Below are 57,671 nucleotides of genomic sequence, written 5' to 3'. Positions count from 1 at the left end.
GGTCTGCAAAGAATGAACAACTGATTCATAACCTAGCTGCTTCATATCCGTCATCAAGCCTGAAAGTGAGGAACTTGATGCGTTTTGTTCCTTTTTACGAATAACTTTTTCGATAAATAGATCGCTAAGTAATTCTTGATATAGCTTGTTCTGTTGCCGCGCATATTGTTTCGCTTGTTTGAAATAGATTTCCGCCTTCTCTACTTGCTGATGCTCCAGCAGTAATTGGCCTACATTTAAAGATAGATGGATCTTGATATTATTTTCCTTAGGAAGTCCTTCATATTTAGCGAACTCAGCAAGCGCACGATCATATAGAAAGATCGCTTCTTCCAGTTCGAAGAGCTGGATAAAATTGTTCAATCGTCTAAAATCATAAAACAACCAATTTTCTATCTCAAAGAGTACTGGCCGCATAAAGGCCGAAATTTCTTTTTTCGTTAGTACTGCCGGCAGCTCATTTTCAAGTAACGTTAACTGAGCTAGTAAAAATAATTCATAAAACTGACTGCTTTCTTCTTTATTTTCAGCAATTTGTTTCGCAACTTCTACTAACGCTTCTTTCTGCCTATAATTTTCTGCACGAATTAGTTTTTTGTAAAAATAATCGTATCTACTTGGCAAAAATCCACGGTCGATGTAGATAAATTCATCTAAAGTCACCGTCAATCGTTCAAGCAATTGCAACACCTTATCAAAGCTTGGAATATACAGCTGATGTTCAAATCTGGATAGATTTGAACGGCTCATGATTCCAGTACATAAAGCCGCCTGACTAAGTCCTCGTGACTTTCTGATCGTTTTGATCGTTTGTCCATATTGCGTCATATCATTCTCCCTCATGTGCGTATACGCAACAAAAAATCTAATTCATTTTTGCTTATGATACCATACTTAAAAATCGTATGGAGGTCATTATGATCAAAAAAATGAATGCTCAGGTAAAAACAATTCTTTTAGGCACCTTATTTACACGTATCGCACTTTTTATGAGCGCGCCTTTTTTAGTGATTTACTTATCTAATAGCTGTCACTTTTCAGCGATCGAGATCGGCTATATTCTTGGTATCAATCCTTTAGTAAGTGTTTTGTGTAGTCCTGTTGGCGGGTATTTATCTGACAAAATCAGGTTCTATACGCTCTTGATCTATACACCTATTTTTTGGGGAATTATTTTTATCAGCTTCTTCTTTGCTACCACGTTTCCTCAGTTTCTAGTTCTTAATGCGTTAAACGGCTTTTGTTACGTTATATTCGAGCCCACAGCTAAACGGACGTTGTCTTTATTTTCACCAGCTGAACAACGGTTATCCGTCTATAATTTCAGATATGCCGCTATCAATCTCGGTGCTTTTTTGGGGCCTTTATTGAATTTGCTTTTCACTGGAACTTCCTCGCTTGTTTCTTATCTGATTCTGGGCGGGATTTATATTGTTTACGGGCTGACAGCACTCCTCACCATGCGAAAAGTACCGCTTATTTCTGAACAGCGAACTGAGACATGTACCGTGATCAGCAAAGAACGTACGCCATCTATTTATGCTTATGTGTTCCTGTTGATTGGGGTCACGTTTTCTTATTTCAGTTATGCACAATTCAATTCAACCGTGCCGCAATTTCTTACTACTCATTCTTTCTTTTCTTCAGGTGCCACATTATATAGCTCGATGTTGATGATCAATGCGGCTGTGATCTTATTGCTGCAATTTCCGATCATGAGATTCGCCAAACGTATTTCTTCTTTTTCTGCGATGATCATCAGTAATGTCTTATTCGCCGGCAGTCTGTTCTTATTGCCAAATGCAACGATGCTCTTCGTATTTTTTTTGATCGTTTTGTCTTATAGTTTGGGAGAGCTGTTTCTTGGCGTCAGATTTGATTATTTAGTGGATCAGCTGGCTCCTCAAGGAAAAAAAGGCCTTTACTTTGGCTTGGCTGAGATACCGAAACTAGGCAACTCACTTGGTCCTGTCGTAGGCGCCTATTTGATTCAAGTTTTTTCTTTAGCTGCTGCTCAGAAGGTGTTTTTTACCCTGGCACTCATCACTTTGGGCGGAAGTCTATTTATGCAGATTAGTTCACGAATCACCAAATAAAAAAAGACACTCTGCAAGCTCTTATTTTAAAGAGCTAAAACAGAGTATCATCATTTGTTAATGAGTTTTTATTCCACTACGATTTGTTTACTGCCGCCATCTTTCTGTTCAAAGGTGACAGTAAATGTATCTGTCGCAGCATCATATGAAATCCCTTCGCTTTGGCTTATGATTTTACTGTAATTTTTCGGCAATTTCAATGTCATTGTTGTGGTTGTTTGGGTCGGATCCGAGAATACATAGGTTTGCTTCTTGTCCGTTGTTTTTTTCAGCAAGGAGACCGCTTTATCTGAAGTGATCCCAGCAATGCTGCTGCCCGTTTCTTTCCAAATATTGACACCTAAATACTGTTTTTGTGGTAATTCTATTGCTTGAACCTCAGCCGTGTTCGCTAAAATCGTTACTGGTTTTTCTGCCGCATATGCTTTTAGGCCTGCTTCATCGATGCCTGGGAGTGTCACGTAAGCATAGCTTTCATTCGTTGGATTTTTTCCATGGTCGATCACAAATTTACGGTAGTTTCCTGTATATTGCTCATTGCTAGGAAAGGCTTCGTTGATTTGTACATAACTGCCCTTGCGTGTTTCACTAATGACAGTGACTGGTGCTGTTTGCGGAAAATAATACCCTAGATTAGCGTTTTGATGGTCTGATTGTAACAATAGCCATTGCTTATTGCTTGTTTCGCTGGCTTGTTCGATTTTGCCATTATTAGATAATACTTGATACGTGTAGGCATCATTCAACAAGCGATTATCCACGATCGTTTCAATGGATGCCGTAGTATCTCCTTTGATTCCTGCACCTAATGCCACAATTTGTCCATCAACGATAAACCAAGATTTTTTAGCCTGAAGATTCATCGGTAGGAGAGTGCCATTATTTTTGGTACCAGTCTTGTTCAGTGCCATTCCGACCACAGCCTGCCCTTCAAAGTCAACACCGCCGACCCATTTTTCTTTCGATGTCACAGTTGTAAAAGCAGAGACTTCATCTGCTAGTGCCACTGTATCTACTGTTGTTCCTGGTAAACGATAGGGGTCGACTGTCGGCCAGTAGGCAGAATTAAATTGAACCTCATCATCGTTATAGACGTACATCATGCCGTCAGCCGTATGCCAGCCGCGTTTATTTTCTTTGTTTCCTGCTTCAAAAGAAGAGATTCGACTGGAGTATAGACCCAAGCCCATCATATAGTCTGGTGTTCTTTGGACAAATCGATCCATCGAAGCATACATTTTTGTTCCGATAAATGGTAGTGTATCTCCAATAATTCCAGAATTATCCAACAGTGTCATCGTCATTTGCAGATCATTAAAATCTCTTGCATTCGTTAAATAATAGTCTGGATTTTCCTTGATCCAATATTTAGCTGCTTCCTGAAATTTCTTCTGATACTCTGCTGGGGCAAATTTAGAGACGATCAATAAATTGTAAATCGTAGTTGAGCCATAGCCGACTTTAGTTTTTGCTGGTGCTCTTGAAATCGAGCGGCCGTTGACTGTCGGCAGCATCTCGCCTTTATAGATCAGTGGGAGAAAGGCGCGATCGACATTTTCCACAAATTCATTCATGATCTCCGGCGCCATTTCAAAGCTGGAATCTTTGGTGATCGCCAAAATTTGTCCGACGCCTTTCATTAAGACATTCCCATAAGAACCTGTATATGGGATATTGTTATGCTGAATAAAGGAGCCGTCTTTGTAAAAGCCATCCCCTTTTGTGACTAGTTTGAAAACATCGACGATACTGCTGGATGCTTGGGTGATCTTACCTTCATTTTTCTGTAGGATGCCTAGACCTAAAACTGTTAATGCTAGATCCGTCCGATTTGCACCAGAAGTCACGAAGTTCGGGATAAAAGCTAAATCAACAAACGTTCCTTGTGTTTTTGTATATAATTGTTTAAATGGATCTGGTACGTATCCACTCATCGCAGCTGTGTATTGCTCCATTTTTTCTTCTGGAACATTATCTCCTAGGATCATTAAGGTACTAATAAACTTTTGCGGGATGCCAACTTGCCAGTCCCACCAGTTACCATGATATTTTTTTCCATCATAGCCTTTTTTAGTCACCATGAAATCTAGTCCATCAATGATCGCTGCTTCAACTGTCTTATCTTGGTACATCGGGCTGCCTTTTGTGCCGTATGCCAACGCTAATTTTTGCAGTTTGATGAATTGTGTACTTAGATCTGCTGACGCTGTATTTCCTTGTTCCAACGGCCAAAGATACGTGCGGTCTGCTGATTTGTTCATCGTTTGATATAATTCAGCAGCCTCTTCAGACAATGTTTGAACGTACTTGACTAGCGTCGGATTGGTTGCATCATACTGGTCAGAGACAAGCTGATTTCTCCATTTTTCTTTCAGCTGTGTATATTCGGCAGAGCGATCGACTACGGGAATACTACCTACTTTGCCGCTTCGCATAGATAGAACTGTCAATTTTGATAAATTCCCGAACATCCGAATCCCCGGATAGCCTTCCCAATCACCGTCAATAACTGATCCATTTGGATAAACGACCTCCTTGTTCTCATAGAAGAGCTGATCATTTAAAAAAGCTTTTATACTTTTTCCTTCATAACGAATCATCAGCTTGTACTGTTGACCGGAAATCAACGTTGGGCCTGGAATATTTGTGAGCCATTTCCCACCCGGCTGACCTAACTGCCATTGTCCATCACGATTGTAAGCAAAAGACTGCCATTTGCTTGAATTTTGCGTATCTGCGCGAAAAACTAACCCAAAATTAGCCTGTCCTTCATACAAAAAGGTATATTCAAGATCCCCAGAGGTTTGTTTACCGGCGCTCAAGTTTAGCGAAACAGACTCCAAGCTGGTCCCTTGTTTTGTATTCGAAATTACCAAACCATTGCTATTCTTGCTTTTATCCGCTTTTCCTACGATATCCTGCCAAGAACCTAATTGATTTGGGAAATCGGACGTATAAAGCGGTTGCTCTGCTTGAACGACACCTACCTCATCTTCTGCTAAACTGATCTCAGCTAAGCCGTAAATCCCGCTGGAAAATAACAATAAACTCCCTGCTGCAACTAAAACTCTTCCACTCATTTTCATTACTTATACCCTCCTCAGCAAACAATATGTCTGCTTTATTTTAATCAACTACCCATTATTATTTACAAGAACAAATCAAAAAAGCAAGCGTTTTCATTTTATAAAGGAGAAAAAGAGTGAAGAAAACGACTTGTTCCCACACTCTAGCTCTCTTTATTTTTGACTATGGTTGTTTGCCAATATACGCTAAAATTCCGCCGTCGACATAGAGAATATGCCCATTTACAAAATCAGAGGCATTAGATGCCAAGAAAACGGCTGGTCCAGCAAGATCTTCTGGTGTGCCCCAGCGTGCTGCTGGAGTTCTACCAACGATAAACTGATCGAATGGATGACGTTCCCCATTTTCTTGTGTTTCTCTTAATGGTGCCGTTTGTGGTGTCGCAATATAGCCTGGACCAATGCCATTACATTGGATATTGTACTGACCGTATTCGGACGCAATATTTTTCGTCAGCATTTTCAATCCGCCCTTAGCCGCAGCATAGGCACTGACTGTTTCACGACCAAGCTCACTCATCATTGAACAAATATTGATGATCTTACCGCCACCTTTTTCGATCATATCAGGGATGACTGCTTTGGCCATGATAAACGGCGCATTTAAGTCGACATCAACGACTTGTCTGAATTCTTCTGCAGACATATCGATCATCGGAATCCGTTTGATGATCCCGGCATTATTGACTAAGATGTCGATCGAACCAACCTCTTCTTTGATTTTCTGCACTGTTTTTTGAACAGCTGCTTCATCGGTCACATCACAAGCATACCCCTTTGCTTCGATCCCTGCTTCTTGATAAAGTTTCATCGCTTGCTCCACAGACTCTTGCGATAAATTATTGAACACAATGGTTGCTCCGGCTGCAGCTAATGATTTAGCGATTTCAAAGCCGATGCCATGCACTGCGCCTGTCACTAGAGCAACTTTTCCATTTAGTTGAAATTGTTCCATCGTGAATGTCATCTGATTGCCTCTTTTCTATTTTAATTGGTCCATTGGAACCATGTCCATGTCTGTATAGGTAATATTTTCACCGCACATCGACCAAATAAATGTATAATCTCCTGTGCCGACGCCTGAATGGATCGACCAGCTTGGTGAAATGATCGCTTGTTCATTGTCTACGACTAAATGCTTGGTTTCATCTGGTTTGCCCATCATATGGAAAACGCGTGTATCTTCCGTTGCATAATCAAAATACAGATAGGCTTCCATCCGGCGTTCATGGGTATGACAAGGCATCGTATTCCAAGAGCTGCCTGGTTCTAAGACCGTATAGCCCATTTGTAGTTGACAGCTTTCACATACGTTTGGATGAATATACTGATAAATTCTGCGTTTATTCAACGACAACGACTCACCCGTTTCCATCGGTTTGATTTGATCGATACTGATTTTTACATTCGGATATTTATGATGCGCCGGAACACTATTCACGTAAAACTTCGCTGGATTTGCCGGATCATCTGATCGGAAAATGACTTCTTTCGTTTCTTTCCCAATATAATAACCATCTTGTTTTTTTATCGGCTCTGTTTGTCCGTCGATCGTGATCGATCCAGGACCGCCGATATTGATGACACCTAATTCTCTACGTTCTAAGAAATAATCTACACCCAATTCCTTGGTTAAAACAATTTCTAAAGCTTCTGTGGTCGGTGTCACTCCGCCGAAGATCATGCGGTCATTGTGTGTATAAGTCAAGCTGATTTCCCCAGGTGCAAAAACCTTCTCTACTAAAAATTCTCTACGTAATTCTTCTGTTGAATAGTGACGGATATCCTCCGGACTATGTGTATATCTATTTTCCATTTGTTGCATGTCATGACTCCCTTTAACGATTTATTTTTCCTGAACCGGCAGCTAAAAACTGCTCGACTTCTGCTTGAGTAAATTGATTGCAGTCTCCATGAACCGTATGCTTTAAGGCAGCTGCCGCTGTGGCGAAATCAATGATCGCCTGTGGTTCCATTTTTTCCAACAAGCCGTGTAAGACACCGCCGGAAAAAGCATCTCCTCCGCCAACCCGGTCGATGATCGGATCAAGTTCATGAAGCTCAGATTCATAATACTGACCAGCTATCCATAAGGTCCCCGTCAGATCGTTTGCGCTTGCTGAATGGACTATCCGTTTTGTTGAATAGAACACCTCGATGGTCGGAAATACTTGTTTCATACATTGATAATAAAATGCAGTACTGTTTTCATCCGCGGTTGGCGTTGCGGTGATTCCCAGTAAATGAACGGCATCTAAGATTCCAGCTGAACAATAATCGACATAAGACAAAATCTGTTTCAGAAAATGCCCAGCTTGTGCTTGACTCCATAATTTTCCGCGATAGTTCACATCAAAACTGATTTTACACCCCGCTTTTCTTGCCTGCTTCACTAAATCCAACGTAAGTGTCTGCCATTTAGGAGACAACGCCGGAGTGATCCCTGAAAGGTGGAAGAGATCTACCTCATGAAATAATTCAGACAGGTCCCACTCAAGTGTGTCCATTTCAGCAAAACTTGAACCAGTCCGATCATAAATGACCGCCGCTGCCCGCTCACCGATTCCCGTTTCCAGATAGTACGTACCCAGCCGATTACCGCCTGTCAGCAAGAAATCTGTATTCACACGATAACGCTGCAGGTGTTTGCGGACAGCCTCTCCTAAACCGTTGTCGGGCACTTTACTGGCAAATACGACCTCATGGCCAAAATTTGCCAAAGAGATTCCGACATTTGCTTCCGCTCCGCCATAATGTGCCTGCAGCTGTTCACTTTGAGTCAAACGGTGACCAGTTTGCGTCGAAAAACGCAGCATGATCTCTCCTAAGGTAACGACTTTTCCCATCTGATCATCCCTTAATTTCTTTTAATTTTGCGGCATATTGCTTCGCCGTTGCTGTCACTTGGTCAAAATCACCTGAGCTTGCTGGTGCAAGCAAGTCGCCACCCACACCAACTGTCACGGCTCCAGCTTTAAACCACTCAGCCATATTTGCTAAGCTCACCCCGCCTGTCGGCATGAGACTGACTTGAGGCACCGGAGCTTTGAATGCAGAAATGATACTTGGCCCATAGGCGCTTCCAGGAAATAATTTGACGATATCTGCGCCACTTTTCAATGCTTCCTGCACTTCTGTGATTGTCATGCATCCAGGTAAATAAGGAACTTGGTATAAATTACATAATTCTGCCGTTTCCCGATCAAAGCTTGGACTGACGATATACTCCGCTCCTGCCATGATCGCTAGACGGGCGGTAACTGCATCTAAGACGGTTCCCGCACCGATCACGATTTCTGAACGATTCTGATAATAGCTCGTTAATTCTTTGAGCGCTTCATCCGCCTGAGGAACTGTAAAAGTCAATTCAATACCAGTCAGACCACCTGCTACGATGGCATGACTTGCTTTGACGGCTTCTTCTTTTGTCGCTCCGCGGACCACTGCGACAACCCCTGTTTTTTCTAAACGTGATAGAATCTCTACGCGTTTCATTTTCTCACCTGTTTCAATCAATTTCTTAGCCTAAAATCCCTAATGCACTCAATACGATCGATAAAATCAAGATGATCCAGATCACTCGAGTAGAATTCAATTTCTTTTGTCCCAACATCCAGTACGTCAAAAGCACTAACAAAATCGGTACCAATGAAGGTAAAATCGCATCCAACGTATCTTGGATCACTAATTCCACGCCATCTTTTTTATAGACGAATGGAACGGTCGCTTTGATCACTGATGGGATCAAGGCACCAATCACTGTCACCCCTAAAACTGTTGCTGCATTGGTAAAAGCGGATAATTTATCTTTCAGTGTTGTGACTAATTTGACCCCTTGTTTATAACCAAGTGGCAATAATGCCGCACGACCGAATAAAAGAGCAATGTTTGCGATGATCCAGATCACACAGCCAACAACTGAACCATTTTGAGCGAGTGTTCCTGCTACCGAACCAAAAATCGTTCCCCAAATGACATGGAATAATGAATCACCCACGCCGGCAAGTGAACCCATCAAGGCTGTTTTTAGTGCGACGATCGTTTCTTTGGCTTTATGTCCATCTTGTTCTTCGATCGCCACATCGATCCCCATGATCAAATTTCCAAAAATAGCATTCGTATTGAAAAATTGGTTGTGGGTGCGCATCATATCTTGTAATTGCGTTTCATCGTGTCCGTAGAATTTTTTCAATACAGGTAAGATCCCATATAGATACCCTGAGCTCATCATTCGCTCATAGTTCCAGTTTAATTGACTCGCTAAAATATAACGCCAGCTGATTGCATTCAATTCTTTTTTTGTCAGTTTTTGATTACTCATCGCCATCATATCCTCCTTCAAAATCACTCGTACCAGAAGCTACTGCTGTTCCTTTTTCACCATCGCGCTTAAAGACTAACATCGCAGCGACCATCCCTACGATCGATACACCCAACATTGGCACTTGCAGATATGCAGCTAAAAAGAAGCCTAATAGTAAATAAGGAATATATTGCTTGGTTGGCAGATAACGCAGTAAGATCCCGACACCGACGACTGGAAGTACGCCCCCAGCTGTTTTCAATCCTGTCATCAGCCATTCCGGCATATTTTCAGTGATCGTCGTTACCACAGCATCACCTGCTAATAACATTAGTAAAATTGGGATCGCACGAGATAATCCCCATAAAAATGAACCAGATAACACTAAACGCGGAATCCGTTTGACCTGCATATTGTCGATAGCTTTGTCTACTCGGTGTAAAAGAAACACATTACAGAAACGAGCGACAACGTCTAATTGAAGCATCAATAAGGATACTGGAACGGCTAAACCGATACCATATTCAGCACCTTTACCGGAAATCACTGCAAAGGCTGTCCCTAACACGGCGCCTGTAAAATAATCCGGAACAGAAGCCCCGCCAAATGCGGCGATTCCTAAACGCATCAATTGAAGCGTTCCTCCGACCATCAAACCAGTTTTTAGATCGCCCATGATCATCCCGGAAATCATTCCGGCAATCGCCGGCTGTGTCAACGTATTTGAAATAAGTGAATCATTGATTGCAATAAAAGCATAAACGGTAATAAGAATAATTTGATACGCTGCTAAATGCATGAAAATTCCTCCTAATTTTAAAAGTGAAACAAATCGCTTAATCCTGTAGAAAATTAGCATTGAAACACTTTTTGCTTCACTGGCAATTTATCTATTTTCCTAGGATTGATTTGGCAATAAACACTCAATACTTCCTTTAAAATTTACCCTCGTAATTTCTTCATAAAATCGATCGATGGATCATTCGGTACAAGTTGAGCGGTTACATTTACTCCTTTTGAAGCAATGGTTTCAAAAATCGTTTCTTCTTCTGGTAAAACTTGAATACTCTTCGTCACTTCACGTGCGCCTTCTTTATAACTCATGTTCCCAACATTGACAGTTTTGATCGGACCATTTGCTTCAATAAAACGTAAAACATCTTTCGGATTTTTAAATAATAAAAATAGACGCTGCTTTCCATATTTCCCTGCACGAATATTTTCAGCTGCCGCTTCAACAGGAAGAACTGATAGACGCATTGATGTTGGTGCCGCCATTCTTAAAGAAGATTTTTGTAGCGGATCAGAAGCTGCTTCATCATTTGCGACAATGATGCGTTGGGTGCTTAAGCTTGTTGACCAGATCCCCGCAACTTGACCATGGATCAATCGTTCATCGATACGTGTATTGACGATATTTTCTTTTCCAGCATATTGACTAAAGTTGCTCAATTCTTTTTCCTTACTATCTTCAGTGATTTCTTTTTCAGCCTGATTCATACCAGCTTTCACATCAACAATATTTTCTCTAGACAAACAAACTAACTCTTTGATCGTTGCTTTCTGATTGACAACTGCTTCGATCACAATTGAAAGAGTCATGCCAGCAATGATCTCAACACCTTCGACATTCAAATAATTTTTTACTGCAACATTACATGGTGTTCCTCCTAACAAGTCTGCAATGATCAACGTCGATCCGTTAAGGGCTTTCATTTTATCATTTAGCTCTTTTTCAAACTGGAGATTGTCCCCATCTGGTCTTAATGAAACGGTATGCACGTTCTCTTGCTTCCCGACGATCATTTCCAGACTGACTTTGACCCCTTCTGCCATGCCGCCATGACTGATCAATACAATATTTTCCACTCATTTCCCTCCTAAAAAGTAGGTCGCCCTACTTAACATGTTATGTCTCTTATAAACATACTATAACACATGGCAAGTCATCCGTAAACCTAATATCTTAATATATTGAATTTTATTTTTGAAACAACTTATTGTTGTTTTTTATTAACATATAAGCCTATGAAGCAATTGCTAAAAAAGAATTAACATGTTATGCTTGATACATTAGACGATATGAACGGAGGTCAGCAAACATGCTCCCAAAATATGAACAGATCAAACAAGATCTTCTACGTGAAATCAAAAATCATACATTTATCCCTGGTGATAAATTTTATTCTGAAGCGGATATCAAACGGATCTATTCTGTCAGCTCGATCACTGCGGTCAAAGCCTTGAATGAATTGACTAGTGCCGGCTATCTATACCGTATCCAAGGAAAAGGGACTTTCGTTTCAAAAGCCAAAGTTTCTCAAAATGTTAAATTTTCAGATATCGAACTACATTCTATAGATTCTGAAAAAGTCAAAGTCGTTTCAGTAGAAGAAGAAAATCAACCCGAAATTTTGAAAGAATTAGGTTTAGCAGCGAATGCTTCATACTATAAGATCAAACGTGTCCGCTATTTCGGCGATGAGCCTTTTTTAGTACACATTACTCATTTGCCTAAGAAACTAATAAAGGAACCGCTGGCTAAAGATTTAAGTGCTTATGCTAGCGTCTATGAACGAGTGAGGAAGGACTTTGCTGTGGATCTATTTTCACTCGCTTCGGTAGAAACGAATGAAATCGTGTTTCCAGATGATGCAGAATTATTGAATTTACTGCATTTGAGTTTCCGTGAACCGGCTGTCAAACAGGTCAAACATTCTTACTTAGCAGATGGCAGTGTCGCCGAATATATCGTTAGTTACAAACACTGGAAATACTTCAAAACAAAAATAGAAGTAGAGGCCGAATGATCTTCGGAACTCTACTTCTTTTTTAATCGGTCAATGCTTTTTCAGAAAACACCAATTCTTTGATTTCCCGACCTTCTGTTTCAAAGATCACAACTTCATTTTTCCCTTTTTTCAAGAAGGCTTTTGGACAATAAAGTGAACGAATCGGCCCGATAGACCAATAACGACCTAAATTGACACCATTTACCAGCACGACTCCTTTTCCATACTGACTACAATCAATAAAGGTATCTGCTAAATCAGCTAACTCAAACTCGACTTGATAAAATGAAGGCTGTGACGGATTTTTCTCAGCGTTGTAATCGATCGCATGAAGCTGTTCTTCAGATAAAGCTAACGCATATTGCTTATATCCTTGATGAAAATGAATATCCTGCATGATACCGCCACGAATCCCTTTCGATTGTGTCGGTCCATTTAATTTGAAGCCATAATTTACTCGACCGAGGTTTTCTACCAAAACATCCATCTCGATCGTCTCTTTATCAGAAGTTCCATTTACCACTAATTCTTCCCCAATATCCTCTTGATATTGCACCGCCTCAAGCTCTCCGTCTACATAAACTTGAACCCGATCACTCGCTTCGATGATCTTTAACTTGTTTTCGCGATGGTAATTTTTCAGCTCCACAGAATAAAGAAGATACCCATAGCCTTCTCCAGCTTCTTCCATACTTAGTGGATACACCGTTTCCTGCGGCTTCATGATTTGATCTTTTATCGAAAACAAGGACACACTATTCGTTACTGGATAATGTCCCAAGTCGATCATTTTTTTTGTGCGTGGTTCTGCTTGCCAAACATCTGGACAAACTTCTTTGATCGCTTTTTGAACATGATAATATTTTTCTGTAGGCTCTCCGGCCTCTGTCAGCAACGCATCATAATCATAGCTAGTGACTTGCGGCAGATCAAGTGTTCCACGAGCGGAGCAGCCATTATAAAAACCAAAGTTGGTTCCGCCGTGGAACATATATAAATTCAACGATCCAACCTCAAGCATATCTTTGACTTCTTTGGCTAGATCCTGACCATCCCGCTTGATGATCGGCTCCCCCCAGCGATTGAACCAGCCGTCCCAATATTCCATACACATGATCGGCCATTTTTTCCCATGACGCGCCATAAACTTGCGCATCACATCTGCATTTTCTTTAGAATGGCTGCCAAAATTTCCAGCTACAAAAACATCCTCTTCAATCAACGTTCCTGCATCCAATACCTCATCCCACGCACCATCCGAAGTGAATAGCGGAACATCTACACCCAATTTTTCCATCAGTTGTTTTGTTTGCCGTAAATATTCTTTTTCCATACCATAAGAACCATACTCATTTTCCACCTGCATCATGATCACAGGACCACCATGGGTGATCTGCAACGGTACTAGTTTAGGAATCAATACACTAAAATAGTGGCGAACCTTATCCATAAAACGCGGATCCGTTGAGCGTAAACGCAGCCCTTTTTCTTTTAACAGCCACGCAGGTAACCCACCAAATTCCCATTCCGCACAGATGTATACCGAAGGACGCAAAATCACGAGTAATCCGATTTTTTGAGCCAACGTTACAAAGACTTCAATATTTTTTAGCCCTTCAAAATCATAGACCCCTTCTGTCGGCTCATGTAGATTCCAAGGAATATATGTTTCGACCGTATTTGCTCCTAAAGCTTTTAAATTATATAGGCTATCTTCCCATTGCTCTGGTGTCATTCGAAAATAGTGGATCGCACCACTGATCAGTTTTATCGGTTTTCCATCTAGTAAAAAATCTTCTTTTATTTCAAACGTCTGCATGTCCATTCCCCTTTACCAGTATCTTTGCCATTGCGGATTTGCTAATCGGATCAAGGCTTCCAAGTAAAAATAGTCTCCCCATAAATTGGGTTCGTCGATTCCTTTCCCTTCCGCATGTGCATATACGCCATGTAATAACAGCCCTTCATTCTCAGGAAGATATTTCGCTGAGTAATGTTCTCCTAACTGATACACCATTCCTTTAGCGAGCATTCCAGCTTCTGGAAAAGCTGCCAATTTCTCTGCTTCCATAAGTCCGCAGGCTGCAATTGCCAGTGACGAGCTATCTTTATCAGATGGATGCTGATCGGTAAAATCAAAGTCCCAATAAGGAATTAAATCTTCTGGTAAATGAGCCAAAAATACATCTACGATTTGCGTATAGTTTTCTGGAAACGGCACCGAATGAAGATAACTCTCATTCAAAGGAATCCCTAATACCGCCCAACTCTGTCCACGTGCCCAAATCGAAGAATCACTATGTCCCTGATGCGTCGCACCATGGCTTGGTTGTCCCGTTTCAAGATCAAAATAATACGTATGGAAGGTCGTTGCATCCGCTTTGATCACTGTTTTCATCAACGTATGATAATGTTTTTCAGCTACCTCAGAATAATGAGTATCACCTGAAATTTCTGTCGCTTCAAATAAAAGAGGTAAGTTGATCAAAGAATCGATGATCAAGCGGTATTCTTTAGGATCACCATATTGGCCCCATGCCTGAATAAATTCACTCTGCTCTTGAAACCTTGCCAGCAGAACTTCTGCTGCTTGTAATACTTCCCGTTTACACTGTTCATTTCCTGTGATTTTAAATCCTGCTCCAGCTGACAAGCTATATAAAAAACCGATATCATGATGATCCAATACAAAATGATCATCCAAGCGTTTTTGAAAACTCTGGATATTTTCCATTGCCAACGCTAAAAATTTATCTTTCTTCGTCCATTCATATGCTAACCACAGCATGCCTGTCCAAAAGCCATTCGTCCAGTCGTCATTTGCTTTGATTCGATACTTACCATTTGTCGCACATGCTGATGGAAACTGTGTGCCGAAGCGCTGCATGTTCTTTTCGATTTGCGAGACACACCAGTCGATTTGCTCGTTTAACCACTTTTCCGTTACATTTTCACCTAACTTGATCAATCGTTTTTTATTTTCTTGAAGACTCATTATCCAGCTCTCCTTAACTTGTTAACATATTAACTAAAATCATTATAACGTAAAAGAACATAAAATGCGACCTTTCTTCCTGAAATAATCAAAAAAGAGTAGGATAGCATTTGTTTTTGCACATACTATCCTACTCTATCGTTAACTATTATTGGCGATAAAATCAAGCGCTCATCTCTGGTTTCTCCCGAAAACTTCGATTTGTGTCAACGCGGGAAATGGAGAATCATCTGTCGCTTTTTTTAATTGTTTAAATGTTAACCTGCTAGTTTCCTTCATTGGAAAGTGAATCTCTTGAAATTCAACCGCATTCGTTGTTTCTACGATCCTCTCTTCACCATCAGAAAATGCCAGTGTGACTTCTGTCCAATAACTATCATGAGGGTAATCTGCCCGAAACAATAAACGAACCCAATCAATTTCTACCATTCGTCCAAAATCAATGGTCAGTGCAGCATCAGCCTGTTGATTGATGCCCCAAGAAGCAAACGGGTATGAACCATGAGACAAGTTTCCAAATTTGCCATCGATCGCATTTTTAGCAAAAAATACAGCATCATCTCTGGTTTCTACATTGGCATGCGCATGTGGATAAGCACTTGAAAATTCTTTTTGATCATGAGAATTGAACGTCAAATTTTGATAGGCTTCTATCTCAAAGACATGCGCTTGCCGTACCATGATATGATGACGTGTTGAGCGAAAAGCAGTTTCTACAGATGCTTTTCTTGCAGATTCTTCTAGCGGAATGGTATATTCCCATGTTTTTTGCGGTAAATAAATGATCGTAGGGGCTAATGTTTCATCTAATTGTGCTACAAAATAAGGGTGATCTCCAGTCACTGTTACAACGATTTTATCCCCAACTTCGTATGAATAATTTTTGATAGCCAATACGGCTAGCTCTTTTCCTTCTGCAACAAAAAACTGTTCTTCTTTTTCATGATCGATGCGACCAACGACCGTTTGATCCTGCTCATTTTTCAATTCAATTTTTATCATCTTTTTCTACCCTTTCTTTTTCAGCAACGATTCCTCCAACCAAACAAATCAAACGATGATTGCCAGCTGGCAGTTCTTTTAGTAAACATGGTAAGCTAGTTCTAGGGAAAAACAATGAGGTATTGACTTCTGGTTGAACAATGGCTGCTTCATCATAGCCCGAAACAGCGATCATCCGTGAAGTCAGCTCTCCTTCAGAAACGCTGCACCACGTTGAGCCGATAGTTCCATTGGGTTTACGTCCAGACAAGGGAGCACTAAAACCGCCTTCTCGAAGCTTCAAAGGAATCGTTGTTTCTATGTCATGAACGCGCAGATGCCATTGGCCAAATGGATAGATTTCTGTCTGAATTCGAACTTCTTCAAACGGCATCCACTCATAGGAAACACATTCTTCCGTTAATTGATATGCAGTAACATTCCCCTTCGTTCGAAAATATGAACCGTCACGTGAAAGAGCTAAGGTGCTATCAAACGCCCCTTCCTCGTAGGAAACGCCAGCTTTAGGTACACTAAAGCCGAATTTGGTTGAATAAACAAACTTACTATACTTTGCCTGTGCATGTGCCTGATTCTCGATCATCATCCCAGCAGGATAACCTAACAAATGATTTCCTGATACCTCACGAACGAATAACATATTGCCTTTTTCGACCACTCTTTTTTCTGTCCTCTGAATAGGTAGAGGGGCGGCCGACCAAAATGGATGCTCTTCTTTCACCGCTAATAATAAAAAGGTCTTGAGTGCCCAATAAGGAGAACCGGGAGCATTATAACCTTCTGCCATCACCAAATTTTCATAATGATAACCAATCGACAATCGTCCATCAAAGGTAAATATGTCATGAGTCATCCAGCGCTTCAAATGCGTAGATAACAGTGTTTTCACTTCCCCCCAGGCGATCGCTTCTACATCAGCGTAAACCAGAGCAGAGAAAAAAGCCCCTTGTGCGAAACGGTATGTCTGACTTCTGCCATAAGGCAATGCTTCTCCCTCTTCATCGAAATAATAAATAAAATCCTGTGCAAATAACATTGCTCGCTCAATAAAACGCTCTGACCACTTCGGATCTTCTGATTTCATAAACGTAGCATAAATCAAGCCATAATAATGAAAAGCAAAGGCTACATAATAATCCCGCTGTGTTGCTTTTCCATCCACGTACCAGCCTTCCCCAATGTACATAGAATCGATCAATTCCAGTTCCTGCTCTAATCGTTCTTTTTCTAGTGCTTCTCCACAATGATAAAGCGCAATGCGGATCAACACCTTAAAAAAAGTCCAGTTGTTTTTCGGGATCTTACAGGTCAAAGCCTGTGATAGCCATTCCACCACAGATTGCTGATTTTGTTCAGACAGTTGTTCCCAAAAATATTCTTTATGCAGTAACAACGTCAAAGCTAAGGCTGCTGCTTCAACGATGTATTGATCATAATCTTCTATGTCGCCCCAATAGTCTGCTTTCTTCGGATCGGTTCCTTTTATCAATTTAGCGACATAAGCGTTTCTTAGCTCATCATCCTGACAAGCAGTCCAGTACGGGGCGACTCCCCACAAAGGACGCACAAGCGCTTCCATTTCAGATCGTTTTCGATCATAGACAGCACCACTGCTGCCTAAGTTCACTCCTGGCTGATCGTTCTCTAGTATGATCGCTCTTAACGGTTGCATGATTTCTTCTACAGCTTTCTGATAATCCTGACGAGTCAAAAAAGGATTTTCACTCAAATTTTCCACAATGGCACCTCCTTCATCAATTTATTGAACAGGATATCAAGCAAATCTCGCTTTTTCAAGTCTGATTTTCTTACTGGTAGACCAGAAAATGAGAAACTTATTCCACTGTTCTTTCACTTAACCTATTATGTTGTCCACCTCAAGTTCACTAATCCTGCTAAACAGCTCTTTCATTAATTTAGTTACCCTCATATTCATGAGAAAAAAATGAGATTTACTAGCATAAGCAATATCCAATTTTCATAATTAAATTTTTTGATCTATTTTATATCTAGAATTTAAAATAACGCTTGTATTTAACATTCAAATGAAAGGAGTAAAAGACTTCCAGCAATTTTCATGATAAAATTTAGCTATAAAAAATAAAGGAGCTCTTCATGGAAATCAAACTAGATGTGGCGATCACCCCAAAAAAGACAACGATAAAAATGAATTCTACTCAAAGTACCATTACTATTTTGCCTGTAACAAAAGCGAATATGAAACTCGCTCTATCAGAGCTTTATATGTTACTAAACGATCATACGATTATTTCGATCGGCCGATCCGAAGTTCCTGATACAATCGAAAAAACTACATTCAATAAAATCATGCATCTTTCCATCCCTTGGGACATTGAGTTAGATTACCTAGAACAATCACTCCTCAATGAAGCAAAAAAATGTGGACATGACTTGATCCAAACACAACAAACGGAAATTACGATTCCTAAGAATGCTCAAAAAACGACGACCGCATTCAAAGAAGAGCTTTTAGCCGTTCTAAAAACATTCGGCTATTCTTTCAGCCCAGCTCCAGAAGCCAAAAATGACAAACCAAAACCTGCTAAAGCGCGTCACAAATGGACGAAAGAAGTCAGCCAAATCGAATTTACTGTCGATACTCGAGAAAGCAAAGCGACCGTTTTCTGGCAAAAACGGAATGAAATGTTGCTAAAAGCTGGAGCTACGCTGATGGCCGCTCCCCCTTTAAATAAGGACGGTTCCTTAGGTTTTTCCGCAAAAATGGGGCAACGCATTCGTGAAGATCACGTTGATAAGATCCAAAATAATGTGACTACCGAAGATATCGTCTTAAAAAGCGTTAATGAAGTTGGGCTATTTCTTTATTTCGGCGGCACTAATAGCTGGCTGGAGTTGATCGATAAGAATGGAAAGACGATCAATGAATGGACTGTTATTGATTAAGTAAAAAAGCAATAACATAGAGGTCAAAAAGCTGAGCGTTTTTGCGCTCAGCTTTTTGATCTCTATTTTTATGGTTCTTTTTCAACACGTACATCGTCGACTTGGAAGCCTCTTCTGCCAGTATCCTTTCCATAAAAACTGACCCTTAATTTACCAAAAGAAGACTTGCATTAATTGTACACATAAAAAAAATAAATGTACGGTTTTTTTACTAAAAGATTTTTATCCCTTTCCTTGACTGTGTGGTTACCACACGATATATAATGGAGACAATCAATGAGGAGGCTAGCTATGAAGAAATTAACCACTGGAGAACTTGCTGAACTATTTGCTATCTCGAAATATAAAATCAGACATTATATTGATGAGCAGTTACTGACACCTGAACGCAATCAAGAAAATGGCTATTATCTTTTTGACGAAGCCGATATTTACAAATTGTATCAAATCATCGTACTTAGAAATATTGGCTATTCACTGTCTTCAATAAAACAAGTTTTCGCCGGTTCATCTATTTTGAATTCTCTCAAAAATGCTGAGTTACAGCTACAACAACAAATCGATGAGCTAACTGCTATCAAAAAAACCGTACAAGATATTATTCAAGCCCAGATCACTTATAAGTTAGATGAGCTTATCTTCCTAAAAAAAACAACACGTTACTTTAAGAAAGCGCCCGTTGAAATCCTGACTGGAAATGAAATCGACTTACTCAAAGCAACTAAAGCAGGCTTCACTTCATTGGATAATGTGTCTTATATTTCTTCCGGCCAATCTATGATTCCTAGCTTCGAAGGGACAAAAGCAGAACATGATTACTTATTTTCTCAGGGTACGTACGGGTGTAAAAGTTTTATTGTCCATAATGAATCAATGCTCGAAAGAGAAATCGATTGCTTTTTAGCTGACCCGCTTTTAAACATCACAGCTACCCCTTCTGAACTGTTGATTTACGAAAATGTCCTATGTGCCTTAGCTTATAATGATGTGACTGTTTATACTCTTGAGGTGAAATTATGAACATCGTGATAAATAAAGCGAAAGATTATCCTTTAGAACGACTGATTGAAAAAGTTACTGAACTGATCTATCAAGGATTTGAAGCAAAATTTACTGCAACATTGTTCTCCAAAGAACAAGCAAAAAAAATCACTGCTCTCTTAAGTTACTTTCTTTGCACAACAAAAGAAAATCAGTTGCTGATCGCTGAATCAAATCAGGAAATATGCGGCTGTCTCTTTTTAACGGAACAAGAAGATACCTATTATTATTTAAAACACTTGATGAGGGGGAAATTTACTTTACTAGACCGTTTAAAAATTTCTTTACTGCTTATGCTTCTCTCCTATAAACCTAAAAAAGGAGAATTACATATCGATTTTATTTCTATTTTGCCCCGTTACAGAAATAAAAAAGTTGGTCACCTGCTACTATCACATTGTCAAAAAATAGCTAAACATCAACAAAAGTATTTAAGTTTATACGTTGCAAAAGACAATACACCGGCACTTGTGCTTTACCAAAACAAGGGATTCTTTTTTATCAAAAAAACAACTAGTATACTTAGTCAGCTCATTGTCAAAAATAAACAATGGTATTTTATGGAATGGAGGAATCAGCATGAAAATCGTTACAACCGAAACAATTACTAATACAACTATCCTTGATGTAAAAGGGACAGTATTTAGCGAACAGGTTATCTCAGTCAATATTGTAAGAGATGCATTAAGTGGCATTAAAGGAATATTCGGCGGAAAATCCTCAGCATATTCAAACGAATATGCTGAAGCTCGTAAAACTGCATTAACAGAATTAAAAAATAAAAGCTCCTCATTGGATGCCAATGCAATTCTTTCTTTGAAGATCAATTATGACCAATTTATCAACTCCGATATTTTATTGATCATTGTTACAGCTTACGGTACAGCTGTAACGATCGAGTCAATATACTAACCTTCTGATTTTTGTTGCAAAAGAAACAAAAAGCTCCTATACTAAAGAAAAAGTACAAAGGAGTTCGCATGGATAATAGACAACAGTTAATGAGTGAACTGATGGATCTCTGTAATGAAATCATCTGGCTCAATAAACCAGAATTAGAATCAGCTTTAAATGGCTATACCTTAAATGAAATCGAATTGATCGAACATATTGCTCTTATCCCTGAAGCAAATGTCACAAAACTCGCTGCTGCAAGCTACATGACTCGTGGTGCTATTAGTAAATTGACTAAAAAATTGCTCACTAAAAATATCATTCAACGCTATCAGAACGAAGATAATAGAAAAGAAATCTATTTTGAACTAACAAAAAAGGGGCAAGAAATCAACGCGATCCATCAGCAATTGCATGAAGCCTTTTTGCAACGTGATCAAGATGTTTTCGCACATATGACGAAAGAAGAATTTGATACAATTTTCAGGTTTATCGGTCGATACAGACATCATCTAAAAAATATCACTAAGTAAGTGGTATTTTTTCTTCGCATTTTTTTGTTGACAAAGAAACAAAATAAGATTAAAGTAATATTGTTTCCTCAGAAACAATATCATTGAAGGAGAATTTTAATGACTCATTCTATCAATAAACATGCGTTGATTTTTGGTTTTACTACTGTTTTTTTAACTGGATTAGGTTTAACTATCGTTAGTCCAGTATTGCCATTTTTAGTTTCTGATTATACAAAAGATCCTAGCAAACAGGCAACGATCGTCACTTCACTCATGTCAGTTTATGCTTTAGCCGTTTTTATAGTTGCACCTATCTTAGGCTCTTTAAGCGACCGCTATGGGCGCCGACCTGTACTGATCCTCAGTTTGTTAGGTTCAGCTTTGGGTTACGTTATTTTTGGCATAAGCGGAGCTCTTTGGGTCCTTTTCCTAGGTCGAATCATCGAAGGAGCGACTGGGGGAGAAATCTCTGCGATTTTTGCTTATTTTGCAGATATCACTCCTGAAAGCGAACGAACAAAATATTTCGGCTGGATCAGCGCACTCGTCGGTGTCGGAACAACGTTAGGTCCGATCATCGGCGGTACTCTGGCTACATTCGGTCATCGAGTTCCGATGTATGCTGGAGCTGTTGTTACTTTATTAAACGCGGCATACGGGTATTTTTTCATGCCGGAAAGTCTCGTAAGATCAAAACGTACACCTAAGCTGAAAGTAAAACAGCTTCATCCCTTTGGTCAACTATCAAATAGCTTCTCCCTTCTATCAATCAAATGGTTATTGCTCACTGGCTTTCTTGTTTGGCTGCCAAATGGTTCATTGCAAGCGATTTTTTCGCAATTTTCAATTGATACTTTCGCTTGGCAGCCTGTTCTGATCGGTCTAACTTTTTCGATCATCGGTATACTGGATATTTTCTCCCAAGCATTCATTATGCCTCGTTTATTAAAAATCATGCCAGATAAAACTATTGCTTTGGTAGGGATGATCAGTGAACTTGTTGGATACTTTTTTATTGCCTTATCGGCACTTACTGCCCACTCTGGATGCTTCCTTTTAGGGATGATTTTCTTCGGTTTAGGTGATTCTGTTTTTGGGCCTTCTTTTAATGGAATGTTATCAAAATCAGTTAGTGCAAGTGAGCAAGGTCAAATTCAGGGGAGTGCGCAGAGTATGCAAGCTTTGGCTCGCGTGATCGGACCGTTGATCGGCGGACAATTGTATGCTGTATTTAGTCATGCAGCGCCCGCATTTATGGGAATTTTCTTGATTGGATTCGCTGCTTTTGTTCTAAGAATATCTACAATCAAATGAAGTGTTTTCCCACATATACTGCTGAAAAGAAGAGCCCTAGACAAAACGAATACCTAGTTTTGTCTAAGACTCTAATTCATAATAAAAAATGAGTAATAACTTAACTTCTCAAGCCGCGTCCTTTATCGATCAAGTACCAGCATACAGAATAAAGCACCACGATAAAGAGAATTAAAATGGCTAGTGATAATGCTACTGGCACATCTTCTGTTCCTAAAAAACCAAAGCGAAAGCCTGAAATCATGTAAACGATCGGATTTATTTTTGAAACAGCTTGCCAAAATGGCGGCAACATTGAAATCGCATAGAAAACACCGCCAAGATAAGTCAACGGCTGTAAAACAAACGTTGGCACAATCGACACATCATCAAAAGACTGCGCGAAGATCCCATTTAATAGCCCTGCTAAAGAGAATAAGATCGCCGTCATTAGAAGTGTCACGATCACCATGAACCATGAATAGACGTGCAGGGGAACAAAAAATAACGAAATCATCGTAACTAGTGTTCCAACTAGCACGCTTCGGCCAAGACCACCGAAGACAAAGCCCCAAATGATCACATGTGTCGGTACTGGTGCAACCAACAGCTCTTCAATATTTTTCTGGAATTTCTGTGAGAAAAAAGAAGAAGATACGTTTGAATAAGAGCTTGTGATAGCTGACATCATGATCAAGCCAGGGACGATAAATTCCATATAAGAAAAGCCACCCATATCTCCGATCCGTCCTCCAATCATTTTCCCAAAAATAATAAAATACAATGATGTCGTAATGACTGGCGGTACTAAGGTTTGGACCCAGATCCGCAGGTAACGATTTGTTTCTTTGACTGCTAAGCTTTTTAAAGCTGTAAAATAAAGATTAGACATTTTTTTCCTCCACGTGATGTTCTTCTTCAGTGATTTTCAGAAACAGCTCTTCCAAACGATTTGATTTGTTACGCATGGATAGAACCTTGATTCCTTGGTCACTCAACTGTTTGAATACTTCATTGATTCCTTGATTACGTTCAACTTCCACTTCAAGTGTCTGTTCATCCTCAAGAAAACTCTTATAGCCAACGATTTCCGGTCTCTTATCCGATGGAGCCAAGTCAAAGATAAACGTTTCAAACTGTAATTTTGCCAAAAGAGATTTCATGCTTGTATTTTCGATCAATTCCCCTGATTGAATGATCCCAATATTACGGCAAAGCATTTCTGCTTCTTCTAAATAATGCGTCGTTAAAATGATAGTTGTGCCACTTTCATTCAATTCACGCAAAAACTCCCACATTTCACGACGCAGCTCGATATCGACCCCAGCTGTCGGTTCATCCAGAATCAACAAGCGCGGCTCATGCATCAGCGCACGAGCGATCATCAAACGACGTTTCATCCCGCCAGAAAGCATCCGTGCACGCTCATTTCGTTTTTCCCAAAGATTTGACTGCTTCAAATATTTTTCACTGCGTTCCAGCGCTTCTTTTCGTGATACCCCGTAATAACCGGCTTGATTGACTACGATTTGCTGGACGGTTTCAAAGGGATTAAAGTTGAATTCCTGTGGTACTAAACCAATTTGCTGTTTCGCACGTACCAGATCTGTATCAAGGTCATAATCAAATACTTTGACTTTTCCTGAAGTTTTATTGACAAGCGACGTAATAATTCCGATCGTTGTTGATTTTCCTGCACCATTTGGTCCTAAAAGCGCATAAAAATCCCCTTCCTCAACAGTTAAGTCAATGCCACGAAGCGCTTCAACGCCTGTTGCGTATACTTTTTTCAAATCCTTTATTTCTAATGCATAGCCCATTTAATAAAAATCTCCTTCTTTAGATCCATCTTATTTGATCCATTCTTCACTGTTGCTCGTTCATCGCTAACAATTGTGTCATCGACAACATAAACTCTTTCACAAATGCCTCTTTTAGCGTATAGTGATGCCACTGGCTTTGCTTGCTGACCGAGACGATGCCAGCTTTTTCCAATACTTTCATATGATGAGAGAGTGTTGGCTGCGTAAAATCAAAATGCTTCAATACATCACATGCGCACATCGTACCATTTGAAAGAAGATCGATGATTTTCAAACGCTTAGGATCAGCCATCGCTTTGAGTACACATGACGTTTCATCATAGTTCATTTTAAGTCACTCCCTTACATAGATAATTGTCTATGTTAAATATAAATTAATGTCCTTTTGTTGTCAAGGCAGACTAGAATAAGGAGCCCACTCTAAGATAAAGCCACTCCTTCTGACTCATTCCTTATCGTATAAAGCGCTCTTTGTTTTTTGCTTCTTTCCCTAATTCCTTGTATAATAAGGATGTTTTTCTAAATCATAATATAGCACATAGAGTGGAGAATATAGATGACAACAAATTTTTGGTCAGAATTACCGAAACCCTTTTTTATTTTAGCACCGATGGAAGATGTAACAGACGTTGTTTTTCGTCATGTCGTTCAAAAAGCTGGCGCACCTGACGTCTTTTTCACTGAATTTACCAATTCAGATAGCTATTGTCATCCCGACGGCAAAGAAAGCGTTCAAGGACGCTTAATCTTTACAGAAGATGAACAGCCGATGGTCGCACATATTTGGGGAGATAACCCCGATTTCTTTCGTGAAATGAGTATCGGTTTAGCTGAAATGGGCTTTAAAGGAATCGATATCAACATGGGCTGTCCCGTTCCAAACGTTGCTCGCCGAGGGAAAGGCAGCGGTCTGATTTTACGACCAGAAGTAGCAGCTGAGCTGATCGAAGCCGCTAAAGTAGGCAACTTACCTGTGAGTGTCAAAACGCGCATCGGCTACAAGGACATCGATGAAATGGAAGACTGGATCACGCATTTACTGAAACAAGATATCGCAAATCTTTCTATCCATTTACGGACACGGGAAGAAATGAGTAAGGTTGATGCCCATTGGGAAATCATCCCGCAGATCATGGCGATTCGCGACCGCATCGCACCTCAAACCTTGATCACCATCAACGGCGATATCCCTGATCGCCAAAAAGGACTAGAACTTGCAGAACAATATGGCGTCGATGGAATCATGATCGGCCGTGGAATTTTCAAAAATCCTTACGCCTTTGAAAAAGAACCAAAAAAGCATTCTACACAAGAACTGCTGGGCTTATTGCAGCTGCAGCTTGATCTACAAGATCACTACGCAGAGCTAGCACCACGATCGATCGTTGGCTTGCACCGTTTCTTTAAAATCTATGTCAAAGGATTTCCAGGCGCAAGCGATTTACGGGTTCAATTGATGAATACAAAATCAACCGATGAAGTGAGACAACTCTTGGCTTCATTTACCAAACAAGACACTCCTGAATCTTAAGCACACTTGTTTTTCGAACATGGGATATCGTTTTTTATTACGAATAAATGGCAGTAACAGAAGAAAATCTTTTGTTGCTGCCTCTTTTTTATGTATAATCACACTAAAAAAACAGTTATAATAAAGTAAGACAAAAGAAAAGAGCATGCTATGGAATTATTTAAAAACAACCAAGAGCTAATCGATTATTTAAAGACAACCGATTCGATGCACAACATTGCAGAACGAACGCTAGAAAAAGGGCATTCGATCGTAACAGAATTTGATAAATCCGACCATTTATTTTTTTTGGTAGACGGTATTCTTTCAGTAGAAGTCATAACTGAAGCAAACAGTTTTATTTCTTCGTTTATTTTTAGCAATGACTTTTTTGGTTTAGACACCTTTTCAAGCTATCAAACGAAAGATCATGCGATCAGCGTTCTCAGCGCAAGAGCAACGGTGATCAAAATCAAAAAGGACTATTTGCTTACGACACTTAATGCACACCCTGACTACTACGAGCTTCTTCTGACAAATTTTGCTGATATTTTTCAAAGGCATTATCGTTTTTTCGATTTGCTTTCTTTGTCGCCAAAAGACAGAGTTCAAACATTATTGATCTATCTTGCCGATTTTGTTGGAGAATTGAATGACTTGGAACAACTCGAAATTCCAGCTGTGTTCACACAAGAAATCTTAGCCAAATTTTGTCGTACTTCTCAGTCCCGTATCTCAGTTTGCTTAAAAGAATTACATCAGGAAGGATTCTTGATTAGAAAGAAAAGTCCGTTTATACTAGCACAATAAAAAAAGTTAGACAAAACTGACGGACAGATTTGTCTAACTTTTGCTTATTTATTGTCAATAAACGCAAGGATCTTCTCTTTAAATACTTTGCTGTTTTCGTTTTTAGAAGCACTTGCAAATACATCAACGTCCTCCGGCTGATGAGACCATACACCTGAATCTGCTGTTAAAAAGATACCCATTTTTTTATCGCCAATATGCTCCTCGATCACAGCACGAGAGTCTCCAGGCGGTTCACTTGATTGAACCGTTCCAAAAACCACTACTTTATCCCATTTACTAAAATCTGAGTCCATTTCTTCTATGGGCTGTATTTCCATATAGATTTTTTGGGACTCTACTTCTTTTTTTACTTCATCCATTATATCATTTTTGAAGGCTCGGTCTTGAGTATACACGACGACCTTTGTTGCAGCTGTAGTATTTTTTAACTCTTTATTTATGATCTCTTCTTGCTTCGTTCCTTGAATTCTGCTCAGCCGATAGTAGCCTAAAAATCCTCCTCCACCAATGACTGCCAACACGATCACTAGTAATGCGATTCGAACGCTTTTTTTCTTCAACATATCAATTCCTCCTATACTGAACCCTTTTTATCAGTATAGAGAAAATTTTTTGTATCATTTATATCACAGGTATAAATGACATCAGTTTTACTTCCATTGCATAAACGTGATTCCAAACGTAATTGATTTTCATTACCTGCCTCCTTCTAAAATCAAGGAAATCCAGAACTCACATTGACTTTACGCGTCACAAAAGCAGATGGCGAACAATACGATGCTGAAATCACAAGAGTCATGTTAGCTGAAAGTGCTGAAAAACTAAATGTTGGTAAAGTAGTCGATGTTTTGTATTTACCACAAGATCCTCAATCAATTGTTATTACATCACAATCGATCATTGTCTCGGTTAATGAATCCGGTTTTTAAAGAATTTACGTTCGTGGTAGTTAACTGTACAAAACAAAAACCAATGCATTCTCTTCAGTTATTTGAAGAAGCATGCGTTGGTTTCTTTTTTTAAATCCTATCAAGTTCTGCTATTTTACACACCGAAACCCCAAATTATTCGCAGCCGACATACCAGTATTCCCATTTCGAGCAGCAATTCGATATCGTTTACAATAAGACTGATGACATAAAAAAGACCCTCCACGAGTAGCATACATCTGATCAGCTATTTTTTGATGCTTCTCCCAAAAATAGCTGCTGTCCTTCTTTTGAAATGCTGTTAAGTCGATACGGGCGGGATTACTGCACCATTCCCAAACATTTCCGATCGGCTGATAAAGTCCATAAGCATTTGCTTCATACCATTTAGCTGGTGCCGTACTCGCAAAGCCGTCTTCTAATGTATTTTTTTGGGGAAAATCACCTTGCCAAATATTACAGTGATAGGAACCATTCTCAAGTAAATCCTCCCCCCAATAATACTTTTCGAAATCGGTTCCGCCTTTCGCTGCAATTTCCCACTCTGCTTCTGTAGGTAACCTTTTTCCAGCCCACAAACAATAAGCAACTGCATCATTTCGAGATACTTGAACAACTGGATGATCCCACCGTTTTTCGATAGATGAGTCTGGCCCTTCTGGATGTTGCCAGTCTGCGCCTTCTACTGCGTACCACCAACTCATATTCGGGACTTTTTCATTCGCTTTTTTTATTTCTTCACTTACAAAATAATGAAAAACAAAAGACCAGCCAAACTTTTCAGCCTCTGTAATATAGCCTGTCTCCTTAACAAAAATGGCAAATGCTTCATTCGTCACTGTTATTTCATCAATGCTAAAGGTAGGATGCTGAATAGTGATTTGCGGTCCTTCATTATCCGTAAGAAATCCATCTGGCTGATCCGTACCAATTTTATATACTCCATCTGGTATAACAATCATAACGTTCCCTTCTTTCTATAACAATTGGCAAGCATTATACAAGTTAATAAGTAAAACTAGAATAATCACACCTTGGAAAATCAATGTTACTTTCTTCGATGATAGCGTGTTGCTTAGATTTGCCCCCAGTAGACCGCCAACGATGGCAGCTGGAATGATAAACCATAACATCGTCAAATCGTATCGACCAAAACCGGTAGAACAAGCGATCATGACTAGCTTAGCAAATTGAGAAAAGAAAATCGTGCAAATCGAATAAATCGTGGCATCCTTGATTGGTAAAGAAAATAGCAGCATCAGTAACGAAACGTTGATCGGCCCTCCGCCTATTCCTAACAAACTCGCTAAAAAACCCAGAACAAAACCACAAGATAAATACCAAAAAACATGCGTCAAATGGAAGTTTCGCCAATCATATTTGGTATAAAGTAAAGCAAAAACTAAAGTGATCACTGTTAACGAAATTTGAATCAGCTGGACACTATCTTCATTGCCAAACCAGCGCAGAAAAGTTTCAAAGACAACATTTCCAAGAATCCCTCCTAGAATAGCACCAGCAGATACCCAACAGACGATTTGCCAATTAATTTTGCGGCCACTCATTAGTTGACGTGAAGTAGAAACGATCGACATCGTAAAAACCGCAGTAGCAGAATAAAAAGAAATCGAAGCTACATTATGCGCACCAATAAAATCAAAAATCGGTTTAATCAGCACACCGCCCCCCATACCAGAAACGGCTCCTACGGTATTCGCTAGTACGATCACAATAAAATAAAGAATCCCTATCACACTCTTACCCCCTGTAGCAACCTCAGTATCTCCTCTATTTTCGGTATAAATTCCTTTAAGACCTGTCGGTAGCCGCAACTTCCTTGTTCATCTACGTAGACAGCATCCTTCATTCGTTTACAACCACCACCGCACATTTGCTGAAAAATGCAACTATGGCATGTTTGAGGGAGTGCTGTCCGCTCACAAATGAATCGTTTGGAGGTCTCTTGTGTGAACATTTCCCGCAAAGAGTTTTCCTGAATATACCCCATTCGATATTCATCTAACACATAAAAATCACACGGATATACACTGCCATCTGCTTCGATCACATACTGAACTTGACAATTGCCTAAAATACCGCAGGCACTTACTTGCTGATGCACCAGCAAATTTATTAAATCATCGAACAACTTAACACTTATATAGCGGCCGGCTTTCAATTCTTCTAGCCAAAGAGTCAGCATTTGATGATAAAAAGCCGCAAAATGGTTTGGCGTTAAAGCGTAGCTGCTTTTTTCTACTGAATCTAACTCATCAAGGCAAGGAATGAACTGCACATAATCGATTTCCTCTTCTTTTAAAAATCGAAAGACGTTCTCACCCTCTTTTGCCAGCGGATTGGTTAACACACACAAGATATTGTAATCAATCTCATAGCGGTCAAAAAGTTTCTTCGTTTCCAACACACGATAAAAAGTTCCACGTCCTTTTGGATCGACACGGTTTAAATCATGATACAAAGGATGTCCATCAATGGATAATCCTACTAGAAAATGATGTTCTTTGAAAAATTCACACCACTTCTCATTGATGACCATACCGTTCGTTTGGATCGCATAATGCACTCGAACATGCTTTTTTTGTTGACTTGTCAGAGCAGCGATGTTTTTAAAATAATTCAATCCTGCCATAGTCGGTTCCCCGCCTTGAAAAGCTAACGTTAGCTCATCCCCGTCTTCTAGATCTATGTATATGTTTTCGATCATCTTCTTTGCAACATCCTCTGTCATTTTCCCGTACGATCGAACGTCCCTAAGAGAACTGACATTAGCGTAAAAACAATAGTTACAACGAAGGTTGCACATAGACGACGCCGGTTTGATCAAAACAGATATATGTTTCATCATTTCACCTTGTTTCCTGATTTCTATCATTCCCTTTGGGAAAGCAGGCGCTTCTTTAGTTATAATAGCTCTAAAGAAACGCCATTTCCTTTTCTATTTTTGAATACCTAAGCGTTCATATTCACTATCTGGTGCCTCAATTTTATTCATCATTTTCACTAATTTACTCAACATTTCAGCCTCGATCTGTGCATCCCGGATCGGCCGCTCCTGTTTGGGATCATTTGCTAAATCAAAAAGTAAATGTCCTATAGAATACGAATCAATGTAGGTCGTTACTGCAATTTCTGTATACGGATATTGATTCGTAAACCGATTCCCTGGTTTTATAGTGAATTGATCCAACATCTCTTTCTTCAAAAAGCCGCGCATCATCGCATAGTTCAATGTCTGGATCGTATTTGGGCCATTGTCTGGATGAACGGATGCACGCATATATACATAGCGGCCGTCATAAATATTTACATGTCCTCCATTAGTTCCAAAAATAATTTCAGGATGCAGCTCTTGTTGCTCTTTTTTTAATATCGGCAGCAAGGATTTACCATCCATTTCCAGCTGATTTTCAATGCCAAAGTAATCCAGCAATGTAGCTGGAATATCGATCGTTTGGCTAAGTGTTTGACAGTGATTGCCTGTCGTGCTGTCAGGATAACTGATAAAAAATGGCAGATGAATGATTTCTTCGTACATCGGTGCTACATTTTTCCCGATCCAGTCATGCTCACCAAGTAAGAAGCCGTGATCCGTATTGATGATCACCAAGGTATCTTCCCACATGTTATTTTCGTCCAGATAATCTAAAAGCTTTCCTAAATGCACATCACACATGCTAACTAGTGCAGCGTATTCTTTTTGCAACTCTACTAAATCATCGTCATCCACATCTTCCGTCACGCGTCCATATTTAGGCCAGAAGTACGGACGATCTGTCGGCTGTTCCTGATACATCTCACGATACTTTTCAGGTACATAAAATGGTTCATGCGGATCGAAACATTCAATTTGTAAAAACCAGTCCTCTTCGGTCTTGTACGCATCTAAAAATTCTAAACCAGCCTTTATTGTCAAGGGACTGGACATCGTTTCTTCTACGGTTTGCTTTTGACGATTAGCGAAATGTTGCTCGACTGAAATACCAGTCTTATTCAAAGGATTTTGTTCTGGATGATCTTCGCCCAGCTTTCTAGGTGCCCAGCGATCACCTTCCTGCCCTCGAAAGCCTTCCCAAGTAGAGTAACGATTATGATAAGTCGCTCCGCCGTCTTCAAAATAATGCGAGTGGTCGGTTACCAGATGGCAGTAGATTCCATTTTTTTGCATCACTTCAAAAATCGAATGATCAAACGGCTCCAACTGTCCCCACATACGATGCATAAAATTGTACCGTCCCGTGTGCAATTCCCGCCGAGCCGGCATGCACGGCATACTCCCTCCATAAAAATTATCAAAGGTCGTTGTTTTTTCTCTTAATCGCTGAAAATTGGGTGTCTTCATCCACTGATTGCCGTAATTGGATAAAAAGTCCCGTGATAACGTATCAAACATGATCATTATTGCTCGCATGATGTTACTCCTTTACTTAATAATAATTAATTCACTCTCTGCAATTTTTTCTACCACATCAAGATACTCTTTCGTATTCGTAACAACGATCGGCGTATCGATCGAATAGCCAGCTTCTTGAATCGCAGCGCCATCAAACGCTAAAAGCAGCTGTCCTTTTTTGATGCTCTTTCCTTGCTTCACATGAGGCGTAAAATATTTCCCTTCTAAATTCACGGTGTCCATCCCAATATGGATCAAAAGCTCAATACCTTCCTCAGATTTTAAACCAATCGCATGATTTGTTGGAAACAGTGTTTCAACCGTTCCATCAAAAGGTGCATAAACTTTCCCATCACTTGGACGCACAACCAGCCCTTTTCCTAATAAGCCTGTAGAAAAGGCAGCATCCTCTATATCTGACAATGGATAAACCTCTCCAGTAAGTGGAAGCGGCACTTCCAGCTCCGTCATCAATCCCGTTTTGGCTGGTTCCACTGTGCGGCCTTCGTTATCTTTTTTTTGTTGTGCTTCACGATCTGCCTTTGGATCATAGAAGAAAGTCAATGTTAGACCAAATGAAAGAACAAACGCTACGACGATCGCAAGCGCATAGCCATAAAAACCGCTACCGATCCCCTCATCCGGACTAATATAATTCGGTAAACTAAAAATCCCCATACCACCCATAATGAAGGACTTCGTTCCAAAGATCCCCATGATCAGACCGCCGACAGAAGCTGAAATCAACGTAGCGATAAACGGTTTTTTCCGCGGCAAAGTAATGCCGTATAGAGACGGCTCAGAAACACCAAACAAGCTAGAAATAAAAGCTGGAATTCCCATCGCACGAACCGATGTGTTCCGAGATTTAATGATCACCGCTAAAACAGCACCTGCTGTTGCAAATGGTGTCGCTTGACCTAAAACCATCACAGGATCATAGCCTAAAACACTAATATTATTGATTGCGATCGGGATGATTCCCCAATGCAAGCCAAACATCACTAGCACTTGCCAGACCGCACCTACTGCCAGACCTGCGATCACAGGACTAAACGTATAAATCGCCAAAACAGCTTTACCTAAAAGATCCCCCATCCAAGTAGCCATTGGTCCAATCACGATAAACGTTAACGGCACGATAACTAAAACAGTCAAAAAAGGAACCAAAAAGCTTTTCAAAACACTAGGAATAATTTTTGTCAACGCCTTTTCAAATTTTCCGCCAAAGAAGGTGGCGATGACGATCGGGATCACACTTGAGCTATAGCTCATCAAAATAACCGGAATCCCTAAAAAAGTAATGTAGACAGGAGATTCAAAAATCGTTCCCGAAAATAATGTATACAAAGGTTCTGCATTGGTCGTTAAGTTAGCAATCGCTGGGTATACAAGCGCTGCACCCAATGCCATACCTACAAATTGATTCAGTCCAAACTTTTTCGCTGCTGTGTACCCTAAAAATATGGGGAAGAAATAAAAGAAGCAATCTCCAGCAGCTTGCAAGATAGCATATGTTCCTGATGTATTCGTGATCCAGCCTAAAGAAACAAATAGCACATTCAGCCCTTTGATCATCCCTGTCGCAGCCAACAAGCCTAAAACCGGAGTAAAAATCCCTGAAATAATGTCAATAAAGCTATCCAGCAACCCTTTTTTCTCTTCTACAACATTCATATCTGATGATAAACCAGCAGCTTCGATGAATTCCTTATACACTTCCGGCACATGATTGCCAATGACCACTTGATATTGGCCGCCGCTTTGAACAACTGTTACGATCCCTGATACTTCTTTCAATTTATCTGTCGCAGCTTTTCCTTCATCTTTGAGATTGAAACGTAAACGAGTAATACAATGAGTTAATCCATTAATATTTTCTTTTCCTCCAACACCGCTCAATATTTCTTGTACTAATTTTTCATAGGCCATTTTTTTCTTCCTTTCTAAATTTCATATAAAAAGGCAAGACAAACAAAGACTCTCCCAAAGAAAGTTTTTGTCAGTCTTGCCTGCTTTACCAGTAACAACCCTAATCGTTCTCTATTAATTTTTGAATATGCAAAGTCAAATATAACTGCTCATCGTCACTAAGTGGCGAGTCAAGATACTCCTCGACCAATCTCATCGTCTGAAATGCTTGGTCATATTGCTCTTTTACATTTGTCAGCAACGAATTCGGCTTTGAGACGACTTCTCTACGACTCAATCGTTGAAAGAAAAAACGTAAATGCGTCACAAAACGGTCATAAGCCAGAGAATCTTCATTGATGGTCAATTTATTGGATAAACGTATGATCGTAACGATATCGCGAATCTTCTTAGCCGTCGTTTGTGCATCAATGGTTTGTAACCCATCCTCATTGATCTGAGCATTGATCAAATGCATCGCAATATTCCCTGCTTCCTCATCTTCTAAAGTGACCTTCATTTTTTCTGCAATCAGCTGCAATGCCTGTTTTCCCACTTCAAACTCTTTAGGATAAAACTTTTTGATCTCCCAAGATAAATGATTATGTAGAGACAATCCTTGCTGATGTAACTTTATTAAGTTGAATAAATGATCGGTCAAAGAAATATAGAGCATTTCGCTTAGCTTATAATGCAGTTTTTCTTTTGCTATTTGGATAATATCATCTGTTAAAGAAAAATATTCAATCGGAATCGAAGAAATCAATGCTTCAAAACGCTGATAGGAGGTCTTTTCTTTTAATACAAAAATTTTCTCGATCTTACCTTCATCTGCTTCCAACCCCGGTTTCATTTTAAACCCTAATCCTGTCCCGATCCAGATAAAATCCTTACCGTCTTTTCCGACCAGCACAGCATTATTATTCAGGATCTTTTTGATCTTCAAGACTCAGCTCACCTCCATAAGCACATAAAAAAACAGGCATACCTTAGCACACGTGTAGTACCCACACATGTAATAAGGTATAGCCTGCTTTATCAGTAACTACCCATTTGATTGTTTTAAATATAAACGATTTAAACTGAAAATGCAAGCGTTTTTTTACGTTTCAGAGTACGAAACAAAACTGAACTTTCGTTTATCCCGTACTCTTTCCTTTAATTACAGTAACTGCGTAACTATCGTTTGATCATCCAGTCAACACTTAACGAATAGGAGCATTTATCCGCGTGTCATTGCCACTCCGGTGACATCATAGTTGAAATCAGCTCATCGCAGAATACTAAATCGATATCGATCTTATCATCATGCAGAAATCCAGTTCCAACAGATGATCTCTAAGCTTCTATATTTTTCCTTTTTTCAATTTTATTAAGCGTTTTGGTTCCTTCCACCTGTTTTTTTAGCACCTCTATCAATTGCTCTACAGTAACCTCATTATTAAAACCAGACTTAATATCGTCATTAAATTCTTCCTCGATCACTGCGGCTTTCTTTACGACGGCCATGCCTTCAGAGGTGATACAAATATTGACTATTCTGCTATCCTGTTTACTATTTCTTTTTTCTACCAAGTTTTTTAAAACTAACCGATCGATCAATCTACTTGGATTCTCTGAGCCACAAATAAGTAATTCACCAATTTCAGAGATAGATAGACCATTTTTTAAAGATAATATTTTTAGTATTTCGTATTGACTGGGCGTGATATTTATCGCTTTTAATCTGCGAGCATAGTTTAGCTCGCCTTCTCTATCAACGGCTTTAATGAGATACCGCAATTCTTCGATATAGTACAAAAAAATCACTCCATTTGTTTTTGCATTATATTATACACTACTTTTACCATTTTTTTTCTAGGCAGCAATCTTGGCAAAAAGGTGCTTGTAAAATAATTGTTGAAGCCATCGATTTTTGAGATTTTCCTTTTGTTCAACGCATCGATCGTTACTTGTACAACATGTTCCGGTGTACGTAAATTGCCGTATGATACACCGCCACCAGATGAAAAGAAGTTGGTGTCTGTCGCCCCAGGACTTATGGCGAAAATCTTTACATTTGTTTTAGAACATTCCATCGCCAATGCTTCAGTGAACGATAAGACAAAAGCTTTACTTGCAGCATAGACAGCCATATTTGGTATAGGATGATACCCAGAAGTTGACGCTACATTGATGATGGTTCCCGTATTTCTTTTTAACATCGGCTCAAGAAAAAGTTTGGTTAAATCAAACAATGAAAGAACATTCAAATTTATTTGATCATGTTGATTCTCATAACTCAACTCGTTTACAGCACCACTTAAACCATACCCCGCGCAATTTATCAATGTCTCAACAAATACATCCGGTTTTTGAACCAAACGATAAATTTCTTGTGGACTTTTTTGTTCAGATAAATCGAAAGAAAATGTTTGTACCTTGATCTTAAACTCTTTTTCTAATCGTTGCTTTAAATCAGACAATCTTTCTTCTGACCTAGCGATCAAAGTCAAATTCTTTTTCTCTTTTGCGTAATACTCCGCAAAAGCCTTTCCTATTCCTGAAGATGCACCTGTAACCAACGTGTATTTATTCATGATTTCTCTCTTCATTTTTCGTGTTTAGACATGCATGTCTAAACACATAATAGCATATCTTGAAAAAGAATCAAGCAGTCGCAGGTAAATAAATTTAATCCTACAATAAAATAAGATCACATATCACTGACATTTTTCGCCTCAGAGGTCAAACCCAAAGCCACCATCAACTGCCATGGTAGCATGCCTCCAATGACAAGTACCGCGCCATTGATCACTACAGTAACAGCCAGATCCTTCACTTTTTCATTTCTTGAATAATAATCAAACGACGTATCTGCAAATGCCATTTTCTGATAATCTTCGAAGCTGATATCACCGATTTCCTGTTTCATTCTATCATATTCTACACGAAGATAATCAGTAAGTGGAGAACCGTTTCCTAAAAGATCCTCTTGCCATCGTTTCATAGCCCATGATGTTCATGTTGCTTAGCTTTTCTATCAGTGAGTCCATTGAATCATAAAATGGCTGATCGATGTCCGCTGGGAGTGTGTCTTGGATCTTAAAAGTCTTTTGTGCCAATTTGGCGATCCGCTCATCTAGATCATCCACCAACACACCATCCATGGATTCGATATCGATCGCATTATCTACATCATATCGATCACTTTTTGAAGCTGACCTGTGATTCCTGATAATTCACCAGCGCGGTTAAAAACATATTTATAGTTATTGAGTCATTTAAAATTTTTTTATTTGATGAACTTTCTGAAAAATAAAAAAAGACCTGTATAAACATCAGTCCTCAAAAATATTATATATAAGTGCAACTTTTTGAATATTTTTGATAATATGTGATATTTAAAAAAATACCTAAACACTTGTGCTAAAACAAGTGAAAAAACTATTCGGGTAATTATTATGATTAAAAAGAAAAAGACAGATTTTAAAAACTCGATTCATGTTCACAGAACAATGAAAAGACATACCACACAAAAACTCACTGATAACATAGGTATCTCTAGATAAACAATTATTCAACTAAAAAAATATCATTACAATCTATCTTTAAAGACTTAAATTGAAAACAACAAAAAACAGAAAGCGACTTTAACTTCAAATAACTTTCTGTTTTTCACATTTTTATTAAGTTTAATCTACAGATATGCTATGGACAAATTTCATTAATTCAAGACCTAGTTCATTATTTGCATAAGACTTTCTACCTTTTTTTGTATATTCGACGCTATAATTTTCTTTTTGTTTCCAATCAATAGTCGATTTTATTGTGATAGTTTCTATATTATCAGCAAAATTTTTATGAACGATAAAAATATAGCCAGAATTCTTCAAATAATCTACAATTTCTTTAAATTTTTTCTCGCCAATATATTGATTACTATCCAAAAGAACCATATCACCTTCAGAAATTGAAATAATCAAATTCAAAACATCCTCAGAAATACGCCTATTATCAAAGACTTCTTTAGACATTATTGTTAAATAATATTCGCCTGATTGAATATATGAAACTGCTACTAATGTTTCTGATAATCCTTCAATATTTATAATTTTCTCCTCTTCTCTCGGATACCAAATCAATGTTCTACTACTTTCAATGGTTGGTATACTCCATTCCGTGTCAACGAATGAATTGAGTAAAATTTCACTATTATTGACCATGATTTCTGTCTCTGAGGAAATTTGACATTCTAAAAACTGTTCTGTCGATATATTTTCAGCCAATTCATTTAATATTACAACTACTTCACCATACGTGACTTCTTCATTTTGAAGTAAGTCATCTATATAAATAAGTTTAGACATAGGGCACCTCTTTTTCAACAATGTTTAAACACCGGGTAAATCCATCTTCAACGGGATAGAATACAATGTAGTTTTCAATATTCTCTCCCTGATTTGGATGTTTGATCTGTTGACTAAAAGCACTAGAATCCAAGAAGTTGTTATTACTAATAAAGAGTTCTGGAGGTACTGTATTAGCGTCTACTAATTGCCAAAACAACTCCCCCCAATCTTGTATTCTTTTGGATTGCCCGCATTGGATTCTTATCATTATTTTAGGACCGTTGATTCCCCTATTCTCTAGTTCCTTTCTAATAGCATCTATAATTACTAAACAATCTTCGTAATTAAATGTATCTTTATTTATGAAAAAATCAATATGCTCGGAATGTAGGCGTTTAGAACACTCTTCCCATTCATTAATAAATTCTTCTATGTTCTTCATTTGCTTTCCTTTCTTTATGGAAGTTTCCAACCTATATCTTGTAACCATTTTAATATCTTCTTAGTCAGTTTGGGTGGTTGACCACTAGAGTTATGTCCCCAAGTTCCATCTCTATTTAAAGTCCATCTAGAATCATCAAAATGAATATGATCTTGTGCATCCTCTACATCACTAAATCCCTTATCCGCTCTTTTTACCCCTTTTGGTGCTTTTTATCATTGACCAAAAAAATTTTTAAATCATATAATATTAATGTCGTACTTTAAACTATAAAAATAGACACAGATAAATTTCTCTTTTATCTAATGCCTATTTATTCTTAAGTTATTAATAAACTCTATTTACATCATATTTTATAAACTAAATGAACTTTTATTTTCATTTTACTATCAAAATATTTCTTAACTATGCAATAATACTAACTTCCAGAATCTTCTTCATAAGTAATTATATCAAAACTTATTTCAGCATTAATATCATTTAGAAAATGAATCATTGGTATGTCTACTACCATTGCTGGAAAATCGCCATCATAACAATCTATTGATAACACTACAGCATATTTAATTGGTTCAGCATCCGCCATTTTTTTCAGAATACTTGTTTTAGGTTTAAATTTACTTAATATCTCCTGATATGCTAAAGTAAAATCATACATTTCATGGAATGTTTTACTATAACTCCAACTATGTCTTGGCTGATATTCTTCAGGTAGATTAGTATTATTTTTTATTGCATCTGGCCAATCATCTTTAGTTCTAACTTCTGTTGGTTGTACTTCTAATATCCTTGTCATATTTGTTAAATCAAAATTTTTGCCCACAGCAACAAAGCTGATTTCTATTTTTGGTAATTCCATAAGTTCCTCCATCTATTTTATAAAGTAATGACCGGTTTCAATAAGTATATTTCCACGCTTAGATTTCAATAAAATTTGTCCTGTGATAGTATCATATAACATATCAAATTTTGAAATATCATCTTTTCCAACAAAAGTCCTTTTAAAATCATGTGCATCATCATATCCATTTTTCTTAGCTTGCTCATTAGCTGATTTATTCCCTTTTATAGTTTTTAAACTACGTTGCTCTCCTGCCCCTCCTTTAGAAGCAAAATTACTCGTTGTTAATCCATTGATCCCATCAACAGTTAATGCAACACCAGCTGCTGTCACTACGACACCTTCTGTTACTATCACACCGTCAACCAAAATCCCTATTCCACCTGTTGCCAATGTTACAACAGCGCAGCCACCTATTGTGCCGATAATACCAGTGATCGTTGTTACTACACCTAATGTTGTTTTCACAACATTACCTACAATATCTAAAAATTGAGCAACCGCATCTATACTTCGATCAAGCCAACTTTCTTTCATCGCTTCTGTTAGCTGAGCCGTGAGCTTCTCATCTCTCACTCCATCTGTGTAGACAACATAGACGACATTTCCAGCATCATCTAACTCTGTTACCGTTTCAACTCGACGTTTTGGTTGTTTATCATTATAACCTTTTATATTTTTAAACCACTGTTGATTACTATAATCAACAATTCTATATCCGTCTCTTGGATTAAGAAAATTCGCTGGATTACCTAATTGCGCTAGCCCTGTATTTACGTCACTAATCAAACTAGATAATTCTGAATAGTGGGATGCATGGCTAGATTCAAACGTTTGATATTTCTGTAAAATTTCTATTTCCTCTTTGAGCGGTTCAATACTCTGTTGTTTAAAAAATTCACCCAATACTGGAACGTTCTCCATTGACTTGGCTAAATCACTCATCAGATTAGTATATTCATTTTGAGCCGTTTGTAATTCTCTATACAAATCAGCTAAATCTTCTGTATCTAGTAGTTCATCAGTTTTACCAACCTCACCAACAAAGTCTGTCAAATAGCTATTTAAGCTGTTATCCATTTCATAATAAACGTTGAACAGCGCTTTGTCTATCTCTTGATAGGCCTTGAGATGAGTTACAGTTGAAATCCAACCGCTTCCTAATAAATTTCTATTTCCAGCTAATCCATCAATTGAACTCGTAATAGAAGAAAAGCTGCTTACTGCATTTAATCGTTCAGAACTAATACTACCTTTTACATCATTTAACTCCTCGTACATTATTTTCATTGAGATCCTCCTTTCTATTTTTTTCATATAATTGTTCAGCGTTTTCATAAACCACTTTTCTGTTTAGTAAAACTGATTCTATTTCTTCATCCGCAATTGAAAACACTTTTGCAAATTCTCTTTGCTTTTCTTCCAGCTCATCTAATTTTTTGTAGACCTGTTTTTCTGAATCTGTCCCTTTAGAATAATGTAAAATCCGTTCCCAAATTTCTTTTTGTCGATCGATTGCTTTTTGACAATCTTCATAGACAAACGGAATATCTGCTATTTTTCTTTTCAAAACATTTAAATTTTCTTCTGCTTCTTCTACATTCATTCTTAAGTGAATTAAGTCATTATCCATTCATCCACCTCACGCTTGCATCGTTGTTGAAATGCGGTCCTTTATTTTTGTATCCGCTTTTTCAATTGCATTATGTACAGCTCGAACATTTACTACTTCTGTAGACAAACAAGTTTTATAAGTACTAATTGTTTGTTGAAAAGTTAACATTAGTGTTTTCAACTCATCTGTCGCTGGACTTGTTGAGGTATTGATGCTATTTGTCGGTTTAAAATCTAGATTGCTACTTGCCATTAAAACGTCCGTTGTAAATTTAGTCACTGCATCTCCGTCAGTACTAATTGTTTCCCCCATTTTCTTCACGCTCCTACTATCTTCAATTTTGACTTTTATTTACTCAAAGTAATTATAACATTTTTAAATAGTTAGTAAATCAAACAAATAAAAAAATATATAAGACTAACGAAGTAGCGACTGAACTTACTTAGGGCTATAAAGATTTTTATTACACTTTCATTTTTTATTATGATCTCTTTCGGTTTTATTTATGAAACTTCTAAATACTCGGTTGCGTACTCGAAGAAAATTATGACAAAAAAAGACACTTTCCAAAATTTGGAAAGTGTCTCGAAATGTTGCAATTGAATGGTACTCGCTTTCTGTAGAAATCTCCGTCCCATATTGTATTCGTAAGCGAATAAATTCGCAACGACTCCAATAATTAACGTTTAGAGAATTGTGAAGCTTTACGGGCTTTCTTAAGACCTGGTTGTGTGTCAGAAAATTTGAAAGGGCTGTAAAATCCTTTAGTATCAATGGATCAACAATATTCCAATAGATATGGTTTTAATGGATTTCAGCATATTTAATCCCTTCGTACCTCAATACATACCTAAAAATACACGTGAATCAGAACAAGACTACAGTAAATAATAAAGACTGCTAAATAGATTAAAAACTTATCTTTATCGTTAATTTTTAGCCTCCAAAACAGAGATTTAAAAAGAAGCATGGTTACTTTCACACCTGCTCTAAATAATCCGCCAGCAATTCCTTCTCTTTTTGCTTCTTAAGTGAATCTATCCGTTTTGAAATGACTAAAGTATGAGAAATATATTTTATACCATCAAATATATCCAGTAACTTATTCAAAAAAATGATTTCTTTATCTAATAATGGAGCTAAACTTCCTGACCAACTATGAGTACGCATGGTTAAATATAATTTTTCAATAAAAGGAGCATCAATATCTTTATCTTTGAGCAATTCGAATAAATATAGTAGTATCTCATCATCGAATATTTCAAGAGACAGATTGTACAAGTTAACCAATCTATTCTCATCCTCAGTATCAAGCACTTCTGCTTTTATAAACTCCGAAGCACGTTCTATATTTGCTTTGAATATTTCTTCCAAATACGGATCTACTCCAACATAAATCACACGATTTTCTCGGATTAAAAAATCTATATATTTTCTAATCCCTTCCTCCGCAACTTCGGATTTCCAGATATACTCTAGTTGAATATCACATTCTATAAAATTTAATTTTAACCTTTCGGTACTCAGCTTATTAAGAAATAAGTAAATAAAATTAGCATCGTTTTCTTTCAATAAGCTCTTAAAAACCGCTCCCGAGTCATCAACGTTCCCAGCATCAAAACTAGCTAAATAGATTTTTTTTAATTCCTTGTAACTTACTATATCAACAATTTTGTCAGCTTTTTCTTCAGACACATAATTAGGTATGAAGAAACTTTTTGAGACTTCACCTTCCCTGTACTTACTCATTAAAATATCTAAGATGACAGTATATTGTTTGATATAGCTCTCAAAAGATAAAATATTAAAAGAATTGACTTTTTCATAATTTTTGAGATTCTTTAAAAACAAGATAAGTTCTTCTACCATATCATTATCAATCTCTTTACATGTTAAAAGATTCGAAAGATACCATCTTTCGTCAATTTCCTTTTTAATACAGTCTAAAATATTTTTACCCTCTGCAAACGATAATTTCTCCATATAATAGTCAAAATGGTAATTGGAGAGACTGAATTCACTATTCAATAAAGTTGTTAACAATTTTACTTTATCTTCCATACTCAATTCTAAATACAATAAAAGTAGTGATTCTTCCAACTCATATTTATTCAGCAATTCATCCGACTGATATTCAGCAAGTACATTAAACAACCAAAATAAGTTATTAGAATATTCATCAAAAACCTCACTAAGGTTTTTCACTCTTAATTCTTGAAACTTTTCATAACCTAAGCCTTGTTTCTTATAGTCAAACCTGCTAGATGAAAAAACTATATATATTCTTTGCTTACTTGATGGTTCATATTCAAAAAATGGCTGAGATTTTAATTTTAGCTTTCTTACTTCTGAACTCAACTTGAATACTATCGCTTCTTGTCTAACATCTAGCTTACTCAAATCTTTAAAAAATAGATTTTCTATACATTTCAAATCTGAACTAACCGTTTCTAAAAAACCGTTCTTCACTTCATAGACTGGGTAATTAAATAGTAGTTTATCTATATGGCTATTCACTTCTACATATTCTAAATTGTAAACTTCAAAGAGCATATCAAATATTTTTGTATGAAGTTCAATTAAGTAATCTCCATCAACTAATGTGTAGCGACTAAGGACTCCTTCTTGACCACTAGAAATGAACTTTTCCCCAGAGAACTTTAAGAATTTTTCAGTAATATTAACAATTAACAAAGCTGTCAATTCATTAATATTTTCTTGTTTTGAAAAAATTTCAAGAATACAAAATCTTTTTTCTAGATATGAATTCCGATCCTCTTCAATATCGAAGTTCGATTCAATCGCTGAAAAAACTTCATAAACTTTATCCTGTCTTTTTTTTAAGTATTCCATAAGAAGTATGCCAGCATCATTAAATCTTTCGCTATTTGACAATGAACAAAGAATCTCAATAATCGGATCATCAATTGGATTACTTCTTTTTTTCTCTTCAAATTCTTTTTGAGATACTTGATACTCACTATGATTAGCAGATTGTATCTTTTCATTTGTGTAGGCAAGTGCTTCAATAGGTATTAGTACCCCGTATTGTGTTAAAAAACGTTCTTTATCAATATCTGCAACAACTTCATTGTAAACAAATTTTATTTCATTTGTTAAGTAGTCTATCCAGTCATTTGATGACTTAAAATTGTTAACAAGTACAAGCATCTTCACAATTTCTTTTTCATATTTAGGGAACAAATTAATGAAAAAATCTCTTATTTTGAAATCTTTATTATTTGCAATAAAATCTATAATCACAAAATCGGATAAACTTTGATCGCTGATCTTAGCAGCTTTATTTTGAAATATATCACATAACTCTTTATCATGTAGTTGATTTAATGAGACTAAAAAATTATCAAAATCTAGTTTAAAAAATTTTAGTAATTCTTCCAAAATTTCTTGATCGGCTAAATTCAATTTATGTTTAAAGCTCAAAATAAAAAGACTAACTTTCTCATTCGAAGAGAGATTATTTTCTTCAATAATTTGCTCATAATAACTATCTAATATCTCTTTCCCATTATCAATAAATCCGTAGTTTTTCTCTTTCACCATCTTCGCTGCAATAACTGCTATTCTAGGATTATTATGAGATAATTTCATTATTTTCCTAACAGTTCTAGAAGAAAATTCATTTATACTATTAATGAGTATTTCAATCTGATTATCACTCATTAAAGAAACCTTTTGTATCTTTGTTTTAAAGTGCTTTAATTGGTTGATGATTCCTGAAAGTGCATAATCTCTGACAGTAATAATTATTTTTAGTTTTTGTTCATATTCTTCCAATCTCAATAGGTTAACAATAGCATTGAAATTAGTAACTGTATTGGCATCATCTAAGAATAAGTAATTTACTCTATTGTTATCTAAGGCATCCTTAATATCTTGGTAAACAGGCATACTATTACTTTTAACACAAATCACATTGCTGTCTGAAGGCATTTTTTTGCATATCTCAATAGCTAGCTTCGTTTTCCCGGTTCCCGATACCCCAGAGAGTAAAAGAATCTGATGACCATTTACGTCTCCTATCATTTCTTCAATTATATCTGTTTCTTCAATATAGGTTGTATTTAGAGGTGCATTGGTTTTACTTTTATCATGAATAGAGATAAATTGTTCTATATTCCAAACTTGCTCTGTTGATTCTGTTATTCCAAGGAAATCCTTTGCAATATCTTGATATTTAAACTGAAGAAGGTCATGGGATAATGTATCTATACCAATAAGAGTTAGCTCTATTGAACCGGCCAAGTCTCTAAGTCCCTTATCTTTTGCTACAGTTAAATTAGAAGATGTATGGCAGCAGATTATTTCTTGAATGTCTTTTTTATCAATTTTGGTTTTTTCAATTGCTTCTTTAATATCTACTTCTAACTTAGCTGTAGAGTCTGCTCTCGTACCGTACATAACTAAAATGTATCTATTAGATTGATTATCAAAGAAGTATGTATCAGGTATCCCTTTTGTAGTCTTATCTGTCCCCTCCATAGAACCTAGAGATACGATATTTTCCCAACTTCTTTTACGGTAAAGATAAATATCACATAATTTTTGAAATCGTCCCCCTTCTAATTGTTTGATTTCATTTTGAATTCTATTTAATCTTGACATTTTCCCCCTCCTATCTTATCTAGAAAAATACAATATGACCATATAACTTTCACAATAACAATATTTTTTATACAAAAAAATACTCTTATATCAAAATTTCCATTGAAAAAAATAGTAAGACTTCATTTGGAACAACTTTCTTTGTTCTTATATTTCTTATCGTGTATATTCCCTATAAATATAGTCTATCACACTTTCATTGAACAGAAACCTCGTAGCATCAACTAAAAAAGCGATTCATTTTACAGTTTGCCTATTCAAGTTACCATTTCAAAATTTTTTTCTTCTGTTAAACTTATTTTGAGGTGATAAATATGTATAAAAATAGACTTAAAGATTTAATGCTAGAAAGAAATATTAGTAACCACAAACTAGCAAAAGAAACTACAATATCTCGGCAAGCTATTAGTAAGATTAAAAACAATGAATTTCATGATATTTCAGTTAATGTATTAACTGAACTGTTAGAATATTTTGATTTATCTTTTGATGAATTTGGAACAATATATACTCGTGAAGAATGTTTACGGACATTACTACCAGATAAGGGTTTTAATCATAAAAATTTAGATTTATTAGAATCATTACTCTCCGAAAATCTACGTATTTCATGTAAATATAATCCTTATTCATCAGAACAGTGCTTAAATATCTGGTCAAAAGGTTACTTTAAAAAATTTTCCTTTTCAGGAAATATGAGAATAAACACTAGTTTATATGGACTAACATTTGAAATAACAGATTTTGATCTATACAAGAAAAGTGAAAATTTTCATTTTGATGATTTCTATAATTTTTATAAAAAATTCATTATTCAATTAGAACATTATGCTTTAACCTTAGGATTCACCCAAATAGTTATAAACGTTAACTCTTATACTGATAAAGATTTAGATACACGATTAGAGCCTAGAAAAGTAAATTCAAAAGATTTAAACTTTCTGACAAGTAATTACAAATATTCTAATAGAGAAAATGAGTTAATTAAAACATCAATCATTAAGAAACGAGGTTACATAGAACATAGCGATAATGATTCCTATCAAAAAATAAAATCTGAAAAAGAGAGGATAAACAATTACGTAGATTGCTTAAACCATTTAACCTTTTTTGAAAAAGAACAAAAACGTATTTCCATGTTTTCAGAGGGAAATATATATTCTGATCATTATACAAAAAAATTTATCAAACCATTAAATTCAGAATTGATTCCCAAAGAAAAACTTGAAAAAGATGTCAAAAGACGCTGGGGGTGGTAATGATATCATTTTCTTTCATCTTTCTCTATGCTACACTAACCTCGGCAACTTGCCCCCAAAGGGGGTGTGCTTCATTGGAAAAAATTGTATCGTTGGTCATTGCGCCTATTTTTGTAGGTATCGTTATCAAACTTTTTTCTCACTGGTTATATAAGAAAGACAATGACTAAAAGCAAGTTACTTCTAGCCCACTCATTCGTAGGCACAACGAATGCAAAAGAAAACCACTCTATTCGCCGTAGAGTGGTTTTTGTGCTTCATTGATAAAAATAGTATCGTTTCGCACCATCATAGTACCAAAAACAGATAGAAAAGACAATATTAATGTCCCTGTTCACATTGATTATCTCAATTATCGTATCAATTCCGTTAAGCGCAGACATCAACATTTAACTCATGCGACACCTCACAAGTTACGACATACTTTTAGTACCTTAGCATATGAAGGGGGAGCTTCAATGGAACAAATTTCAAGAGCATTAACACATTCAGACATCAAAACAACAGAGGTTTATGTGAATACACCAAATATTGTTGATTTATCTACTTATGAAAAATTTGAACAACCATTGCAACAAGCAAAAGTACAAATTAAATAGCAGATCTAAGATAGCACACTTTACACCTTTCACTTACGAGAATAATTGATTTGAAAAAGTCGTACCCATTTTCGTACCCAAAGGTATAAAAAAAGACACTTTCCAAAATTTGGAAAGTGTCTTGAAATGGTACAGTTGAATGGTACTCGATTTCTGTAGAAATCTCCGTCCCATATTGTATTCGTAAGCGAATAAATTCGCAACGACTCCAACAATTAACGTTTTGAGAATTGTGAAGCTTTACGGGCTTTTTTAAGACCTGGTTTTTTACGTTCTTCTATATCCAATCCTCAAACCACCTCAAACCAGAACAATATCCTTCCAATTACTAGTAGATTTCCTCCTTTTTTACTTACAAACCTCAGACCAAATCAAACCAGAACAAAAAAGTTACAGTTTTTATACATTCAAAGAAAAAGTAATATGGTCTCTAAGTATAGTATCTTACACTGGACAAAGCAAACGCACGTTCGTATAATAATAGTACATTAAAAGGATGGTGTTTATCATGTCGGATCACATAGATTTCTCTGATCCTTATTTCCATAAATATGAGGATAGAGGGATGAAAAAGTGGCAAGGTTTCTTCCTGTCAGAGCATACTGCAAACATACATAAAGAAAACCAGCGTGCAAACAAAGTTATTCCTCAAAAGCGAAAAATGACTATGGGCGAAATTGGTCAAATATTTGAATTTGCCTTTAATAATAACCGACAAGTTGTCGTTCAGTTAGAAATCAAGGATGCCGAAGGTCAATATTTTGATGATACAGTTGGCTTTATACAAGGTTATGACGAATTAGGATTTATGATTGGAAATACAAAAGTTCATTATGACGAAATTAGAAACGTAGAGCTTTTTGATTTTCATAAATGGAGCAAAGTATGAATCTAATTGAAGAATACGAAGCTGGACTAATCAATTTCGAAGATTTTGAAAAATATATATGGGGCTGCGGTCAAAGATTGATCAATGAGGTTGGAATCGACAAATTCATTTTTTATCTTAACGCTAGGGAGGGCGAATTCTATGAAGAAAAATAGCTATGTAGGAGTAATTGATAAAATACGAGTAATAAACATGTTTCCTGATACTAAGATTCGTTTCACGCTGCATGCTACTGAAGATATAAATTGTATAGTTAGGAATAAGAAACTTGCGAATTTGATTTTATTCTTAGACGAAGGAAAATACGAGGCTTCTGTTCATGGTTATTATAATAGTAGAAACCAATTAGTCATCGAAAAATTCTTCATAAGAAACGCCGATAGTTTTATTAAAGAGTTTGTTGTTAAACCAATGAATAGTATTGCATAAGGCTTTTTCTATTAGTTACCTTGAATCTTTATAATACTAATTTTGAGTAAAGAAAAAAGTCTTGTATCTACAAGACTCTTTTCCGTTAGTGCCAATAAACAAGTATTGCGGAAACAATCACTTGTGTACACTAACCTAATTTTTTTTGTAACACCTAAAAGCTCAAGGCTAATAGAGTGCAAAGGGCGAAACCTTTTTTACTCATAAAGAGCATATCACCTATTATTATAGTAGTCAACCAAAAGATTCAAACTTTTAAATAATTCTTTTAAATAAGCAGCTTCCATAAAACAACTTTCAATAATTTAAACAAATAATAAAAATTAAACTCAGTAGTAGATGAGCTTTTACAAATTTAAATATCAAACAAAGCCTGATATAAGAAAGTTAAATGAAAGGATGGTATGTATGTACAAACTAACCGCACTTTACAGTCGTTCAGCGACTGACGACAAACAAGCTATAGACAAACAAATGACTGAATTAAACAATTACTGCGAAGAAAATAATATTCAAAATTTTAAGCATTATATAGACAATAACGAAAGTGGCGCTAATTTGAATCGTCCTGCTTTTAAAGAGGTCATGCAAGATTTAGAAGCTGGAAAAATTGATAAAATCATTGTCACGAATATCACTCGAATTAGTCGAAATCTTTCAGGAGTAGCACAAATCATTCATTGCCAGATTGAGCCAAATCAAGCACGACTAATTACATTAGATAGTGTCGAATATAGGTTAGATGATTACAATCCAGAACATGGATTTTTTTCAGACTTTACAAACAAATTAAGAAAAAAATTATAAAACAATTCTATATAAATATAAAATTTTTCTATCTAACAAAAACCACAATTTGCAATAATTTATGCAAGTTGTGGTTTTGCTTTTCAAATCACTCGTTATACCATTCTTTTTTTTCAAATTCATATTTTTTTCGAAAGTCTTCTGAGTATCTCTGTAATATTAATCCATCAGCAAGGAATTCTGAGTTTAAAAGAAGTGTTGGTAGCAATGTAATCGTACTTAATATAACTAGACCTATAAACACTGAAACAACAGATAATATATTTCCAATTACGGAACCATTTAATCCAGAAAGGAAATCAAAATCATTGTTATTTATCCACCATTTATTAAATCTGTAAAACTGCATTACAATAATTAATATAGCGATAGACGAAACTAATGTTGCTGAAAATACTCTTACAATTTTTATAATTCTTTTTTTAGATAACTTCTCATTTTTAGATAAATATTTGTCTTGTATACTATCAATTAGTTTTATTTTTACTATATAAAGTGACAGTGAGTAGCTCAGTATAATGTAAATTATAGACAGAGACCTGTTCAGAAGAACACTATTCGATATTTCTAAAGAACATATATAAAAAATAAACATATTTTGTGTGAAAAGGTAGACTACACTGTTGTAAGCTGCTTTTTTAAAGTATAAAGGGCTCTTAAAATAGAGCACTATCCCATAAATAATAATTAACAATGATAAAATAGGAAATATAAACCAATTTATACCTGAGAATAAGCTGATGCTCCAAGAAATACCTGCCAGTATTAGAACTTTAAGAGTTTTAGGAAATAACTCTTTTTTTGGATCATTTATAGTTTCATATACTTTATGAAGCGTATTTTTTTCTAAGGCATTTGAAAAAGGTATGGTGTTTATTAATTTAGAAATGTCTTTCATCTATTTATTCCCCCAATTATTATATGGAGAATTATTAGGACTCACTCCATTATTACCTTGGTTAGGAGTATACTGTGTACCTGGATTAAAATTGGGGCTCCCACTTTCAGGCTGAACTCCTGGACGATAATTTTTATCCGTAGGACTAGCTTCATGTTTCCCATAGTTCTTGTATTGTTCATCTAACCACTTCCGTTTTGCTTCTTCTGACCCGATACCAGGGGTCTTAATCTCTTTACCTGGTAAATCAAATCCAAATACTTTATCAGGCCAAACAGTAACACCGCCTTTAATCGCAGTATTTGCTGTACCCGCCAAAGCTCCAACTGGTCCACCATATTGTGCTCCTTCTAACGGTCCAGCATTCCACATAAATAAATTAATACCACCATATAGTGCTTTACTTTCATTTCCATAAGCAGGACTTTTAGGATTGCTATATTCTTCATAAGCATATCCAGTGATTGTTAATGCATCCCCACCATATGAGAGTCCCTCTCTTGCAGCTGGATGTGCTTTTATAAACTTAGAAACCGGTTCTAGTTTTTTAAACAATGTTAATCCAACTTTAGAGCCTGCAATCACTTTTGCACCAGCTTTTGATTTAGATAAAACACTTGTTACGTATCCTAGGGGAGCTAATACGTCCCAGCCTTTGTCACTTAAATGCAATAAATTACCATAAACTTTAGCTTGATTATCTAAAGATAATTTACTAACGTACAATCCAAATTTCGGATTATTTAATACATTCTTCGCAATATTTTTAGGAAGTTGATTCCAACTTTCTTGCATAATAAATAGATTCAACGCAGCATCTTGAATTCCTTCTGGAAACTTATCTAGTGCCGCAATGACGTAACCAAATAAACGGTCATTATTTTTAATTTTTTCGATTGCAGCCAATGGATTTTTAGAAAACAAATCGTTCAGCTCTTTAATTGCTAAATTCTTTTCTTTTTCTTCCATCTCTTTTAGCTTAGCAGTGTTTTTAAGAGAATTAAACCAACTTTTATCTACCCCAGCAGGTAAAGTATATGAGCCATCAGGATTTACAATCGTACCATTCAAGACTAGAACGCCTTGCATGGCGATCTTTAAATCATTAAGACTGTTATTGAATAGCCCATTTGTTTGAGAAGAAAAGGTGTGTAACTTTTCTAATTTTTTTTGAAGTTGATCAATATCATCTTGAATACTATCTGACATCCGCTTTAAATTCCTCTGAAAATCAAGTAAAGCATCTAGTACTGCTGCAACTGGATTATTTCTTGAAGCTGTTCTTGCGACAGATGAGGCAAAGTCTACAGACGCTTTCATTGCTTTCTTTGTCGCAATTTGTTGATTTAAATTATCTTCATTTAAATAGCCCTCACTTGAAATAGCTTGATCAGCTGATTGATATTTTTGTAATTCCTGTTCGATTGCTTCACAAGCGGTCGTTGCTCGTGTAATCGTTGGGATAATCAGATCGCTAAATAATCCTTTTCCAGCAGTATAAGCAGCGCCTGCTAGAGTGCGTCCATCCACGGCTGAAACTATTTTTTGACTGCCAGTTTTTAATTGATTGACTGCTTCTTTTCCACTCGCCAAATTACTGGTCAAGGCTCGAATCAATTCTGCAGACTCACCACTTGAATAAACTAATCCCAAGGAATATCACTCCGTTTCTTATAAAGCATTTCTCGTTCTTCATCCATCTTTTTTGTTTCTTTCTTATAAGCTAATACAATTTGTTCATTGGATTCGCGTAGTAATTGATGGAATGCTCGCTCTTGTTCTTCATTATAGCGTTGTAGCTGATGATTTTCAGTATTGCCAAATCGAGCTGCTTCATCATTTAACATAGCGACTGTCTGAAACCCTCTATGAAGGTCTTCTTCTAGGTTTTGAATTGCTTCAGTTATTTTTCTTTTGTTGTTTGTAAGTTCATCTAGTTGTTCTTCTTTTTGTACAATCAATTGATTGTATTTAGTTCGCTCATGCTCGTTCTTTGTATTTTCCAACTATTTCACCTCTTAAAATTTAATCTGACTGTCTCGAAGCGCAATAAGTTCTGCAATTTTGGGGAATTTTTCACTTTGAGTTGTTACACATTCAACTAGTTGAGCTAAATCTGACAACAATTGGTTATTGACTTCCATTCCAGTTTTCATACTGGCTATTGTACTTTGCCCCAAAGAGACTTGTTGTCCTTTATTGAGAGCAACTGATTTAACACCTGAAACAGCAGCGGTTGCTAGGATAGTACTAGAAGCAATATTGCTCATAAAAAAAGCCTCCTCTCGTCATTTATTCTAAAGTTTCGTCTGATTTATTATAAAATTAGTATATCAAAAAAAGCTACATAATGTAAAAAACTAAAGTATTTTTCTTGATGATTCATGCTTTACCATATATAAGTAACACAAACTAATATATGGAGGCTTTTCAAATAATCAACTCCAAAAAATATCTTCTATCAATAAAAGTAAGCTAAATAATACAGGGTATGGTGTAAATATAAAAATTTTATAATATACTTCAAACTTTTTTCTTTATCTGGATACAAGTTTATAACCGAGTTAACTCTATATCACCAATAGTTTTTCTATCAGTCCAATAGCTCCCCCTTAGAGTATTTTTTTCGATTTCCAATATTACACTTCCATAATGGATAGCGCTTCTATTACGATGAACAGACTTTGGGATATTTATATAAGTATAAGTTAATTTATTTTGTTGATTATCTTCATCAATAATATAATTACAGGAAATACTTTCACTTTTGCTTTCATCAGTAGTCATAACACAGCTAATTTTAAATAAAGACTGTTTAATTTTTAAGGTTATACCAATAGGTTTAGAATCTTCCCAAGTAGGAATTAAAGTTCCTTCCCATGTTCCGTTCAGATTTGGAATTTGTACAAACCAGCTTTTGAAAATTTTTAATTTCCATAAATATGAACAAAATAAAACGGAAACTAAGCTACAGATAGTAACAGATGCAGAAAAACAGTCTAACAAAAAAGTAAAATTTCTTTCATTAGGATTTGTCATTAAAAATTTGAATATACATGTAAGAATCACCAATCCGACCAAAATATTGAATGCTACTGAACTTTTTATTGTTTTCATTTTAATACTCCATGAACATCCATAAAGAATTTATAAAGCTTTGAACATCATTAATGGTCCACTTTCTGCCACTGTGAAACATATATAGCATTTCGCTAACTTCGCCCCATTTTTCGTATGAGCTATCTTTAATTGATTCATTTAAGAATATTAGCGTTTGTTTAATTGTTTCGTCCCATGTATCGTAATTGTTAATATACTTATTAGGAACATTCCAAATAAGACATTCAATTAAGAACGATGTAATATTTTCATTATTAAAATAATTGTCTAAAGCCATTTTATTTCTCAAGCGTTTAATTACCCTAACTAATCTCTTATAGTTTCTACCTGTTTGTGTATTTTTTGCAATTCCATTTTTAATATGAACTTTAGGGTAATTAACCACAGAAGTATGGTCTGATGCGAAATACTTTATACCTTCAACAAAATTACGTTCTGAGGAACTACTATTATATTTATAATTTCTATATTGAAAACTTGGTATACAGTCAGCTTCAACTCTATAAGAATTTGAGTCAATCTTGATTGATTTATTGCCAACCGATAATTTGTCTGATCCAAACTTATTAATAAGTGCAGTAAGTACTAATTGCTTGTACTCATCATAAGATATACTTCCGTTGGTAAAACCATAGTTGGAGCCATCCTTACCTTCAGGATATTCAGGAAAAAAGGTACTGGTAAGCATGATATTCACATCAATATCACTGTTAACTCTAACATTAGTATTGTTTCCATAAGAACCTTGTACAAAAACTTCGTAGCTTAAATTATCAAAATTCGTGTCATTCTTGATGGCAGACTTTATCATACTAATCGCATTGTTAATCTTATCTTCTTCAGTGGTACTTGCTGGTTTTGTCCAACTACTTAATGTAGTTTCACTAAATTTGCTCAATATAATCTCTCCTTACATATTATTATTCTGATACTATCTAAATGTTGTTAGTGTTATTGAATCAATTACATTTTTTAGCAACACAAGCTTCACCTTTTTTCTACAACTAGCAAATAGAGAAATTATTTATTATTCATACGTTTTTAGCTTAATTCGCTTGCAGCCACAGATACCATGGCGTCTTTTCTATAGTCTTCTTTAGTTTGAGTTTTCCCATATAAAATCCGATCGATAAGTTTTTGTATTTCCAGATTTCTATTTTTCCCAGAGAATAAGAGTATATTTTTCCCGTATTCTAAAAATTCTTCTTTCGTTATTCGGTGGATGTTATTTGTGCTACTGTTGTAATAATCAATATAAGGGTGCTTATATTTTCTATAGTCTATGATTTTATCTTTTAGATTATGCAACTCCCAAAAATATTTATCTTCATCAAAATATTTCAATCTTAATATTCTGTTTAGCTCATTCCTTAAAGTGATTGAATTGCTATAATTTTCATCTTTTATAATATCACTAATAGCTTTAGCAATCTGTTTATGTCCTAAAAACACATAATTTTCAATTATTTCTTCAAACTTTGATAGATTATCGTTCCTTGTTTTATATAGTTTTCTTATATTGGGTATGGCATATTTTAAAGGTATATAGAATAGAAAATCAGGATATTCACCTCTAGAAAAGAGCTTATATCGAATAGAAATATTATTATTGTAGCGGGCAATACTGCTCCAATTGATTGAGATTAAGCGTTCTAGTTCATCTATTTTTTCCTTGGATGTCATTTTTCTTTCAAGTCTTTTTATTTGATTTTTTATCGAATTATTTAATTCGCTATCTTTTTCTGGAAAATACCTCTCCATATTGAGTTTTTTTCGTATTATTGAGTGTATCAAAGTCAGAATATTGTTTTCTTCTGATGATGTTTGTAGCAGACTTAAATTACTTAAACAGTCATTAATTCGTTCATTAAGTACATTTGATAAATCAGTATTAAGAAAAATAGCATCACCTAAATTTTGTATAAATATAGTTGAACTCATGCTAAATAGTACATCTTGTAAATGAGTAAATTGAATTATAAATTTACCTCTTTTTACATCAACAATTTTCAATACTTGTACAGAATTATTAAAACAATTAGCGAACTTTTCAAGAAACATTATTGTGTTAATTCTATGAGCAGATTTCCAATCAATGGTCGCCACTTTTTTCGAACAAATAATCTCATTTATTTCATTTAACGCATTTGTCTGTTTTATCGCTAGGTCATTATATATCTCACGAGTATAAATAAAATCTGTATCCATGTGCATGTTACAATATCTATCTATGCTATTTTTTATTCGTTTTTCTTGTGCAAACAGTTGGTGAAGTTCAGCGATATGCGGTATAAGGTTATTTGATTTTACTGCTTTTTCAAATGTTTGTTTTATTTTAACACCTAATAATGTGTATTTTTTTGAAAGATAAAACGGTATAATTAATGGTGTTTGTTGTAAAAAATCTTTCCAAAAATCAATTTTTTTTCGAATACCAGGGAAAATATGTTGTATCTCTTCTAAATTCCAGCGCTCACGATTATTTGTAACTAACTTTTTACTGCTTCTTGATATTTCGTCACCCAGTGTATCTATACATGTCGTACCTACATTAATTATTTTTTTCGTTTTCTTATTTTCAGCAATACACATTATATGATGTTTCTTATTGCATAAGTCGCAAGGGATTTTGTCTGTTTTTTTAAAAACATCAACTTGTTTCCATTGATTTCTGGCCTCTTGTAGCCAAATATCCTTATTGCTTTTTATAAACTCTATATCATCATTAGAAAATCCACGTTTTTCGAGGATTTTTTTATTTAAAGCTAAGTTTCTTTTCTCGTTTAATATTTCTAATATCCAATGATCTCTGTCTTTATCAAAAATAGAACTATGTTGTAGCAGCCTGTACTCATTTAACTTCAAAATTGTTCCCACATATATACCTCTTTTCATTAATTTAGATTATTCTACTATTAGCTAATTTTCAAAAAAGTCTAGAGATAGTCATTACATAGTAAGTTTACCATTCTTTACATTTTGCGACAATCTGAACTTTTTCACTAGTTTTTTTAATTTTTCTATTTTCGCTTTACCATATATAAGTAACATAAACTAATATATGGAGGTTTTTCAAATGGAAAAACAGCAACAAGACAATCAAATCAACTTAGAGAAAATGGATAAAGTAAAGATTGGATATGCAAGAGTTTCTAGTCAAGAAGACAAACAACGGCTTGGGATGGAGGTTCAGAAGGCTGCGTTAAGCGACTGTGATGTTCTATTTACAGAAAAAGAAAGTGGTGGGAAAGATAATCGGCTGGAACTCATGAGCGCTATTACATTAGCTAAGGAACTAGCAAGTAAAAAAGTAGATGTTTCAATATGTGTTTATCGACTAGACCGATTAACTAGAAGAATGTTTACTCTAATTTCTTTAATAGAAGAATTCAACGAACATAATATTCGACTTATCAGCTTACAAGAAAACTTAGAAACGGATACTCTTGTTGGTAAAATGCTCTGCATCTCACTTG

Annotated in this window: 60 protein-coding genes and 1 pseudogene (2 of these 61 only partly in view); 19 read left to right on the top strand and 42 right to left on the bottom strand. The window is 36.4% G+C overall.

Annotation, left to right across the window (positions count from 1 at the left end; all coding sequences use genetic code 11):
- Nucleotides 1-828 carry the 5' portion of a helix-turn-helix domain-containing protein gene (locus CC204_RS14115; protein WP_162288357.1) on the bottom strand. 12 nt of this gene lie to the left of the window's left edge, so only the first 828 of its 840 coding nucleotides appear in the window; it begins with the start codon at nucleotides 826-828; its stop codon lies beyond the left edge, outside the window.
- Between the two features lie 89 nt (nucleotides 829-917).
- On the opposite strand from CC204_RS14115, the gene CC204_RS14110 reads away from it, so the two are divergent.
- The gene (locus tag CC204_RS14110; protein WP_157894301.1) at nucleotides 918-2,096 is read left to right on the top strand and encodes an MFS transporter; all 1,179 of its coding nucleotides are present in this window, start codon (nucleotides 918-920) and stop codon (nucleotides 2,094-2,096) included.
- Between the two features lie 68 nt (nucleotides 2,097-2,164).
- Here CC204_RS14110 and CC204_RS14105 read toward each other — a convergent pair whose 3' ends face one another.
- The 8 genes from CC204_RS14105 to CC204_RS14070 all read right to left on the bottom strand — a co-directional run bounded on the left by CC204_RS14105 (nucleotide 2,165) and on the right by CC204_RS14070 (nucleotide 11,354).
- Nucleotides 2,165-5,182 carry a polysaccharide lyase 8 family protein gene (locus CC204_RS14105; protein WP_227011161.1) on the bottom strand — a complete coding sequence of 1,006 codons (3,018 nt, stop codon included), beginning with the start codon at nucleotides 5,180-5,182 and terminating at the stop codon, nucleotides 2,165-2,167.
- A gap of 163 nt (nucleotides 5,183-5,345) precedes the next feature.
- Nucleotides 5,346-6,149, bottom strand: coding sequence for a gluconate 5-dehydrogenase (locus CC204_RS14100; protein WP_088270746.1), 804 nt, complete (start codon nucleotides 6,147-6,149; stop codon nucleotides 5,346-5,348).
- Between the two features lie 15 nt (nucleotides 6,150-6,164).
- Nucleotides 6,165-7,007: a 5-dehydro-4-deoxy-D-glucuronate isomerase gene (gene kduI, locus CC204_RS14095; RefSeq protein ID WP_088270745.1), complete on the bottom strand. Its 843-nt coding sequence runs from the start codon at nucleotides 7,005-7,007 to the stop codon at nucleotides 6,165-6,167.
- A 13-nt stretch (nucleotides 7,008-7,020) separates the two neighbouring features.
- Complete coding sequence (locus tag CC204_RS14090; RefSeq protein WP_088270744.1) at nucleotides 7,021-8,028, bottom strand: sugar kinase; 1,008 nt, start codon at nucleotides 8,026-8,028, stop codon at nucleotides 7,021-7,023.
- 4 nt (nucleotides 8,029-8,032) lie between these two features.
- Nucleotides 8,033-8,677 (bottom strand): bifunctional 4-hydroxy-2-oxoglutarate aldolase/2-dehydro-3-deoxy-phosphogluconate aldolase, encoded by a 645-nt coding sequence (locus tag CC204_RS14085; protein ID WP_088270743.1) that lies wholly within the window; start codon nucleotides 8,675-8,677, stop codon nucleotides 8,033-8,035.
- Between the two features lie 25 nt (nucleotides 8,678-8,702).
- On the bottom strand, nucleotides 8,703-9,512 hold the full coding sequence (locus CC204_RS14080) for a PTS system mannose/fructose/sorbose family transporter subunit IID (RefSeq protein WP_088270742.1): 810 nt from the start codon (nucleotides 9,510-9,512) through the stop codon (nucleotides 8,703-8,705).
- Nucleotides 9,496-10,284, bottom strand: coding sequence for a PTS mannose/fructose/sorbose/N-acetylgalactosamine transporter subunit IIC (locus CC204_RS14075; protein WP_087640526.1), 789 nt, complete (start codon nucleotides 10,282-10,284; stop codon nucleotides 9,496-9,498). Before CC204_RS14075 ends, CC204_RS14080 begins: the two co-directional genes overlap by 17 nt.
- 143 nt (nucleotides 10,285-10,427) lie before the next feature.
- Nucleotides 10,428-11,354, bottom strand: coding sequence for a PTS sugar transporter subunit IIAB (locus tag CC204_RS14070; RefSeq protein ID WP_088270741.1), 927 nt, complete (start codon nucleotides 11,352-11,354; stop codon nucleotides 10,428-10,430).
- Nucleotides 11,355-11,587: 233 nt separating this feature from the next.
- Between CC204_RS14070 and CC204_RS14065 the strand changes: the two genes are divergently transcribed.
- A complete protein-coding gene (locus tag CC204_RS14065) occupies nucleotides 11,588-12,295 on the top strand; it encodes a GntR family transcriptional regulator (protein WP_088270740.1) in 708 nt (235 codons plus the stop codon).
- 22 nt (nucleotides 12,296-12,317) lie between these two features.
- On the opposite strand, the gene CC204_RS14060 is transcribed toward CC204_RS14065, so the two are convergent.
- From CC204_RS14060 to CC204_RS14045, 4 genes are all read right to left on the bottom strand, one after another.
- Nucleotides 12,318-14,096 carry a glycoside hydrolase family 35 protein gene (locus CC204_RS14060; protein ID WP_088270739.1) on the bottom strand — a complete coding sequence of 593 codons (1,779 nt, stop codon included), beginning with the start codon at nucleotides 14,094-14,096 and terminating at the stop codon, nucleotides 12,318-12,320.
- 12 nt (nucleotides 14,097-14,108) lie between these two features.
- On the bottom strand, nucleotides 14,109-15,272 hold the full coding sequence (locus tag CC204_RS14055; protein WP_088270738.1) for a glycoside hydrolase family 88 protein: 1,164 nt from the start codon (nucleotides 15,270-15,272) through the stop codon (nucleotides 14,109-14,111).
- Between the two features lie 171 nt (nucleotides 15,273-15,443).
- Complete coding sequence (locus CC204_RS14050) at nucleotides 15,444-16,274, bottom strand: hypothetical protein (RefSeq protein ID WP_088270737.1); 831 nt, start codon at nucleotides 16,272-16,274, stop codon at nucleotides 15,444-15,446.
- A complete protein-coding gene (locus CC204_RS14045; RefSeq protein ID WP_088270736.1) occupies nucleotides 16,261-18,012 on the bottom strand; it encodes a DUF2264 domain-containing protein in 1,752 nt (583 codons plus the stop codon). The genes CC204_RS14050 and CC204_RS14045 overlap by 14 nt, the downstream gene beginning before the upstream one ends.
- A gap of 377 nt (nucleotides 18,013-18,389) precedes the next feature.
- Between CC204_RS14045 and CC204_RS14040 the strand changes: the two genes are divergently transcribed.
- The 6 genes from CC204_RS14040 to CC204_RS14015 all read left to right on the top strand — a co-directional run bounded on the left by CC204_RS14040 (nucleotide 18,390) and on the right by CC204_RS14015 (nucleotide 22,963).
- Complete coding sequence (locus CC204_RS14040; RefSeq protein ID WP_088270735.1) at nucleotides 18,390-19,199, top strand: hypothetical protein; 810 nt, start codon at nucleotides 18,390-18,392, stop codon at nucleotides 19,197-19,199.
- Nucleotides 19,200-19,490: 291 nt separating this feature from the next.
- Nucleotides 19,491-20,219, top strand: a complete 729-nt coding sequence (locus tag CC204_RS14035; RefSeq protein ID WP_157894300.1) for a MerR family transcriptional regulator — start codon at nucleotides 19,491-19,493, stop codon at nucleotides 20,217-20,219.
- Nucleotides 20,216-20,851: a GNAT family N-acetyltransferase gene (locus CC204_RS14030; RefSeq protein WP_088270733.1), complete on the top strand. Its 636-nt coding sequence runs from the start codon at nucleotides 20,216-20,218 to the stop codon at nucleotides 20,849-20,851. Before CC204_RS14035 ends, CC204_RS14030 begins: the two co-directional genes overlap by 4 nt.
- A complete protein-coding gene (locus tag CC204_RS14025; RefSeq protein WP_088270732.1) occupies nucleotides 20,820-21,152 on the top strand; it encodes a YbjQ family protein in 333 nt (110 codons plus the stop codon). Before CC204_RS14030 ends, CC204_RS14025 begins: the two co-directional genes overlap by 32 nt.
- A gap of 68 nt (nucleotides 21,153-21,220) precedes the next feature.
- Nucleotides 21,221-21,667, top strand: coding sequence for a MarR family transcriptional regulator (locus CC204_RS14020; RefSeq protein WP_088270731.1), 447 nt, complete (start codon nucleotides 21,221-21,223; stop codon nucleotides 21,665-21,667).
- A 99-nt stretch (nucleotides 21,668-21,766) separates the two neighbouring features.
- Complete coding sequence (locus CC204_RS14015) at nucleotides 21,767-22,963, top strand: MFS transporter (RefSeq protein ID WP_088270730.1); 1,197 nt, start codon at nucleotides 21,767-21,769, stop codon at nucleotides 22,961-22,963.
- Between the two features lie 100 nt (nucleotides 22,964-23,063).
- Here the strand turns inward: CC204_RS14015 and CC204_RS14010 are convergent, their stop codons facing one another.
- The 3 genes from CC204_RS14010 to CC204_RS14000 are packed head-to-tail and all read right to left on the bottom strand — an operon-like array spanning nucleotide 23,064 to nucleotide 25,093.
- Nucleotides 23,064-23,834: an ABC transporter permease gene (locus tag CC204_RS14010; protein WP_088270729.1), complete on the bottom strand. Its 771-nt coding sequence runs from the start codon at nucleotides 23,832-23,834 to the stop codon at nucleotides 23,064-23,066.
- On the bottom strand, nucleotides 23,827-24,762 hold the full coding sequence (locus tag CC204_RS14005) for an ABC transporter ATP-binding protein (RefSeq protein ID WP_088270728.1): 936 nt from the start codon (nucleotides 24,760-24,762) through the stop codon (nucleotides 23,827-23,829). Before CC204_RS14005 ends, CC204_RS14010 begins: the two co-directional genes overlap by 8 nt.
- Nucleotides 24,763-24,808: 46 nt before the next feature.
- Nucleotides 24,809-25,093 carry an ArsR/SmtB family transcription factor gene (locus CC204_RS14000; RefSeq protein ID WP_088270727.1) on the bottom strand — a complete coding sequence of 95 codons (285 nt, stop codon included), beginning with the start codon at nucleotides 25,091-25,093 and terminating at the stop codon, nucleotides 24,809-24,811.
- Between the two features lie 228 nt (nucleotides 25,094-25,321).
- Here CC204_RS14000 and CC204_RS13995 point away from each other — a divergent pair, with 228 nt between their 5' ends.
- Together CC204_RS13995 and CC204_RS13990 are read left to right on the top strand one after the other, a co-directional pair.
- Nucleotides 25,322-26,296 carry a tRNA dihydrouridine synthase gene (locus tag CC204_RS13995; protein ID WP_088270726.1) on the top strand — a complete coding sequence of 325 codons (975 nt, stop codon included), beginning with the start codon at nucleotides 25,322-25,324 and terminating at the stop codon, nucleotides 26,294-26,296.
- Between the two features lie 150 nt (nucleotides 26,297-26,446).
- Complete coding sequence (locus tag CC204_RS13990; protein WP_088270725.1) at nucleotides 26,447-27,085, top strand: Crp/Fnr family transcriptional regulator; 639 nt, start codon at nucleotides 26,447-26,449, stop codon at nucleotides 27,083-27,085.
- A 44-nt stretch (nucleotides 27,086-27,129) separates the two neighbouring features.
- On the opposite strand, the gene CC204_RS13985 is transcribed toward CC204_RS13990, so the two are convergent.
- The gene (locus CC204_RS13985) at nucleotides 27,130-27,651 is read right to left on the bottom strand and encodes a hypothetical protein (RefSeq protein ID WP_088270724.1); all 522 of its coding nucleotides are present in this window, start codon (nucleotides 27,649-27,651) and stop codon (nucleotides 27,130-27,132) included.
- A gap of 174 nt (nucleotides 27,652-27,825) precedes the next feature.
- Here CC204_RS13985 and CC204_RS13980 point away from each other — a divergent pair, with 174 nt between their 5' ends.
- Nucleotides 27,826-28,017 carry a hypothetical protein gene (locus CC204_RS13980; RefSeq protein ID WP_088270723.1) on the top strand — a complete coding sequence of 64 codons (192 nt, stop codon included), beginning with the start codon at nucleotides 27,826-27,828 and terminating at the stop codon, nucleotides 28,015-28,017.
- A 110-nt stretch (nucleotides 28,018-28,127) separates the two neighbouring features.
- On the opposite strand, the gene CC204_RS13975 is transcribed toward CC204_RS13980, so the two are convergent.
- The 17 genes from CC204_RS13975 to CC204_RS13900 all read right to left on the bottom strand — a co-directional run bounded on the left by CC204_RS13975 (nucleotide 28,128) and on the right by CC204_RS13900 (nucleotide 46,194).
- Nucleotides 28,128-28,979, bottom strand: a complete 852-nt coding sequence (locus CC204_RS13975) for a formylglycine-generating enzyme family protein (protein WP_088270722.1) — start codon at nucleotides 28,977-28,979, stop codon at nucleotides 28,128-28,130.
- Between the two features lie 15 nt (nucleotides 28,980-28,994).
- Nucleotides 28,995-29,771: a sulfite exporter TauE/SafE family protein gene (locus CC204_RS13970; RefSeq protein ID WP_088270721.1), complete on the bottom strand. Its 777-nt coding sequence runs from the start codon at nucleotides 29,769-29,771 to the stop codon at nucleotides 28,995-28,997.
- Complete coding sequence (locus tag CC204_RS13965; RefSeq protein ID WP_088271729.1) at nucleotides 29,768-30,880, bottom strand: radical SAM/SPASM domain-containing protein; 1,113 nt, start codon at nucleotides 30,878-30,880, stop codon at nucleotides 29,768-29,770. Before CC204_RS13965 ends, CC204_RS13970 begins: the two co-directional genes overlap by 4 nt.
- Before the next feature lie 93 nt (nucleotides 30,881-30,973).
- The gene (locus tag CC204_RS13960; protein WP_088270720.1) at nucleotides 30,974-32,446 is read right to left on the bottom strand and encodes a sulfatase-like hydrolase/transferase; all 1,473 of its coding nucleotides are present in this window, start codon (nucleotides 32,444-32,446) and stop codon (nucleotides 30,974-30,976) included.
- 12 nt (nucleotides 32,447-32,458) lie between these two features.
- On the bottom strand, nucleotides 32,459-34,360 hold the full coding sequence (locus tag CC204_RS13955; RefSeq protein ID WP_088270719.1) for a beta-glucoside-specific PTS transporter subunit IIABC: 1,902 nt from the start codon (nucleotides 34,358-34,360) through the stop codon (nucleotides 32,459-32,461).
- A gap of 100 nt (nucleotides 34,361-34,460) precedes the next feature.
- Complete coding sequence (locus tag CC204_RS13950) at nucleotides 34,461-35,285, bottom strand: PRD domain-containing protein (protein ID WP_088270718.1); 825 nt, start codon at nucleotides 35,283-35,285, stop codon at nucleotides 34,461-34,463.
- A gap of 392 nt (nucleotides 35,286-35,677) precedes the next feature.
- Nucleotides 35,678-36,139, bottom strand: a complete 462-nt coding sequence (locus CC204_RS13945) for a MarR family winged helix-turn-helix transcriptional regulator (RefSeq protein WP_157894299.1) — start codon at nucleotides 36,137-36,139, stop codon at nucleotides 35,678-35,680.
- A gap of 5 nt (nucleotides 36,140-36,144) precedes the next feature.
- On the bottom strand, nucleotides 36,145-36,918 hold the full coding sequence (locus CC204_RS13940; RefSeq protein ID WP_088270716.1) for an SDR family NAD(P)-dependent oxidoreductase: 774 nt from the start codon (nucleotides 36,916-36,918) through the stop codon (nucleotides 36,145-36,147).
- Nucleotides 36,919-37,034: 116 nt separating this feature from the next.
- Nucleotides 37,035-37,328, bottom strand: coding sequence for a hypothetical protein (locus CC204_RS13935; RefSeq protein ID WP_088270715.1), 294 nt, complete (start codon nucleotides 37,326-37,328; stop codon nucleotides 37,035-37,037).
- Nucleotides 37,279-37,473 carry a hypothetical protein gene (locus CC204_RS21210; protein WP_157894298.1) on the bottom strand — a complete coding sequence of 65 codons (195 nt, stop codon included), beginning with the start codon at nucleotides 37,471-37,473 and terminating at the stop codon, nucleotides 37,279-37,281. Before CC204_RS21210 ends, CC204_RS13935 begins: the two co-directional genes overlap by 50 nt.
- A gap of 540 nt (nucleotides 37,474-38,013) precedes the next feature.
- Nucleotides 38,014-38,688 (bottom strand): hypothetical protein, encoded by a 675-nt coding sequence (locus CC204_RS13930; RefSeq protein WP_088270714.1) that lies wholly within the window; start codon nucleotides 38,686-38,688, stop codon nucleotides 38,014-38,016.
- Nucleotides 38,681-39,112 carry a hypothetical protein gene (locus CC204_RS13925; protein WP_157894297.1) on the bottom strand — a complete coding sequence of 144 codons (432 nt, stop codon included), beginning with the start codon at nucleotides 39,110-39,112 and terminating at the stop codon, nucleotides 38,681-38,683. Before CC204_RS13925 ends, CC204_RS13930 begins: the two co-directional genes overlap by 8 nt.
- Nucleotides 39,113-39,530: 418 nt before the next feature.
- The gene (locus CC204_RS13920) at nucleotides 39,531-39,971 is read right to left on the bottom strand and encodes a DUF4279 domain-containing protein (RefSeq protein ID WP_157894296.1); all 441 of its coding nucleotides are present in this window, start codon (nucleotides 39,969-39,971) and stop codon (nucleotides 39,531-39,533) included.
- Between the two features lie 12 nt (nucleotides 39,972-39,983).
- Nucleotides 39,984-41,243 carry a T7SS effector LXG polymorphic toxin gene (locus CC204_RS13915; protein ID WP_157894295.1) on the bottom strand — a complete coding sequence of 420 codons (1,260 nt, stop codon included), beginning with the start codon at nucleotides 41,241-41,243 and terminating at the stop codon, nucleotides 39,984-39,986.
- Complete coding sequence (locus tag CC204_RS13910) at nucleotides 41,215-41,586, bottom strand: hypothetical protein (RefSeq protein WP_088270710.1); 372 nt, start codon at nucleotides 41,584-41,586, stop codon at nucleotides 41,215-41,217. The genes CC204_RS13915 and CC204_RS13910 overlap by 29 nt, the downstream gene beginning before the upstream one ends.
- Before the next feature lie 9 nt (nucleotides 41,587-41,595).
- On the bottom strand, nucleotides 41,596-41,880 hold the full coding sequence (locus CC204_RS13905) for a hypothetical protein (RefSeq protein WP_088270709.1): 285 nt from the start codon (nucleotides 41,878-41,880) through the stop codon (nucleotides 41,596-41,598).
- A gap of 666 nt (nucleotides 41,881-42,546) precedes the next feature.
- On the bottom strand, nucleotides 42,547-46,194 hold the full coding sequence (locus tag CC204_RS13900; protein ID WP_088270708.1) for an nSTAND3 domain-containing NTPase: 3,648 nt from the start codon (nucleotides 46,192-46,194) through the stop codon (nucleotides 42,547-42,549).
- Nucleotides 46,195-46,508: 314 nt separating this feature from the next.
- Here CC204_RS13900 and CC204_RS13895 point away from each other — a divergent pair, with 314 nt between their 5' ends.
- From CC204_RS13895 to CC204_RS13890, 3 genes and pseudogenes are all read left to right on the top strand, one after another.
- Nucleotides 46,509-47,453 carry a helix-turn-helix domain-containing protein gene (locus CC204_RS13895; RefSeq protein ID WP_088270707.1) on the top strand — a complete coding sequence of 315 codons (945 nt, stop codon included), beginning with the start codon at nucleotides 46,509-46,511 and terminating at the stop codon, nucleotides 47,451-47,453.
- Between the two features lie 74 nt (nucleotides 47,454-47,527).
- Nucleotides 47,528-47,623 carry a type I toxin-antitoxin system Fst family toxin gene (locus CC204_RS21525; RefSeq protein ID WP_227011160.1) on the top strand — a complete coding sequence of 32 codons (96 nt, stop codon included), beginning with the start codon at nucleotides 47,528-47,530 and terminating at the stop codon, nucleotides 47,621-47,623.
- A gap of 150 nt (nucleotides 47,624-47,773) precedes the next feature.
- Nucleotides 47,774-48,052: pseudogene (locus CC204_RS13890) on the top strand (tyrosine-type recombinase/integrase); the annotation flags it as partial.
- 215 nt (nucleotides 48,053-48,267) lie between these two features.
- On the opposite strand, the gene rpsI reads toward CC204_RS13890, so the two are convergent.
- Nucleotides 48,268-48,339 carry a 30S ribosomal protein S9 gene (gene rpsI, locus CC204_RS21820; protein WP_088271728.1) on the bottom strand — a complete coding sequence of 24 codons (72 nt, stop codon included), beginning with the start codon at nucleotides 48,337-48,339 and terminating at the stop codon, nucleotides 48,268-48,270.
- A gap of 278 nt (nucleotides 48,340-48,617) precedes the next feature.
- Here rpsI and CC204_RS13880 point away from each other — a divergent pair, with 278 nt between their 5' ends.
- The 4 genes from CC204_RS13880 (at nucleotide 48,618) to CC204_RS13870 (ending at nucleotide 50,177) form a co-directional block, all read left to right on the top strand.
- Entirely contained in the window at nucleotides 48,618-48,941 is a 324-nt protein-coding gene (locus tag CC204_RS13880; protein ID WP_227011159.1) for a hypothetical protein, read from the top strand.
- Nucleotides 48,938-49,096 carry a hypothetical protein gene (locus CC204_RS21405; RefSeq protein ID WP_188634512.1) on the top strand — a complete coding sequence of 53 codons (159 nt, stop codon included), beginning with the start codon at nucleotides 48,938-48,940 and terminating at the stop codon, nucleotides 49,094-49,096. The genes CC204_RS13880 and CC204_RS21405 overlap by 4 nt, the downstream gene beginning before the upstream one ends.
- Entirely contained in the window at nucleotides 49,083-49,370 is a 288-nt protein-coding gene (locus tag CC204_RS13875; RefSeq protein ID WP_088270705.1) for a hypothetical protein, read from the top strand. Before CC204_RS21405 ends, CC204_RS13875 begins: the two co-directional genes overlap by 14 nt.
- Before the next feature lie 408 nt (nucleotides 49,371-49,778).
- Nucleotides 49,779-50,177, top strand: a complete 399-nt coding sequence (locus CC204_RS13870; protein ID WP_157894294.1) for a recombinase family protein — start codon at nucleotides 49,779-49,781, stop codon at nucleotides 50,175-50,177.
- An 88-nt stretch (nucleotides 50,178-50,265) separates the two neighbouring features.
- On the opposite strand, the gene CC204_RS13865 is transcribed toward CC204_RS13870, so the two are convergent.
- The 7 genes from CC204_RS13865 to CC204_RS13835 form a co-directional block, all read right to left on the bottom strand.
- The gene (locus tag CC204_RS13865; RefSeq protein ID WP_088270703.1) at nucleotides 50,266-51,075 is read right to left on the bottom strand and encodes a hypothetical protein; all 810 of its coding nucleotides are present in this window, start codon (nucleotides 51,073-51,075) and stop codon (nucleotides 50,266-50,268) included.
- A complete protein-coding gene (locus tag CC204_RS13860) occupies nucleotides 51,076-52,728 on the bottom strand; it encodes a T7SS effector LXG polymorphic toxin (RefSeq protein ID WP_227011158.1) in 1,653 nt (550 codons plus the stop codon). It lies immediately after the preceding gene.
- Nucleotides 52,719-53,081, bottom strand: a complete 363-nt coding sequence (locus CC204_RS13855; RefSeq protein WP_088270702.1) for a hypothetical protein — start codon at nucleotides 53,079-53,081, stop codon at nucleotides 52,719-52,721. The genes CC204_RS13860 and CC204_RS13855 overlap by 10 nt, the downstream gene beginning before the upstream one ends.
- A gap of 12 nt (nucleotides 53,082-53,093) precedes the next feature.
- Nucleotides 53,094-53,345: a hypothetical protein gene (locus tag CC204_RS13850; RefSeq protein ID WP_088270701.1), complete on the bottom strand. Its 252-nt coding sequence runs from the start codon at nucleotides 53,343-53,345 to the stop codon at nucleotides 53,094-53,096.
- Nucleotides 53,346-53,628: 283 nt separating this feature from the next.
- Complete coding sequence (locus tag CC204_RS13845; protein ID WP_088270700.1) at nucleotides 53,629-54,192, bottom strand: Cap15 family cyclic dinucleotide receptor domain-containing protein; 564 nt, start codon at nucleotides 54,190-54,192, stop codon at nucleotides 53,629-53,631.
- 1 nt (nucleotide 54,193) lies between these two features.
- Nucleotides 54,194-55,093, bottom strand: coding sequence for a nucleotidyltransferase domain-containing protein (locus CC204_RS13840; protein WP_088270699.1), 900 nt, complete (start codon nucleotides 55,091-55,093; stop codon nucleotides 54,194-54,196).
- A gap of 143 nt (nucleotides 55,094-55,236) precedes the next feature.
- Nucleotides 55,237-57,072 (bottom strand): hypothetical protein, encoded by a 1,836-nt coding sequence (locus tag CC204_RS13835; RefSeq protein WP_088270698.1) that lies wholly within the window; start codon nucleotides 57,070-57,072, stop codon nucleotides 55,237-55,239.
- A 199-nt stretch (nucleotides 57,073-57,271) separates the two neighbouring features.
- Between CC204_RS13835 and CC204_RS13830 the strand changes: the two genes are divergently transcribed.
- Nucleotides 57,272-57,671, top strand: partial view of a recombinase family protein gene (locus CC204_RS13830; protein ID WP_088270697.1) — the 5' portion only. Its footprint extends 242 nt past the window's final position; the window shows 400 of its 642 coding nt (coding positions 1-400); its start codon is at nucleotides 57,272-57,274; its stop codon lies beyond the right edge, outside the window.

Source organism: Enterococcus wangshanyuanii, from assembly GCF_002197645.1.
In the GTDB taxonomy this organism is placed as follows: Bacteria; Bacillota; Bacilli; order Lactobacillales; family Enterococcaceae; genus Enterococcus_L; species Enterococcus_L wangshanyuanii.
The sequence above is the reverse complement of the archived record's forward strand: the minus strand, read 5'-3'. Positions and strand labels throughout refer to the sequence as shown.

Coding starts and splice junctions, on each gene's coding strand:
- CC204_RS13905 (WP_088270709.1), bottom strand. CDS start 41,880: ATGGGGGAAACAATTAGTACTGACGGAGATGCAGTGACTAAATTTACA.
- CC204_RS14090 (WP_088270744.1), bottom strand. CDS start 8,028: ATGGGAAAAGTCGTTACCTTAGGAGAGATCATGCTGCGTTTTTCGACG.
- CC204_RS14100 (WP_088270746.1), bottom strand. CDS start 6,149: ATGACATTCACGATGGAACAATTTCAACTAAATGGAAAAGTTGCTCTA.
- CC204_RS13995 (WP_088270726.1), top strand. CDS start 25,322: ATGACAACAAATTTTTGGTCAGAATTACCGAAACCCTTTTTTATTTTA.
- CC204_RS13915 (WP_157894295.1), bottom strand. CDS start 41,243: ATGAAAATAATGTACGAGGAGTTAAATGATGTAAAAGGTAGTATTAGT.
- CC204_RS13925 (WP_157894297.1), bottom strand. CDS start 39,112: ATGAAGAACATAGAAGAATTTATTAATGAATGGGAAGAGTGTTCTAAA.
- CC204_RS13880 (WP_227011159.1), top strand. CDS start 48,618: ATGAAAAAGTGGCAAGGTTTCTTCCTGTCAGAGCATACTGCAAACATA.
- kduI (WP_088270745.1), bottom strand. CDS start 7,007: ATGCAACAAATGGAAAATAGATATACACATAGTCCGGAGGATATCCGT.
- CC204_RS13850 (WP_088270701.1), bottom strand. CDS start 53,345: ATGAGCAATATTGCTTCTAGTACTATCCTAGCAACCGCTGCTGTTTCA.
- CC204_RS13910 (WP_088270710.1), bottom strand. CDS start 41,586: ATGGATAATGACTTAATTCACTTAAGAATGAATGTAGAAGAAGCAGAA.
- CC204_RS13960 (WP_088270720.1), bottom strand. CDS start 32,446: ATGCGAGCAATAATGATCATGTTTGATACGTTATCACGGGACTTTTTA.
- CC204_RS14010 (WP_088270729.1), bottom strand. CDS start 23,834: ATGTCTAATCTTTATTTTACAGCTTTAAAAAGCTTAGCAGTCAAAGAA.
- CC204_RS14060 (WP_088270739.1), bottom strand. CDS start 14,096: ATGCAGACGTTTGAAATAAAAGAAGATTTTTTACTAGATGGAAAACCG.
- CC204_RS13990 (WP_088270725.1), top strand. CDS start 26,447: ATGGAATTATTTAAAAACAACCAAGAGCTAATCGATTATTTAAAGACA.
- CC204_RS14040 (WP_088270735.1), top strand. CDS start 18,390: ATGGAAATCAAACTAGATGTGGCGATCACCCCAAAAAAGACAACGATA.
- CC204_RS14065 (WP_088270740.1), top strand. CDS start 11,588: ATGCTCCCAAAATATGAACAGATCAAACAAGATCTTCTACGTGAAATC.
- CC204_RS14085 (WP_088270743.1), bottom strand. CDS start 8,677: ATGAAACGCGTAGAGATTCTATCACGTTTAGAAAAAACAGGGGTTGTC.
- CC204_RS13955 (WP_088270719.1), bottom strand. CDS start 34,360: ATGGCCTATGAAAAATTAGTACAAGAAATATTGAGCGGTGTTGGAGGA.
- CC204_RS13965 (WP_088271729.1), bottom strand. CDS start 30,880: ATGAAACATATATCTGTTTTGATCAAACCGGCGTCGTCTATGTGCAAC.
- CC204_RS14055 (WP_088270738.1), bottom strand. CDS start 15,272: ATGAGTCTTCAAGAAAATAAAAAACGATTGATCAAGTTAGGTGAAAAT.
- CC204_RS13985 (WP_088270724.1), bottom strand. CDS start 27,651: ATGTTGAAGAAAAAAAGCGTTCGAATCGCATTACTAGTGATCGTGTTG.
- CC204_RS14000 (WP_088270727.1), bottom strand. CDS start 25,093: ATGAACTATGATGAAACGTCATGTGTACTCAAAGCGATGGCTGATCCT.
- CC204_RS14080 (WP_088270742.1), bottom strand. CDS start 9,512: ATGATGGCGATGAGTAATCAAAAACTGACAAAAAAAGAATTGAATGCA.
- CC204_RS14110 (WP_157894301.1), top strand. CDS start 918: ATGATCAAAAAAATGAATGCTCAGGTAAAAACAATTCTTTTAGGCACC.
- CC204_RS13920 (WP_157894296.1), bottom strand. CDS start 39,971: ATGGAATTACCAAAAATAGAAATCAGCTTTGTTGCTGTGGGCAAAAAT.
- CC204_RS13895 (WP_088270707.1), top strand. CDS start 46,509: ATGTATAAAAATAGACTTAAAGATTTAATGCTAGAAAGAAATATTAGT.
- CC204_RS13845 (WP_088270700.1), bottom strand. CDS start 54,192: ATGAAAACAATAAAAAGTTCAGTAGCATTCAATATTTTGGTCGGATTG.
- CC204_RS13900 (WP_088270708.1), bottom strand. CDS start 46,194: ATGTCAAGATTAAATAGAATTCAAAATGAAATCAAACAATTAGAAGGG.
- CC204_RS13935 (WP_088270715.1), bottom strand. CDS start 37,328: ATGAAACGATGGCAAGAGGATCTTTTAGGAAACGGTTCTCCACTTACT.
- CC204_RS13865 (WP_088270703.1), bottom strand. CDS start 51,075: ATGAAAGACATTTCTAAATTAATAAACACCATACCTTTTTCAAATGCC.
- CC204_RS14020 (WP_088270731.1), top strand. CDS start 21,221: ATGGATAATAGACAACAGTTAATGAGTGAACTGATGGATCTCTGTAAT.
- CC204_RS13940 (WP_088270716.1), bottom strand. CDS start 36,918: ATGAATAAATACACGTTGGTTACAGGTGCATCTTCAGGAATAGGAAAG.
- CC204_RS14015 (WP_088270730.1), top strand. CDS start 21,767: ATGACTCATTCTATCAATAAACATGCGTTGATTTTTGGTTTTACTACT.
- CC204_RS21405 (WP_188634512.1), top strand. CDS start 48,938: ATGAATCTAATTGAAGAATACGAAGCTGGACTAATCAATTTCGAAGAT.
- CC204_RS14005 (WP_088270728.1), bottom strand. CDS start 24,762: ATGGGCTATGCATTAGAAATAAAGGATTTGAAAAAAGTATACGCAACA.
- CC204_RS14075 (WP_087640526.1), bottom strand. CDS start 10,284: ATGCATTTAGCAGCGTATCAAATTATTCTTATTACCGTTTATGCTTTT.
- CC204_RS14030 (WP_088270733.1), top strand. CDS start 20,216: ATGAACATCGTGATAAATAAAGCGAAAGATTATCCTTTAGAACGACTG.
- CC204_RS13975 (WP_088270722.1), bottom strand. CDS start 28,979: ATGATTGTTATACCAGATGGAGTATATAAAATTGGTACGGATCAGCCA.
- CC204_RS14025 (WP_088270732.1), top strand. CDS start 20,820: ATGAAAATCGTTACAACCGAAACAATTACTAATACAACTATCCTTGAT.
- CC204_RS14105 (WP_227011161.1), bottom strand. CDS start 5,182: ATGAAAATGAGTGGAAGAGTTTTAGTTGCAGCAGGGAGTTTATTGTTA.
- CC204_RS14050 (WP_088270737.1), bottom strand. CDS start 16,274: ATGATAAAAATTGAATTGAAAAATGAGCAGGATCAAACGGTCGTTGGT.
- CC204_RS13930 (WP_088270714.1), bottom strand. CDS start 38,688: ATGTCTAAACTTATTTATATAGATGACTTACTTCAAAATGAAGAAGTC.
- CC204_RS13870 (WP_157894294.1), top strand. CDS start 49,779: ATGTACAAACTAACCGCACTTTACAGTCGTTCAGCGACTGACGACAAA.
- CC204_RS14035 (WP_157894300.1), top strand. CDS start 19,491: ATGAAGAAATTAACCACTGGAGAACTTGCTGAACTATTTGCTATCTCG.
- CC204_RS13875 (WP_088270705.1), top strand. CDS start 49,083: ATGAAGAAAAATAGCTATGTAGGAGTAATTGATAAAATACGAGTAATA.